Annotated in this window: 52 protein-coding genes and 1 pseudogene (1 of these 53 running past the window's edge); 13 read left to right on the forward strand and 40 right to left on the reverse strand. The window is 63.1% G+C overall.

The window, feature by feature from the left end; all coding sequences use genetic code 11:
* The coding region (locus tag BM315_RS14200) for a serine dehydratase beta chain (protein WP_280140425.1) at window positions 1-303 on the reverse strand (303 nt) is incomplete at its 3' end.
* A gap of 248 nt (window positions 304-551) precedes the next feature.
* Between BM315_RS14200 and BM315_RS14205 the strand changes: the two genes are divergently transcribed.
* The 6 genes from BM315_RS14205 to BM315_RS14230 all read left to right on the forward strand — a co-directional run bounded on the left by BM315_RS14205 (window position 552) and on the right by BM315_RS14230 (window position 4838).
* Complete coding sequence (locus BM315_RS14205) at window positions 552-1391, forward strand: DMT family transporter (RefSeq protein WP_090502073.1); 840 nt, start codon at window positions 552-554, stop codon at window positions 1389-1391.
* A 142-nt stretch (window positions 1392-1533) separates the two neighbouring features.
* Window positions 1534-2034 carry an LEA/WHy family protein gene (locus tag BM315_RS14210; RefSeq protein ID WP_090502075.1) on the forward strand — a complete coding sequence of 167 codons (501 nt, stop codon included), beginning with the start codon at window positions 1534-1536 and terminating at the stop codon, window positions 2032-2034.
* Window positions 2035-2074: 40 nt separating this feature from the next.
* Window positions 2075-2845: a phytanoyl-CoA dioxygenase family protein gene (locus BM315_RS14215; protein ID WP_090502077.1), complete on the forward strand. Its 771-nt coding sequence runs from the start codon at window positions 2075-2077 to the stop codon at window positions 2843-2845.
* A gap of 210 nt (window positions 2846-3055) precedes the next feature.
* Window positions 3056-3463: a hypothetical protein gene (locus BM315_RS24840; protein WP_212632959.1), complete on the forward strand. Its 408-nt coding sequence runs from the start codon at window positions 3056-3058 to the stop codon at window positions 3461-3463.
* 131 nt (window positions 3464-3594) lie between these two features.
* On the forward strand, window positions 3595-3939 hold the full coding sequence (locus BM315_RS14225) for a zinc ribbon domain-containing protein YjdM (RefSeq protein ID WP_090502079.1): 345 nt from the start codon (window positions 3595-3597) through the stop codon (window positions 3937-3939).
* Between the two features lie 173 nt (window positions 3940-4112).
* The gene (locus BM315_RS14230; protein WP_090502081.1) at window positions 4113-4838 is read left to right on the forward strand and encodes an endonuclease; all 726 of its coding nucleotides are present in this window, start codon (window positions 4113-4115) and stop codon (window positions 4836-4838) included.
* Between the two features lie 76 nt (window positions 4839-4914).
* Here the strand turns inward: BM315_RS14230 and BM315_RS14235 are convergent, their stop codons facing one another.
* From BM315_RS14235 to rplU, 5 genes are all read right to left on the reverse strand, one after another.
* Window positions 4915-5541 carry a c-type cytochrome gene (locus BM315_RS14235; protein WP_090502083.1) on the reverse strand — a complete coding sequence of 209 codons (627 nt, stop codon included), beginning with the start codon at window positions 5539-5541 and terminating at the stop codon, window positions 4915-4917.
* 498 nt (window positions 5542-6039) lie between these two features.
* Window positions 6040-7158: a glutamate 5-kinase gene (proB, locus tag BM315_RS14240; protein ID WP_090502243.1), complete on the reverse strand. Its 1119-nt coding sequence runs from the start codon at window positions 7156-7158 to the stop codon at window positions 6040-6042.
* An 87-nt stretch (window positions 7159-7245) separates the two neighbouring features.
* A complete protein-coding gene (cgtA, locus tag BM315_RS14245) occupies window positions 7246-8469 on the reverse strand; it encodes an Obg family GTPase CgtA (RefSeq protein ID WP_090502084.1) in 1224 nt (407 codons plus the stop codon).
* 254 nt (window positions 8470-8723) lie between these two features.
* Window positions 8724-8981 carry a 50S ribosomal protein L27 gene (gene rpmA, locus BM315_RS14250; protein ID WP_003176049.1) on the reverse strand — a complete coding sequence of 86 codons (258 nt, stop codon included), beginning with the start codon at window positions 8979-8981 and terminating at the stop codon, window positions 8724-8726.
* A gap of 39 nt (window positions 8982-9020) precedes the next feature.
* Complete coding sequence (gene rplU / locus BM315_RS14255; RefSeq protein WP_090502086.1) at window positions 9021-9332, reverse strand: 50S ribosomal protein L21; 312 nt, start codon at window positions 9330-9332, stop codon at window positions 9021-9023.
* A 247-nt stretch (window positions 9333-9579) separates the two neighbouring features.
* Between rplU and BM315_RS14260 the strand changes: the two genes are divergently transcribed.
* The gene (locus BM315_RS14260; protein WP_090502245.1) at window positions 9580-10548 is read left to right on the forward strand and encodes a polyprenyl synthetase family protein; all 969 of its coding nucleotides are present in this window, start codon (window positions 9580-9582) and stop codon (window positions 10546-10548) included.
* A gap of 252 nt (window positions 10549-10800) precedes the next feature.
* Here the strand turns inward: BM315_RS14260 and BM315_RS14265 are convergent, their stop codons facing one another.
* Genes BM315_RS14265 through BM315_RS14275 form a run of 3 tightly spaced genes read right to left on the reverse strand, consistent with a single transcriptional unit; the run spans window position 10801 to window position 13959 of the window.
* The gene (locus BM315_RS14265; RefSeq protein WP_090502088.1) at window positions 10801-12138 is read right to left on the reverse strand and encodes a sigma-54-dependent transcriptional regulator; all 1338 of its coding nucleotides are present in this window, start codon (window positions 12136-12138) and stop codon (window positions 10801-10803) included.
* Between the two features lie 2 nt (window positions 12139-12140).
* Window positions 12141-13733 carry a sensor histidine kinase gene (locus tag BM315_RS14270; protein WP_090502089.1) on the reverse strand — a complete coding sequence of 531 codons (1593 nt, stop codon included), beginning with the start codon at window positions 13731-13733 and terminating at the stop codon, window positions 12141-12143.
* Window positions 13723-13959 (reverse strand): PP0621 family protein, encoded by a 237-nt coding sequence (locus BM315_RS14275; RefSeq protein WP_090502092.1) that lies wholly within the window; start codon window positions 13957-13959, stop codon window positions 13723-13725. The genes BM315_RS14270 and BM315_RS14275 overlap by 11 nt, the downstream gene beginning before the upstream one ends.
* A 306-nt stretch (window positions 13960-14265) precedes the next feature.
* On the opposite strand from BM315_RS14275, the gene BM315_RS14280 reads away from it, so the two are divergent.
* Complete coding sequence (locus BM315_RS14280) at window positions 14266-15897, forward strand: NAD+ synthase (RefSeq protein ID WP_090502094.1); 1632 nt, start codon at window positions 14266-14268, stop codon at window positions 15895-15897.
* A gap of 90 nt (window positions 15898-15987) precedes the next feature.
* Here BM315_RS14280 and pgeF read toward each other — a convergent pair whose 3' ends face one another.
* On the reverse strand, window positions 15988-16722 hold the full coding sequence (gene pgeF, locus BM315_RS14285; RefSeq protein ID WP_090502096.1) for a peptidoglycan editing factor PgeF: 735 nt from the start codon (window positions 16720-16722) through the stop codon (window positions 15988-15990).
* Complete coding sequence (gene rluD, locus BM315_RS14290) at window positions 16719-17693, reverse strand: 23S rRNA pseudouridine(1911/1915/1917) synthase RluD (RefSeq protein WP_090502098.1); 975 nt, start codon at window positions 17691-17693, stop codon at window positions 16719-16721. Before rluD ends, pgeF begins: the two co-directional genes overlap by 4 nt.
* Window positions 17694-17998: 305 nt before the next feature.
* On the opposite strand from rluD, the gene BM315_RS14295 reads away from it, so the two are divergent.
* A complete protein-coding gene (locus BM315_RS14295; protein ID WP_090502100.1) occupies window positions 17999-18985 on the forward strand; it encodes an outer membrane protein assembly factor BamD in 987 nt (328 codons plus the stop codon).
* Between the two features lie 215 nt (window positions 18986-19200).
* Here the strand turns inward: BM315_RS14295 and BM315_RS25500 are convergent, their stop codons facing one another.
* The 5 genes and pseudogenes from BM315_RS25500 to BM315_RS14315 all read right to left on the reverse strand — a co-directional run bounded on the left by BM315_RS25500 (window position 19201) and on the right by BM315_RS14315 (window position 25693).
* Entirely contained in the window at window positions 19201-19914 is a 714-nt protein-coding gene (locus BM315_RS25500) for a methyl-accepting chemotaxis protein (protein ID WP_425287787.1), read from the reverse strand.
* A 141-nt stretch (window positions 19915-20055) separates the two neighbouring features.
* Window positions 20056-21198, reverse strand: a pseudogene (locus tag BM315_RS25505) (HAMP domain-containing protein); the annotation flags it as partial.
* A 501-nt stretch (window positions 21199-21699) separates the two neighbouring features.
* The gene (gene ampE, locus BM315_RS14305; protein ID WP_090502104.1) at window positions 21700-22536 is read right to left on the reverse strand and encodes a regulatory signaling modulator protein AmpE; all 837 of its coding nucleotides are present in this window, start codon (window positions 22534-22536) and stop codon (window positions 21700-21702) included.
* Window positions 22533-23096 (reverse strand): 1,6-anhydro-N-acetylmuramyl-L-alanine amidase AmpD, encoded by a 564-nt coding sequence (gene ampD / locus BM315_RS14310; RefSeq protein WP_090502106.1) that lies wholly within the window; start codon window positions 23094-23096, stop codon window positions 22533-22535. Before ampD ends, ampE begins: the two co-directional genes overlap by 4 nt.
* 311 nt (window positions 23097-23407) lie before the next feature.
* A complete protein-coding gene (locus BM315_RS14315) occupies window positions 23408-25693 on the reverse strand; it encodes a DUF1631 domain-containing protein (RefSeq protein WP_090502108.1) in 2286 nt (761 codons plus the stop codon).
* 306 nt (window positions 25694-25999) lie between these two features.
* Between BM315_RS14315 and nadC the strand changes: the two genes are divergently transcribed.
* Window positions 26000-26848, forward strand: a complete 849-nt coding sequence (gene nadC, locus BM315_RS14320) for a carboxylating nicotinate-nucleotide diphosphorylase (protein ID WP_090502110.1) — start codon at window positions 26000-26002, stop codon at window positions 26846-26848.
* Between the two features lie 72 nt (window positions 26849-26920).
* On the opposite strand, the gene BM315_RS14325 is transcribed toward nadC, so the two are convergent.
* The 3 genes from BM315_RS14325 to ptsP are packed head-to-tail and all read right to left on the reverse strand — an operon-like array spanning window position 26921 to window position 32510.
* A complete protein-coding gene (locus BM315_RS14325) occupies window positions 26921-28657 on the reverse strand; it encodes a fructose-specific PTS transporter subunit EIIC (RefSeq protein WP_090502113.1) in 1737 nt (578 codons plus the stop codon).
* Window positions 28658-28698: 41 nt separating this feature from the next.
* Complete coding sequence (pfkB, locus tag BM315_RS14330) at window positions 28699-29634, reverse strand: 1-phosphofructokinase (RefSeq protein WP_090502115.1); 936 nt, start codon at window positions 29632-29634, stop codon at window positions 28699-28701.
* The gene (ptsP, locus tag BM315_RS14335; RefSeq protein ID WP_090502117.1) at window positions 29634-32510 is read right to left on the reverse strand and encodes a phosphoenolpyruvate--protein phosphotransferase; all 2877 of its coding nucleotides are present in this window, start codon (window positions 32508-32510) and stop codon (window positions 29634-29636) included. Before ptsP ends, pfkB begins: the two co-directional genes overlap by 1 nt.
* 328 nt (window positions 32511-32838) lie before the next feature.
* Between ptsP and cra the strand changes: the two genes are divergently transcribed.
* Both cra and BM315_RS14345 read left to right on the forward strand, forming a co-directional pair.
* On the forward strand, window positions 32839-33834 hold the full coding sequence (gene cra / locus BM315_RS14340) for a catabolite repressor/activator (RefSeq protein WP_090502119.1): 996 nt from the start codon (window positions 32839-32841) through the stop codon (window positions 33832-33834).
* A gap of 97 nt (window positions 33835-33931) precedes the next feature.
* The gene (locus BM315_RS14345) at window positions 33932-34714 is read left to right on the forward strand and encodes a TatD family hydrolase (RefSeq protein ID WP_090502122.1); all 783 of its coding nucleotides are present in this window, start codon (window positions 33932-33934) and stop codon (window positions 34712-34714) included.
* 89 nt (window positions 34715-34803) lie between these two features.
* On the opposite strand, the gene thiO is transcribed toward BM315_RS14345, so the two are convergent.
* The 14 genes from thiO to BM315_RS14415 form a co-directional block, all read right to left on the reverse strand.
* Entirely contained in the window at window positions 34804-35892 is a 1089-nt protein-coding gene (thiO, locus tag BM315_RS14350) for a glycine oxidase ThiO (protein WP_090502124.1), read from the reverse strand.
* Between the two features lie 395 nt (window positions 35893-36287).
* Complete coding sequence (locus BM315_RS14355; RefSeq protein ID WP_090502126.1) at window positions 36288-39980, reverse strand: pilus assembly protein; 3693 nt, start codon at window positions 39978-39980, stop codon at window positions 36288-36290.
* 179 nt (window positions 39981-40159) lie between these two features.
* A complete protein-coding gene (locus BM315_RS14360) occupies window positions 40160-40585 on the reverse strand; it encodes a type IV pilin protein (RefSeq protein WP_170862222.1) in 426 nt (141 codons plus the stop codon).
* Window positions 40586-40633: 48 nt separating this feature from the next.
* A complete protein-coding gene (locus tag BM315_RS14365) occupies window positions 40634-41149 on the reverse strand; it encodes a pilus assembly PilX family protein (protein WP_170862223.1) in 516 nt (171 codons plus the stop codon).
* Between the two features lie 10 nt (window positions 41150-41159).
* Entirely contained in the window at window positions 41160-42197 is a 1038-nt protein-coding gene (locus BM315_RS14370) for a PilW family protein (protein ID WP_090502130.1), read from the reverse strand.
* Window positions 42194-42619, reverse strand: coding sequence for a type IV pilus modification protein PilV (gene pilV, locus BM315_RS14375; protein ID WP_212632960.1), 426 nt, complete (start codon window positions 42617-42619; stop codon window positions 42194-42196). Before pilV (BM315_RS14375) ends, BM315_RS14370 begins: the two co-directional genes overlap by 4 nt.
* Window positions 42616-43110, reverse strand: a complete 495-nt coding sequence (locus BM315_RS14380) for a GspH/FimT family pseudopilin (protein WP_170862224.1) — start codon at window positions 43108-43110, stop codon at window positions 42616-42618. The genes pilV (BM315_RS14375) and BM315_RS14380 overlap by 4 nt, the downstream gene beginning before the upstream one ends.
* 64 nt (window positions 43111-43174) lie before the next feature.
* Entirely contained in the window at window positions 43175-43477 is a 303-nt protein-coding gene (locus BM315_RS14385; RefSeq protein WP_141123950.1) for a pilus assembly FimT family protein, read from the reverse strand.
* Between the two features lie 465 nt (window positions 43478-43942).
* Complete coding sequence (locus tag BM315_RS14390) at window positions 43943-44485, reverse strand: GspH/FimT family pseudopilin (protein WP_090502138.1); 543 nt, start codon at window positions 44483-44485, stop codon at window positions 43943-43945.
* Window positions 44482-47616, reverse strand: a complete 3135-nt coding sequence (locus tag BM315_RS14395) for a pilus assembly protein (RefSeq protein ID WP_090502140.1) — start codon at window positions 47614-47616, stop codon at window positions 44482-44484. The genes BM315_RS14390 and BM315_RS14395 overlap by 4 nt, the downstream gene beginning before the upstream one ends.
* Before the next feature lie 31 nt (window positions 47617-47647).
* Window positions 47648-48145, reverse strand: a complete 498-nt coding sequence (locus tag BM315_RS14400) for a pilus assembly PilX family protein (protein WP_090502142.1) — start codon at window positions 48143-48145, stop codon at window positions 47648-47650.
* Window positions 48142-49248 carry a PilW family protein gene (locus BM315_RS14405; protein ID WP_090502144.1) on the reverse strand — a complete coding sequence of 369 codons (1107 nt, stop codon included), beginning with the start codon at window positions 49246-49248 and terminating at the stop codon, window positions 48142-48144. The genes BM315_RS14400 and BM315_RS14405 overlap by 4 nt, the downstream gene beginning before the upstream one ends.
* Window positions 49245-49808, reverse strand: coding sequence for a type IV pilus modification protein PilV (gene pilV, locus BM315_RS14410; protein WP_244527308.1), 564 nt, complete (start codon window positions 49806-49808; stop codon window positions 49245-49247). The genes BM315_RS14405 and pilV (BM315_RS14410) overlap by 4 nt, the downstream gene beginning before the upstream one ends.
* Before the next feature lie 2 nt (window positions 49809-49810).
* Window positions 49811-50218 (reverse strand): type IV pilin protein, encoded by a 408-nt coding sequence (locus BM315_RS14415; RefSeq protein ID WP_090502146.1) that lies wholly within the window; start codon window positions 50216-50218, stop codon window positions 49811-49813.
* A gap of 528 nt (window positions 50219-50746) precedes the next feature.
* Between BM315_RS14415 and BM315_RS14420 the strand changes: the two genes are divergently transcribed.
* Entirely contained in the window at window positions 50747-51262 is a 516-nt protein-coding gene (locus BM315_RS14420; protein WP_090502251.1) for a GspH/FimT family pseudopilin, read from the forward strand.
* Window positions 51263-51542: 280 nt separating this feature from the next.
* On the opposite strand, the gene ispH is transcribed toward BM315_RS14420, so the two are convergent.
* The 7 genes from ispH to ribF all read right to left on the reverse strand — a co-directional run.
* Window positions 51543-52487: a 4-hydroxy-3-methylbut-2-enyl diphosphate reductase gene (gene ispH, locus BM315_RS14425; protein ID WP_090502148.1), complete on the reverse strand. Its 945-nt coding sequence runs from the start codon at window positions 52485-52487 to the stop codon at window positions 51543-51545.
* 132 nt (window positions 52488-52619) lie between these two features.
* A complete protein-coding gene (gene brnA, locus BM315_RS14430; RefSeq protein ID WP_090502150.1) occupies window positions 52620-52859 on the reverse strand; it encodes a type II toxin-antitoxin system BrnA family antitoxin in 240 nt (79 codons plus the stop codon).
* Complete coding sequence (locus tag BM315_RS14435; protein ID WP_090502153.1) at window positions 52840-53112, reverse strand: BrnT family toxin; 273 nt, start codon at window positions 53110-53112, stop codon at window positions 52840-52842. The genes brnA and BM315_RS14435 overlap by 20 nt, the downstream gene beginning before the upstream one ends.
* 106 nt (window positions 53113-53218) lie before the next feature.
* On the reverse strand, window positions 53219-53656 hold the full coding sequence (locus tag BM315_RS14440; protein WP_090502155.1) for an FKBP-type peptidyl-prolyl cis-trans isomerase: 438 nt from the start codon (window positions 53654-53656) through the stop codon (window positions 53219-53221).
* Window positions 53653-54153 carry a signal peptidase II gene (gene lspA, locus BM315_RS14445; RefSeq protein WP_090502158.1) on the reverse strand — a complete coding sequence of 167 codons (501 nt, stop codon included), beginning with the start codon at window positions 54151-54153 and terminating at the stop codon, window positions 53653-53655. The genes BM315_RS14440 and lspA overlap by 4 nt, the downstream gene beginning before the upstream one ends.
* Before the next feature lie 120 nt (window positions 54154-54273).
* Entirely contained in the window at window positions 54274-57105 is a 2832-nt protein-coding gene (ileS, locus tag BM315_RS14450) for an isoleucine--tRNA ligase (protein ID WP_090502160.1), read from the reverse strand.
* Window positions 57106-57119: 14 nt separating this feature from the next.
* On the reverse strand, window positions 57120-57671 hold the 3' portion of the coding sequence (gene ribF, locus BM315_RS14455) for a bifunctional riboflavin kinase/FAD synthetase (protein WP_090502162.1). It continues 408 nt past the right edge of the window; the window shows 552 of its 960 coding nt (coding positions 409-960); the start codon falls outside the window, past its right edge; the stop codon is at window positions 57120-57122.

The raw sequence follows: 57671 nt of genomic DNA on the forward strand, positions 1-57671 counted from the left end.
GCCGTCGAGCAGCAGCTGGCCGCTGGCGAGCAGCGCCGCGATGCGTGGCTCGATCTGCGCCGGGTCGATCTGGTCCGGCCAGTCGCCCATCAGGCCCATGATCACCGCCCGGTCGCTGCCGTGACCGACCCCGGTGGCCGACAGCGAGCCATACAGGCGCACTTCCACGCGCCGCACCCGCGCCAGCAGGCGCCGCTCGCGCAGCGCGCCGACAAACAGCGCGGCGGCGCGCATGGGGCCGACGGTATGCGAGCTGGAAGGCCCGATACCGATCTTGAACAAATCGAACACACTGATAGCCATAGCCGACTCCTAAAGCGTTTGCACGCCCCGGGGCGCGCGATGCGAAGGATTGTCGGCTGCTGCACATGGCTAAAACTGTCTAACGTCGACCCTAAAGTGTTCAGAGTCGCCATACCGAAACAGCGCACCGGCATGGGCTTTGCGCTGGCGCCCCGATTGCGCCGCGGCGCCCTGCAACTTTCGGCCTATCCCCCCGGCGCCCTCGCTGTGCTTAGATAGGCCGACTTGCCCCGCGCACAAGGATGGCCATGCCCCTTCGCACCCTGCTGCTGACCACCCTGGCCATGCTCGCCTTTGCCGGCAACTCGCTGCTCTGCCGCCTGGCGCTGAAGGACACCGAGATCGACGCCGCCAGTTTCACCAGCCTGCGTCTCGCCTCCGGCGCCCTGACCCTGTGGCTGTTGCTGCGCCTGCGCCGCGGCGATGGCGCGCTGGCCGGCAGTTGGTCCGGCGCCGCCGCGCTGTTCGCCTATGCCGCGGGGTTTTCCTTCGCCTATGTCAGCCTGGATGCCGGGGTCGGCGCGCTGCTGCTGTTCGGCGCTGTGCAGGTGAGCATGCTGCTATGGGGGCTGTACCGCGGCGAGCGCTTCACCACGCCGACCGCGACCGGCCTGCTGCTGGCCCTGGGCGGCCTGTTCGCCCTGCTGCTGCCCGGCGCCAGCGCGCCGGCACTCGGCGGCTCCCTGCTGATGCTGGTGGCCGGCGCGGCCTGGGGCGTCTACTCGCTGCTCGGCCGTGGCGGCGGCGACCCGTTGGCGGTCACCGCCGGCAACTTCCTGCGGGCCACGCCGTTGGCGCTGCTGGCCAGCGCGCTGCTGCTCAGTCAGGCCAGCTGGGATGGCCCCGGGCTGCTCTACGCCCTGCTCTCCGGCGCACTGACCTCGGGCATCGGCTACGCCGTCTGGTACACCGCCCTGCGCGGCTTGAAGGCGTTCCAGGCCGCCACCGTGCAACTCAGCGTGCCGATCATTGCCGCCCTGGCCGGCAGCCTGCTGCTCGATGAAGCCTTGAGCCTGCGACTGATCCTGAGTTCGCTGGCCGTGCTCGGCGGCATCGCCGTGGTGCTGAGCGCCAAACAGCGCGGCTGAAGCCAGCCCACAAGGAGGCGCTGGGCGATCTGCACAGACAGTCGCCAATAGGGCTAACCTGACGACAACAGGCCGTGCCTCGAGCAAAAGCCGCGGTACCGCTGCCTTCCATTGCGTCCCGTCCCTAATCGGAAGCCTCGCCATGCAGAATCCCCGTCCACTGTTTAGCCTCCTGCTGCGTATCCTCGCCTGCGGCCTGCTGCTCGGCCTCAGCGCCTGCAGCACCCTGGGCCAGCGCGACCCGTTGCATATCGACCTGGTCGGCCTGGAGCCGCTGCCGGGCGAAGGACTGGAAATGCGCTTCGCGGTGAAGCTGCGGATCCAGAACCCCAATGACGGTGCCATCGATTACAACGGCGTGGCCCTGCAGCTCGACATCAACCAGCAACCGCTGGCCAGCGGGGTGAGCAACCAGAGCGGCCAGGTGCCGCGCTTCGGCGAAACCGTGATCAGCGTGCCGGTGAGCATTTCCGCCTATTCGGTGATGCGCCAGGCCTGGGGCGTCAGTGGCTATAAACCGGGCCAGGACCTGCCCTACGCACTGCGCGGCAAACTGGCCGGCGGCCTGTTCGGCACCCGGCGCTTCAGCGACTCGGGCACCTTGAACTGGCCCGCGCCGGCGAACGCTCCGCCGAGGCCCTGACAACCACCCCCTAAACGGAGGGCGTGCAGGAGTAAGCGCCATGCAAATTGCCAACGGCGACCCGAAGTCAACCGCCACCCACCTGCAGGCCCTGCACCAGCAGGGTTTCGCCCTGCTTCCCGGGGTGCTGGATGCGCGCCAGATCACGCAGCTGCGCGCGGCCATCGACCGCCTCACGCCGCAGCACTGGGACTACTCCGGCCTGCTCGACCACTACAAGTGCGTGTTCAACCGCGATCCGTTCTGGCTGGCCTACCTCGACCAGCCGGGCGTGATCGAACTGGCCGAGGCCGCCCTCGGCGCCGATTGCCACATCATTGGCCAGACGGCCTGGCGCAGCCACCCCGGTTGCGTCGGCAGCGAACTGCACCTGGACTACCTGGTGATGGAGTTGCCGGAAGCATTGCTGGCCGGCCCGGCCTTCGAGCTGCCGATGCAGATCTGCACGGTGCATTTCTACCTCGACGACATCGATGCGGACCTCTGCCCGACCCGGGTGATTCCCGGCAGCCACCGCGCCGGGCGCAAGCCGCGGGCGGGCGAAAGCCAGTGGCAGGGTGTGCCGGCACAGGCGCTGCTGTGCCGCGCCGGCGATGTGCTGATGTTTCGCAGCGAGCTGTGGCATGCCGGCAGCCCCAACTGCACGGCGGACCGCACGCGCTACCTGCTGCAGGTGCATTACGGCCGGCGCATGGTCGCGCAGAAGTTCTCACCCTACCTGAGCTGGCGCTTCGCCCCCGCGGTGCTGGCCGCCTGCACCCCGCGCCAGCGCCGGCTGCTGGGCGAGCACGCAGAGGCGGAGTACGACTGAGCGGCGGTGAAAAAGATCCCCCTGCGGCGAAACTGGTCACTTGCGCCAACCGAGCAGCCGTTTTGCAGCCCGGATGTCATCCGGGGAGTCTGGCCGACGACAAGCGCCGCGGTTTTACACAAGCTTTACATCGACGGCGGGAGATTCTCGTCGGCCTGCCAGTCGAATGTTGTAACCGGCGCCTGCCGTCGATTTGCAGGAGATCCGCTCATGATTGCGCGTATTCCTTTACTTGCGGTGCTTGTAGCCAGCCTGGCACTGGCAGGCGAGGCATCGGCACGGGGTTCCGATCGCAATGCCGTGATTGCCGGTGCGGTCGTCGGGGCCGTGGTCGGTGGCGCTATCGTCGCCGGTAGCCGCTATGACCGCCCGCCGGTGTATGTCGAAATCGGCGCGCCGCCACCACGGGTCTACTACGAGTCCTATCCGCGCTACTACCATCCGCCTCCCGTGTACTACCGGCCCTATTCGGTGGTGGTAGAACCGCGCTACCAGTACCGCTCGGGCCACAAGTTCCGCCACTACAACAAGCATCACTACCGCAAGCATCACTACCGCAATGATCGCTACCGCAAGCACCATCGCTATAACCGCGGTTATTACGCGCCACGCTGGTAGCGCTGCCTATGTGCCCTGCGCGGGGCAGAAACCGGTTCGGCTGACAGGCTGCGCGGGCGCATGCGCTCAAATCCACGGCAAAACCCTATATAATCTGCGGCTTTCCATAATCCTGACCTCAAGGACCCGCCGTGAGCACTCTGCCCGCCTGCCCCAAATGCAATTCCGAATTCACCTATGAAGACGGCCAACTGCTGATCTGCCCGGAATGCGCCCACGAGTGGTCCGCCGATGCCGCAAGCGACGCCGCGGCAGAGGGCGACAAGGTGATCAAGGACTCGGTCGGCAACGTGCTGCAGGATGGCGACACCATCACCGTGATCAAGGACCTCAAGGTCAAGGGCTCCTCGCTGGTGGTCAAGGTCGGCACCAAGGTCAAGGGCATCCGCCTGTGCGACGGCGACCACGACATCGACTGCAAGATCGACGGCATCGGCGCCATGAAGCTCAAATCCGAGTTCGTGCGCAAGGTCTGACCGAGCGAGCGTTCCCACCGCCACGTGGGAACGCCCAGGCAGGGTGCGCGCACTGATCGGCCTCACCACCGCGCACCCAACAAACCCGAAAAACCCTCGTCCTAGAGCCTTTAGCAGGCCCATGGCCAGCTCTTGCGGTCCTATCATGCGCAGCTTTTTGCCCAGAGCCCCGCATGCCGCGCCTGATCGCCCTGTTCTGCCTGCTGTTCGCCGTCCCCGCCAACGCCGACGCCCCGCCAAACTTCGCCGCCGCCAAGAAAATCGCCTGGCGGCTTTACGCCGAACGCCCGAGCACCTTCTATTGCGGCTGCGCCTACCACGGCAAGCAGGTCGACCTGGCCAGTTGCGGCTATCAGGTGCGCAAGCAACCACGCCGCGCGCAGCGCCTGGAATGGGAACACGTGGTGCCGGCCTGGGTGATCGGCCACCAGCGCCAGTGCTGGCAACAAGGCGGGCGCAAGAACTGCACGCGCAGCGACCCGCTGTTCAAGGCCGCCGAAGCCGACCTGCACAACCTGGTGCCGAGCATCGGCGAAGTGAATGGCGACCGCTCCAACTACGCCCTCGGCATGCTCGGCGAAAAACCGCGGCAGTACGGCGCCTGCCCCATGGTGGTCAACTTCAAGCAGAAAACCGCCATGCCCCCCGAACCGGTCCGCGGTGCCTCGGCGCGCATCTACCTGTACATGGCCGACCACTACCAGCTGCGCCTGTCCAGGCTTGACCGGCGCACCTACGAGGCCTGGCACCGCCAGTACCCGGTCAGCGAGTGGGAACGCTGGCGCAACCAGAAAGTCGGCTGCGTCATGGGCCACGGCAATCCCTACATCGGCGCCGTCGACCAGGGCCGTTGCCCGGCGCTGCGCCGCGCCGGCGACACCCGCCGCACCAGCGGCTGACGCCAGAGCGGGCGGCTTTTGTAGGATGGTGCGGGCCGCGTAGGCTTGAGCGCAGCGATAGCCATCAAGCTCTACATCAGGGCTGCAACTGCTGCAGATAAGCGGCCAGGGCGCCGATCTGTGCGTCGCTGAGGTCGGCGGCGATCGACATCATCACCGAGCCGGCGCGGCTCGGATCCTTGTCGCGAAAACGGGTCAGCGCCTTGCGCAGGTACTCGGCCGGCTGGCCGGCCAGGCGCGGGGTGTTGTCGCGGCCCTCGGCATGCACGCCGTGGCAGCCGGTGCAGAGGGTCTTGAAGGTCACCTCGCCCAGCTGCTGCAACGCCGCATCGACCGGCTCGGTATGCGCCAGCAGCTTTTGCCGAGCGAAGTAGATGGCCACGTTGACCCGGTCTTCCAGGCTCAGGTTCGGCGCCAGCTGGGACATCACGTAATCCTTGCGCTCGCCGCTGGCGAACTTCTCGAAGGCGGTGAACAGATACACCGGATTCTGCTCGGCCAGGTTGGGAATGTACGGCCGCTTGCTGTTGCCGTCCTTGCCGTGGCAATTGGCGCAGAAGCGGATGCGCTCCTGACCGGCGGCAAAGGCCTGCTCGCGCAGTGCGGGATCGGCGTTGAGCTGGGTGAAGCGCTGCATGGCTGCATCGCTGGCCTGGGCCAGGCTGGCGATGCAACAGAAGCACACAAGGGCGAGTACGCGCATGGCGGGAGACCTTTGCCTGGTTATCTCGAGAGGACGGGAAATCAAGGCGGCGACTATAGGCGTAACGACTCGAGCGTACCCCGGCGCAGGTCAAGCAAATGGCAGATTGCGGGCTATCGCCATCCGCTGCAGCGGGTCTGACATCGCTGCATGCGGCTGCCCATGGCCGCGCCCCAGGTGCACACGAAAAGGCTATGTACCAGTAGTTGTTGCGTTCAGGCTTCGGCGTTTAAGCGTGAGGGATCTGACCTCGTAGGGTGCGCCGTGCGCACCAGCGCTGGCTGCAGAGAATTGGTGCGCACGGCGCACCCTACTATTGCGACCCTTGCAAGCAGGGCCACGCTTCCCCGAACGCCCCATGCAACACCTAATTGGTACATAGCATCGAAAAAGCCCCGGTGCGGGGCTTTCTGTTTACAGCCTCGATGCTGTTACCGACCCAGAGGCCCCGACGAGCCTCGATCTTGAATCCACCCAGACGGCCGCATCACCACGGCCTCAAACCAGAATCAGGTTATCCCGATGGATCAACTCGGGCTCGTCGACGTAACCGAGCAACCGCTCGATGGCATCCGACGACTGACCGATGATCTTTTGCGCCTCGAGCGCACTGTAGTTGGCCAGGCCACGGGCGATTTCTCGTCCATCCGGATCGACACAAACCACCATTTCGCCACGCCGGAAGCTACCCTGGAGCGCCTTGACCCCGACCGGCAACAGGCTCTTGCGCCCCGTTGCCAGGGCCTTGACCGCCCCCGCATCCAGCACCAGGGTGCCGCGGGTCTGCAGATGCCCGGCCAGCCACTGCTTGCGCGCCGCCAGCAAGCCACGCTCGGGCGCCAACAACGTACCCAGGTGCTCGCCAGCCTTGAGTCGCGCCAGCACCTGCTCGATGGCGCCACCGACGATCACCGTATGGGCGCCGGAACGCGCCGCCAGCCGTGCGGCGCGCAGCTTGGTCTGCATGCCGCCACGCCCCAGGGCGCCACCCACGCCACCGGCCACGGCATCCAGCGCCGGGTCGTCGGCGCGCGCCTCGTGAATCAATTCGGCATCGGGGTTATGCCGCGGGTCGGCGTTATACATGCCGTCGCGGTCGGTGAGGATCACCAGCAAATCGGCCTCGACCAGGTTGGCCACCAGCGCCGCCAGGGTATCGTTGTCGCCGAAGCGGATCTCGTCGGTGACCACAGTGTCGTTCTCGTTGATCACCGGAACCACATCCAGCTCGACCAGGGTGCGCAAGGTGCTGCGCGCATTCAGGTAGCGCTTGCGGTCCGACAGATCATCATGGGTCAGGAGAATCTGCGCGGTGCGCCGCGCATGCTCAGCGAAACTCGACTCCCAGGCCTGAATCAGCACCATCTGACCAATGGCAGCCGCCGCCTGCAGCTCATGCATGGCCTTCGGCCGGGCGCTCCAGCCAAGGCGGCTCATGCCGGCCGCCACTGCACCGGAGGACACCAGCACCAGTTCCACGCCTTGCTCGCGCAAGGCCACCATCTGCGCGACCCACACCGCCATGGCCGCACGATCCAGACCCCGTCCATCGGCGGTGAGCAATGCACTGCCGATCTTCACCACCCAGCGCCGCGCACTGGTCACCTTGTCACGCATGATCATCCAACCTTAGCCAGAAAGCGCCCAACGAATCACTCGGTGCAAAACAAGAACGCCGCAATCAAGCGGCGTTCAACAGGCTGCTCAATCCCGGACGTAAATGATTTCCGGGCCATCCTCATCATCTTCCTCATCCCAGAAGCTGTCGTCTTCCTCGACATCACCGACCGCCTTGACCCCGCTACGACGCAACGCACGCTTGTCATCCAGCGCCTGCAACTGAGCGCGCGCCTCGTCTTCGATGCGCGTATCCAGCTCGGCCAGCTCGGCGGCAAACTCGGGGCTCTCCTGGATACGCTCGGCGCGCGCCTCGAGGAAATCCATGATGTCGTAGCACAGCTGATCGGTGCCCTGGCGCGCCAGGGCGGAAATCACATAGACCGGACCTTTCCAGTCGATCCGCGCGACGATTTCGGCGACCCGCGCCTCCTGCTCTTCGTCGAGAATCTGGTCGGCCTTGTTCAATACCAGCCAGCGCTCGCGTTCGGCCAGCGAGGGACTGAACTTGGTCAGCTCATCGATGATGGTGGCCGCCGACTCCGCCGGGTCGGTCAGATCCAGTGGCGCCATGTCCACCAGATGCAGCAGCAGACGGGTACGCGCCAGGTGCTTGAGGAAGCGGATACCCAGGCCGGCGCCATCCGAAGCGCCCTCGATCAGGCCGGGAATGTCGGCAACGACGAAGCTCTTGTAGCGGTCGACACTGACCACGCCCAGGTTTGGAATCAGGGTGGTGAACGGGTAATCGGCGACTTTCGGCTTGGCCGCGGACACCGAACGGATAAAGGTGCTCTTGCCGGCATTCGGCAAACCGAGCAGGCCGACATCGGCCAGCACCTTCAATTCCAGCTTGAGGTCGCGCGCATCGCCCGGCTTGCCCGGCGTGGTCTGCCGCGGCGCACGGTTGGTGCTGGACTTGAAGCGGGTGTTGCCCAGGCCATGCCAGCCGCCCTGGGCGACCAGCAGACGCTGACCGGCCCGAACCAGATCGCCAATCACTTCCTGGGTACCCGCATCGATCACGGTGGTACCAATCGGCACCGGCAGGATCAGATCCTCACCCTTGGCTCCCGTGCAATCAGTGCTACCACCCTTGTCACCATTCGGCGCCTGGAAGCGACGGGTATAGCGGTAGTCCACCAGGGTATTGAGGTTGGCAAAAGCCTCGATATAAATCGAGCCGCCATCACCACCATCGCCACCGTTGGGACCACCGTTTTCGATGAACTTCTCACGACGGAAGCTCATCATGCCGTTACCACCATCACCGGCCTTTACAGAAATCGATACTTCATCGACGAATTTCATAGGTACGCCTCCCGCAATCAAGCGGGTTATCTAAGAACCGGTTCAACGTCTGCTGCGCGTCGGCCCTGCTGCGTTAAAAGCAGGGCTCTAGCTCGCGAGACCTTGAATAGGTTCTAACGAGAAAACCAGGTTCTTGCAAAATTGACCTGCATTCAAATCGAACGCTACGCCCAGGACAGTTTGGCAAGAACCCCAAGAATACAGAAACAAAAAAGCCCCGTCGCAAGGACGGGGCTTTTCCAGCAGTCGCGCGATTAAGCCGCAACGACGCTCACGTAACGGCGGTTGAACGCGCCTTTTACTTCGAACTTGATCACGCCTTCGATTTTCGCGAAGAGGGTGTGATCCTTACCCATGCCGACGCCGTAACCGGCGTGGAACTGGGTGCCGCGCTGACGCACGATGATGTTGCCAGGAATGATTTTCTGGCCGCCATACATCTTCACGCCAAGGCGTTTGGCTTCTGAGTCGCGACCGTTGCGGGTACTACCGCCAGCTTTTTTGTGTGCCATGAGTTCAATACTCCTATAGAGGGATTAGACCGAAACGAATCAGGCCTGAATACCGGTGATTTTGATCTCGGTGTACCACTGACGGTGGCCCTGACGCTTCATATGGTGCTTACGACGGCGGAACTTGATGATGGTGACCTTGTCGTGACGGCCTTGTGCAACGACCTCGGCCACAACCTTGGCACCTTCAACAACCGGAGCGCCGATTTGCACGTCGTCGCCGTTGCCGACCAACAACACGCGATCGAAAGTAATGGCCTCGCCAGTGGCGAGTTCAAGCTTTTCGACCTTGAGGAATTCGCCTTCGGTGACCTTGTATTGCTTGCCACCAGTAACAATCACTGCGTACATGGTAAATCTCCGTTAATCCTGCTCACCCAGCGCTTTATAGAAAGAGTTATTGGCTGGCATGGCTGCTCGGGGCCGGATAAGACACCCTCGCAATTGCGTAAGTCAGGGAAATACCCAGGGGGGAAGTTCAGGGTGCGCGATTGTACGCAAGCCACCGCCACGACGCAAGGCCCTCGACCACTCGCCTTGACAGCCCCTACCCCGCCCCCTAGCATGCCGCGCAACCTTTGAGGAGCACGTGCCGCTGATGCAACCCCAGGCTTTCTACCAAGTGGTGGCGGATGACTTTACCGCCGTCGACGGCATCATCCGCCAACAACTCGTCTCGCGCGTGCCGCTGGTGGGGAAGATCGGCGACTATATCATTTCCGCCGGCGGCAAACGCCTGCGTCCGCTGCTGGTGCTGCTCAGCGGCAAGGCCCTGGGCCTGCAAGGCGACGACCTGCGCCTGCTCGCCGCCACCATCGAGTTCCTGCATACCGCCACCCTGCTGCACGACGACGTGGTCGACATGTCCGACATGCGCCGCGGCCGCAGCACCGCCAATGCCCAGTGGGGCAACGCCCCCAGCGTGCTGGTCGGCGACTTCCTCTATTCGCGCTCCTTCGAGATGATGGTCGAACTCGGTTCGATGCCGGTGATGAAGATTCTCTCCCGCGCCACCCGGGTCATCGCCGAGGGCGAAGTGCTGCAACTGTCGAAGATTCGCGACGCCAGCACCAGCGAAGAAACCTACATGGAAGTCATCCGCGGCAAGACCGCGATGCTGTTCGAGGCCTCGACCCATAGCGCGGCGGCCCTGGCCGGTGCCTCGGCCGAGCAGACCGAAGCCTTGCGCATCTTCGGCGATCACCTCGGCGTGGCTTTCCAGCTGGTCGACGACCTGCTCGACTACCGCGGCGATGCCACGACCCTGGGCAAGAATGTCGGCGACGACCTGGCCGAGGGCAAACCGACCCTGCCACTGATCTATACCATGCGCGAAGGCACCGCCGAACAGGCCGCCCTGGTGCGCCAGGCGATCCAGAAAGGCGGTATCGAGAACCTCGAAAGCATTCGCAACGCCGTCGAAGTCGCTGGCGCCCTGGACTATACCGCCCGGCAAGCCCGCGACTATGCCGAGCGCGCCATCGCCTGCCTGGACGCCCTGCCCGCCAGCGAATACCGCGACGCCCTGGTCGAACTGAGCCGCTTCGCCGTCGCCCGCACGCACTGAGAGGCGGCAAAAAGACCTCGCCTACCGCGATAATGCTGTTCGCTCAAGCCAGGCGAGCAGCATTGTTTCGCAGCCCGGATGCAGCCCGGGAAAGCCTGCCACCAGAAAAACCGCTCCCGGATTGCGCTGCGAGCAGGCTGCGGATTTCGGTGCACGGCAACAACCGCCAACCTTGCGCCACGCCGGTGAACCACCGCGCCCGGCCTGCGGCGAACGACACGGGCGCGCAAGAACCGCGGCATATCCCACCACTCAATCGATCCCCAGCTTCTTCAGCCGGTAGCGCATCGAGCGGAAGCTCAGGCCCAGGCGTTGGGCGGCGGCGGTGCGGTTCCAGCGGGTTTCTTCGAGGGCTTGCATGATCAGCTTGCGCTCGATGTCTTCCAGGTGGTCTTCCAGGTTGTCGATCTGCGCCAGGCTGGCGTCGCCGTTCTCGCTGGAGCCGCAGGCGTCGGCCAGGCGCAGGTCGGCGGCGGTGATCTGGTCGTCTTCGCACAGGGTGTAGGCGCGTTCGAGCATGTTCTCCAGTTCGCGCACGTTGCCGGGGAAGCGATAGTTCTTGAGCTTGTCCAGGGCGTCGGTGGCGAGTCTGGCCGGACTCAGGCCGGGGCCTTCGGCCAGGCGTTTGAGCATCACCTCGGTCAGTTGGGCGATGTCTTCGCGACGCTCGCGCAGTGGCGGTACGCGCAGTTCGATGACGTTCAGACGGTAGTAGAGATCCTGGCGGAAGCGTCCGGCGGCGACCTCGGCGGCCAGGTCCTTGTGGGTGGCGCAGAGGATGCGCACATCGACCACCAGTTCCTGCTGGCCGCCGACCGCGCGTACGGCTTTCTCCTGAATCGAGCGCAGCAGCTTGACCTGCATCGGCAAGGGCAGATCGGCAACTTCGTCGAGAAACAGGGTGCCGCCATTGGCCGCCTGGAACAGCCCCTGCTTGTCTTCGATGGCGCCGGTGAAGCTGCCCTTCTTGTGGCCGAAGAATTCGCTCTCCATCAGCTCCGACGGGATCGCGCCGCAGTTCACCGGCACGAACGGCTGTTCGCTGCGCCCGCCCTGTTCGTGGATCAGGCGGGCGACCAGTTCCTTGCCGCTGCCGGATTCGCCGCTGATATACACCGGTGCCTGGCTGCGCGCGAGTTTGAGGATCTGCTTGCGCAGCGCCTTCATCGGCGGCGACTCGCCGAGCAGGCGGCTGTCGACCGGCAGCTCTTCGCTGTCCGTCGGGCGCAGGCGCAGGGCGGTGGCCACCAGCTCGCGCAGGCGGCCGAGGTCGACCGGCTTGGTCAGGAAGTCGAAGGCGCCGGCTTTCAGCGCATTGATCGCGGTGTCCAGGCTGCCGTAGGCGGTGATCATCGCCACCGGCACCTGGGGATGGCGCTGGAGGATGTGCTGCACCAGGTCCAGGCCGGTGCCGTCGGGCAGGCGCATGTCGGTCAGGCACAGGTCGAACGGCTCCTTGGCCAGCCATTCGCGCGCTTCCTTGACGTTGCGGGCGCTGCGGGTGTCGAGCTTCATGCGGCCCAGGGTGATTTCCAGGAGTTCGCGGATATCGGGCTCATCGTCGACGATCAGGGCTCTCTGGCGGGTCATGGTCAGCTCAGTTTGCGTGGATGGGCGAAGGTGATGCGAAAGCAGCTGCCGCCGCCTTCACGGGGTTTGTAGTCGAGTCGGGCCTGGTTGCTTTCGCACAGCTCGCGGGAAATATACAGGCCCAGGCCGGTGCCCTTGTTTTCCGTGGTGAAGAACGGCTCGAAGATGTGCTGCAGTTGCTCGGGCGCCACACCCGGGCCGTCGTCGAGTACTTCCAGCACCGGCAGGTCGCTGCTCTCGTCGCGGAACAGTTTCAGCCAGACTTGCCCTCGCGGATGGTTGTGCGCGCTGTAGCGCAGGCCGTTTTGCACCAGATTGGTCAGCACCTGGGTCAGCTGGTGGGGGTCCATGCGGGTTTGCACGGTGCCGCTCTGGGTCTCCAGGTGAAGCGTCTGCCCTGGCGCCGCAGAGCCGCGGAACTCGCTGGCGAAGCGGTGCAGCCAGTATTTCAGGTCCAGCAGCTGCGGCTCGGCCTGGCGTCGGCGCGACAGCTGCAGGACGTTCTCGATTACCAGGTTCATCCGCCGCGAATGATCCTGGATGATCTGCGCCAGGCGCTGGTCTGGGCCTTGCAGGTCTTCCGACTCCTGCAGCAGTTGCGCGGCATGGCTGATCGCGCCGAGCGGGTTGCGGATCTCGTGGGCGATGCCGGCGGTCAGGCGGCCGAGCGAGGCGAGCTTGAGCTGCTGGGCCTGCTGGGCGATCTGCGAGATGTCGTCGAGAAACACCAGGGTGTGGCGCTCTTCGCTGCGCTGCAGGGCGATGAAGCTCGGTTGCAGCACCGGGCCATCGGCGAAGGCCTGCAGGCTCGAGGGGCGCAGGGTCGGGTTGTGCCGCCATTGCTGCAGGCGCTTGACCAGCTCCGGGCAGTGCGGGTCGAGAATCTTGCCGGCCAACGCGTCGCGGCCGAGCAGGTGCAGCGCACCCTGGTTGGCCAGCAGTACCCGATGTTGCTCGTCGAGCACCAGGATGCCGGTGCGCATGCGCTGCAGGATCAGGGCGTTGAGGGCTTCCAGGCTGGCGACATCGGCCGCGCGCTGTTCGGCCAGGCTTTCGCTGTCCTGCAGGCGCCGGGTCAGCCCCTGCAGGAGCAGGGCGGCGGCGAAACACAGGGCGCCGAGCGCCCCGGCCTGCACGTATTGGGCACTGGCTTCCGTGCGGCTGAGGCTGAGGTAGAAGGTCAGGTAGATCAGGCCCATGGCGGCCACGGCGGCGATCAGCAGGCCGATGCGTCCGCGCAGCAGGATGTTGGCGATGGCCACCGCAACGATCAGCAGGTTGCCGATCCCGCTGGGTGTTCCGCCTGCCGCGTAGAACAGTGCGGACAGCAGGATCACGTCGACCAGGGCCAGACTGAATATCTGTGCCAGGTGCTTGGGCCGCTGCACCAGCACGGCCACCAGGATATTCAGGATCAGGTAGAACCAGCTGCCATAGCGAAACAGCTCGGCGTGGGCCAGCTTGAGCAGCTGAGCATCCATGTCGCTGGAAATCAGCAGCACCAGCACCAGGCCGATGGCCAGGCGATACAGGTGGTAGAGCCGCAGCACGCGGCGGCCCTGGACTCCGCTGAGGGCTAGGGCTTCAGCGCTCACCAGGTTTCGGCCCTTGCTCGAGATGGGCCTGGCTGCAATACCACTGGTCGGCCTTGGTCAAGGCCTCGTCACGGGGCAGATAAACCCCGCAATGGGCGCAGCGCACCATGGGCGCGGGGCTTTGCCGGTGCTGTTCGGAGCGGCGCGCGGGGCGGGTAAAGCGCCGCCAGAGCCAGAAGGCGGCGGCGATAATGGCTATCCAGAACAGCAGGCGGAACAGGCCCATAGCGCTCTCTTGTTGTTGGAAATGCGGGTTGTTGGAAGGCAGCTTATTGGAAAGCCTGGCAGTTTAGCCAAGGATGTGGCGCCAGCACAGCGGCTATTCTGCCGCCTGGTTGGCAACAGTCATCGGTTCGCCCCCCCGGATCGGGCAGAGAGCGATACCCATCAAGCGGTTGCCCAGCCGCCAGTTTTTCGCGCTCGCAACATGCTTGTCAGACTGTTAAACCCTATGCTGAGTGTTGAACGATGCAATGTTACGCCTGAGCCGTCGGGCTCAGTCGAACGAGGGACTTATGTGGTGGAGGCAGTCATGAGCCAAACCCTGAGAGTCGTGATGGCCCAACTGAATTTGCGCGTTGGCGATGTGCACGGCAACGTCGAGAGCATCATCGAGGCGGCCTGCAATGCCCGTGATCAGTGGCTGGCGGATGTCATCGTGCTCCCCGAACTGGCGCTGTGCGGCTATCCGCCGGAGGATCTGCTGCTGCGCTCGAGCATGCAGCGGCGCATCGAACAGGGCTTGCAGCGCCTGCAAGATGAAGTGCGCGGCATCTATCTGGTGGTCGGCTTTCCCTGGCTGGAGGATGAACTGCGCTACAACGCCTGCGCGGTGATCGCCGACGGCCAATTGCTGGCCCGCTACTACAAGCAGAAATTGCCGAATTACCGGGTATTCGACGAGAAGCGCTATTTCGAGCCCGGCAGCCAGCCCTGCGTGGTCGACATCAAGGGGGCGGCGGTGGCGCTGAGCATCTGCGAGGACATCTGGTTCGCCGAGCCGATGGCCCTGGCCCGTGCCGCCGGGGCGCAGGCGATGCTGTGCCTGAACGCCTCGCCGTTCCATCTGGACAAGCAGCGCGAGCGCGAGGAAACACTGGCCGAGCGCGCGCGCGAAGGGGCGATGCCGATCGTCTACGTCAACCAGGTTGGCGGCCAGGACGAGCTGGTATTCGACGGTGGCAGCTGCGTGGTCGATGCCGACGGCCAGGTCTGTCAGCGCATGGCAGCCTTCACCGAGGGTCTGTACCCGGTCGACCTGGTGTGCGATGGCGAGCGGGTCAGCCCGCGGCCGGCCAACTGCGTGCCACTGCCGGAACTGGAAGCCAGCGTGTATCAGGCGCTGGTCGCAGGCGTACGCGACTATGTCGGCAAGAACGGCTTCAAGGGCGTGCTGCTCGGCTTGTCCGGCGGCATCGACTCGGCCCTGACCCTGGCGGTGGCGGTCGATGCGCTGGGCGCCAAACGGGTCGAAGCGGTGATGATGCCGTACCGCTACACCGCACAGATCAGCCTTGAGGACGCAGAAGCCGAGGCCCGCGCGCTGGGCGTGACCTACCGGGTGCTGCCGATCGCACCCATGGTCGAGGCCTTCATGGGCACCCTGGCCCCGGTGTTCGAGGGCCTACCGCGCGACGCCACCGAGGAAAACCTGCAGGCGCGCTGCCGTGGCACGCTGCTGATGGCCCTCTCCAACAAGCGCGGCTACCTGGTGCTGACCACCGGCAACAAGAGCGAAATGGCGGTCGGCTACGCCACTCTCTATGGCGATATGGCCGGCGGCTTCGATGTGCTCAAGGACGTGCCCAAGACCCTGGTGTTCCGCCTCTGCGAATACCGCAACAGCCGCGGACTGGTGATCCCGCAGCGGGTCATCGACCGGCCGCCCTCGGCCGAACTGGCGCCGGACCAGAAGGACGAGGACTCGCTGCCGCCGTATCCGCTGCTCGACGAAATCCTCAAGTTGTACATCGAGTACGACCTGTCGGCCGATGCGATCATCGCCGAGGGTTTCGATGCGGACACGGTCAAGCGCGTGCTGCGCCTGGTCGATTTGAACGAGTACAAGCGCCGCCAGGCCGCGGTCGGCGTGCGGGTCACCCAGCGCGGCTTCGGCCGCGACCGGCGCTACCCGATCACCTCGGGCTGGCGGATTGGCGATTGAGGCCAAGGCAGGACGTAGGGCGGCTCGGGCGGCGTTCCGTTCGGTGCGCAGCGACAACCCGCCGGATGTGCGCCGCGCCGAAGCAAAGGCTCAGTTGGCCAGCCAGATCAGCGAAGCGAAGCGACCGGTACCGGCGGCGCGGCGGTAGGAGTAGAAGCGCGGGTCGCTGTAGGTGCAGAAACCGCCACCGTAGACGGCCGTAACACCCCGTGCCGCCAGGCGGATACGGGCCAGTTGATAAATATCGGCCATGTAACGATCCGGGTTGACGCTGGCTACGAAGGCTTCGCCGGCCTGCGGATGCACAGCCACGAACGCTTCGCGCACCTCGCCGCCCACTTCGAAGGCTTGCGGGCCAATCGCCGGCCCGAGCCAGACCAGCACGTCCTCCGGCGCCACGGCCAGCGCATCCAGGGTCGCCTCCAGCACGCCGCCAGCCAGCCCGCGCCAACCGGCATGGGCGGCGGCGACGCGGCTGCCGGCACTATCGCAGAACAGCACCGGCAGGCAATCGGCGGTCATCACGGTGCAGGCGACATTCGGCGTGGCGCTCCAGCTGGCGTCGGCTTCAAGCACTTCGCCCGGCTCGGCAGGCACCACGGCAACCCCATGCACCTGGCGCAACCAGGCCGGCCTGCAGCCCAACTGGCTGGTCAGGCGCTGACGGTTCTTGGTCACGGCAACGGGATCGTCCCCGACATGCTCGCCGAGGTTGAAACTGTCGAAGGGCGCAGCACTGATGCCACCGCTACGCGTCGTGATGCAGGCCCTGACCCAGGCGGGCGCCGGCCAGTCTGGCGTCAGCCAGTCATGTGCCCAGCTCACCCGATAAACGCCTCGCGATCCTGACGCAACAGCGTCAGCAACCAGACGAAATCATCCGGCAGCGGCGACTGCCACTTCATGCGCTGCCCGGTAATCGGGTGATCCAGTTCGAGGAAGCGCGCATGCAGGGCCTGGCGCGGGAACTCCTTGAGGCTCTGCACCATGGTCTGGCTGGCCGCCGGCGGGATGCGGAAACGCCCACCATAGACCGGGTCGCCGACCAGTGGATAACCGACATGGCTCATGTGCACGCGAATCTGGTGAGTACGCCCGGTTTCCAGCTTGACCCGCGCATGGGTATGCGAGCGGAAGCGCTCCAGCACCCGGTAATGGCTGACCGCCGGCTTGCCGCCATCGCTGACCGCCATGCGCTGACGCTGCGACGAACTGCGGCCAATGGGCGCGTCGATCTTGCCGCCGGCAGTGATCACGCCGATCACGATGCACTCGTAGATGCGGCTGACCGTGCGCTTTTGCAGTTGATCGACCAGACGCGTCTGCGCCTCGATGGTCTTGGCCACCACCATCAGCCCGGTGGTGTCCTTGTCCAGGCGATGGACGATGCCGCAGCGCGGCACGTTGACGATGTCCGGCACGTGGTGCAGCAAGGCGTTGAGCAGGGTGCCATCGGCATGTCCGGCGGCGGGATGCACGACCAGCCCGGCCGGCTTGTCGATCACCAGGATCTGCTCGTCTTCGTAGACGATATCCAGGGCGATGTCCTGGGCGATCCACTCGCCCTGGGCCTCCTGCTCGGCGCGCAGCGCCAGTAACGCCCCGCCATGCACGATGTCACGCGGGCGTACCACGGCACCATCGACAGTCAGCAGACCCTCTTTGATCCAGGCGGACAGGCGCGAACGCGAGTGCTCGGCGAACAGTTGGGCGGCGACTTGGTCGAGGCGTTGACCGCCCATATCAGTGGGCACCTCGGCGTTCAGTTCAATGGTCTGCTTATTAATAGAGGACATGCTCGGCAACGGTGGGGGACCTGAGGGTCAGTTGATGTTTCAGTGCACGCCGATTGCCGCGACCAATCAGGCCAGGCAAGGCGTGGGACGCCGCCGAATGATCGCCACAGTGACAAGCCTGGCTGCATTTGCCGCGCAAGCCCGGGGGCGGCGGCCAAAATGCTGCATCAACAGGCCCTACTTTTGGTTTCGGCTACGCGCTTGTGGTTAAATACGGCGTCTTTTGCCCCAGGGTCACCGGGGGCGCTCATCATAACAGGACGGCTTTGCTCAAGACAGCCGCCGTCACAGGGACGCAAGCCGCCATGCAAGTGAGACACCTGCTGCTGATCGCCATCCTCGCCCTTACCGTTGCCTGCTCGTCCAAAGAGGTACTCGACGAGAACCTGAGCGAGACCGAGTTGTACCAGCAGGCGCAAAGCGATCTGGACAACAAGAGTTACACCAGCGCGGTGACCAAGCTCAAGGCTCTGGAGTCGCGTTATCCGTTCGGCCGCTATGCCGAACAGGCCCAGCTGGAGCTGATCTACGCCTACTACAAGAATGCCGAGCCGGAAGCCGCACGATCGGCCGCCGAGCGCTTCATCCGCCTGCATCCGCAGCACCCGAACGTCGACTACGCCTATTACGTCAAGGGCCTGGCCTCTTTCGATCAGGATCGTGGCCTGCTGACGCGCTTCCTGCCGCTGGACATGAGCAAGCGCGACCCCGGAGCCGCCCGCGACTCCTACAACGAGTTCGCCCAACTCACCAGCCGTTACCCGAACAGCCGTTACTCGCCGGATGCCAAGCAGCGCATGATCTACCTGCGCAACCTACTGGCCGCCTATGAAATCCATGTGGCGCACTACTACCTGACCCGCCAGGCGTATGTCGCTGCTGCCAACCGTGGCCGCTATGTGGTGGAAAACTTCCAGGAAACCCCAGCGGTCGGCGACGGCCTGGCGGTGATGACCGAGGCGTACCAGCGCCTGACCCTGGACGACCTGGCCGCGACCAGCCTGGAAACCCTCAAGCTCAACTACCCGGAGCACCCCAGCCTGGTCGATGGTGAGTTCGTGCCACGCGAGGAAGAAGCCGACACCCGCTCCTGGCTGGCCAAGGCCACACTCGGCCTGATCGAAAGCGAAACGCCGCTGCCGCCGGGCGAAACTCGCGCCAGCCAGGACGTGGTGCGCCAGTACGAGGACGCCGAAGAGCAGATACCCGACGAGTTGAAGCCCAAGGCCGAAGAAGCCAGCAAGCAGGACCGCTCCTGGTTCAGCCGCATCACCTTCGGCCTGTTCGACTGAATCGCGGAAACACCTCGACAGCGAACGCCAGAATAGATGCCGCGCACACAAGTGCGCGGCATTTTTTATGGACGGGAGAACACGATCGGCCGACCAGGGTCACTCGCCGCAGGCAGCGCACCATGGACTGCCGCCGCACTGCGAACCGACCGCACTGCGTGGCAGGCGGCTCACTCTGACGCCAACCACCGAAACAACAAGGCCCGCAACGAACCTCAGACGCGGAACGCGCCGATCAGCTGCTTCAGGCGCGACACCAGCCCGGACAGCTCGCGGCTGGCCGACTCGGTCTGGCTAGCGCCGGCGGCGGTGCGTTCGCCGGCGCGATTGATCTCGACGATGTTCTGGTCGATATCGTGGGCCACCGCGGTCTGCTGCTCGGCGGCCGCGGCGATCTGCTGACTCTGGTCGACGATCATGCCCACCGCACCGAGGATGTTCTCCAGCGCCAGTTGCACCTTGCCCGACTCGCTGACCGTACCACTGGCCATCTGATGGCTGGCGCCCATGGCCTTGACCGCCGCACCGACACCGCCCTGCAGCTTGCCGATCATGCTCTCGATCTCTTCGGTGGACTGCTGGGTGCGCTTGGCCAGGTTGCGCACCTCGTCGGCAACCACGGCGAAGCCGCGGCCCTGCTCGCCGGCCCGCGCCGCCTCGATGGCGGCGTTGAGCGCCAGCAGGTTGGTCTGTTCGGCAATGCCCTTGATCACGTCCAGCACCTGGCTGATCGAGGCGCTGTCGCCAGCCAATTGGTTGATCACCGCCACCGACTGGTCGATCTCGCCGGCCAGCCGTTGAATGCTGCCGACCTGGGATTCGACCAAGGCGCGGCCACTGACAGTTTCGCGATTCACGCTCTGCGCGCTGTCGACCGCCGCGGCGGCGCTACGGGCGACTTCCTGGGCGGTGGCGGACATCTGGTTCATCGCCGTGGCCACCTGCTCGATCTGGCTGCGCTGGCCGGCGACCGCCTGGTTGCTCTCGCCGGAGACCAGCTCCACGCTATCGGCCTGACGCTCGACCTCGACCACGGTCTGGCCGACCCGTTCGATCAGGTCGTGGATCTTCTGCACGGTCTCGTTGAACACCTGCCCCAGCTCACCCAGCTCGTCGCGGCTCTGCGCCTTGAAACTGACCGTCATATCGCCGGCCGCGACTTTATTCATGACCTCGCCGAGGCTCTTCAAGGTGGTCCGGGTCGACACATAGAAGGCGCCATAGAGGTAGCCGATCAGCAGGAACACCAGTACCAGGGCCGCGACCAACAAGACCATCTGCCCACGGTTTTCCTGCAGGCGCTCCTGCAGTTGCTGATCGAGGAAAGCCAGTACCGCATCATTCAGCTCATAGGTCTTGCCCATGGCCGCGCCGACTTCTTCATAGAACTGCGACCAGGGAGTATCCAGGGTATCGGCGATCACCACCTTATCCTCGAACAGCACCACACTGGTCTTCAGGGTCGCCTGGCTGGCTGCGGCCAGAGCTTCCAGCCCTGCGCGCGCAGCCGGGCTGCTGCTCAAGGCGTCCTGCAGATTCAAGCCGTACTCGGCGTGGAGTTTTTCCAGCTCCAGGAGCAAATCGTCGAACTTGGTGCTGGCGGCCGAGTTGAGGAAGCCCTGCCCCAGGGAATAGGCGCCCACTGCCCTGCCCTTGCTCAATGCCGAGGTGACCGCCGGCGTGGTGCTGACGATCAGGTCGGCCATCTGCCGGACTTCGCGCTGACGATCCTGACTGAGGCCAGCCTGAGCCGCGATCAACTTGATGAATACCTGCGAGCTGCCCAACAGCTTCTCGGCCGACGCCGCTTTGCTTTGCAGCGACGTCTCGCCCTGTGCAGTGGCCAGCGCGGCAATCATTTCGTCGCGCCTGGCGCTGAATTCATCGACCTGTTCGGCCTCATGCACCACCGGCACCAAGCCCCGCAAGCGCGCATCCAGCGCACTCTGCAGACGCGTGATACGCGCCTCGAGATCGCCCGTCTGACCGGACTGGCCGATCATCACGTTGATTTCCATCAGGTCGGCGAAATCCTCCAGGTCGCGCCTTAGATTCAGCGCCTGACCGAGCAGATCAATACTCTCCAGAGCCGCCTGGGTACTGACGAACTGGCGATAGGAGTCGCGCACCAGATAGAAGTTGGTGGCCAGCATGGGCAGAAAGAACAGGACACTGATCAAACTGAACTTCATGCCGAAGCTGAGGCGATTCATAAGCGCGATGGCCGGATACAGCACGGTCTTCACAAGACGTCTCCTGTTCTGATTATTGTTATGCAGCGCTACAAGGCCGACCGGGAAAAGGCTCCCGTGGTCATCGTTGCGTCCCTTGCAGCCGGGCCTGAGGCGTCCCGATCAATGCGCAGGATGCCCCACGGCAAATCCGCCGGAGCAACCATCTGGCTGATCGATCGAGCACAGTGAGCTTGTATACCCGTTATCGACAACAAACTCTGTAACTTAAGGTTAAGCAGACCTCGACCGCCGGCAGGAGCGGGAGCTTACCCAGCGGTGACTGGCTGACCGCCACCCCACAGGATAGTGCGGGCCCCGTAGGATGGGTTGAGCGCAACGATACCCATCACAGCGATCTGGACCCCGCACAACCGCGCCCCGGTGTACGCCGGGGCTTCTTCGTCTATGGATGGATTGATCGAAGAAAACGCCTGAACACCGCCGGGTATCGCCAGCTCAACCGCATTGCGCCAAAGGCGATCAGTAGAACAGCTCCCACAAGGCAAACACGGCGTACCAGAGCACGGCGGCGCGCACCAGCAGCTGCCACAGGCTATCCAGGCTGCTCACTCCGGCTTCGCCGAGTTCCGGCGCCGGCGTCTCGCAGGCCGCGCGCCCGACATCGATCACCAACTGCGCGGCGCTGATGTCCCAGCTCAACAGTTCGTGCAGCAACGCCCGGTTGACCGCCACGAAATTGCCGACCAGGGCGAAACTTGCCGCCAGCACGCGTACCGGCATCCAGTCGAAGGCATGCCGCAGTTGCACGGCGCGCTCGCGCAAGACCTCCTGCCCGGCATGCTCGGCCAGCAGGGCCAGCAGCCGATAGGCCAGGGCCGCCAACGGGCCAAGCAACGCGTACCAGAAGATCACGGCAAAGAAACTCTGATAGGCCTGCCACACCAGATGCCCCTGCACCTGCTGCAGCAGCGCGCCCTCTTCGTCGGCCTCCAGGGCCAGATCACGGCGGGCGACCAGATAGGCGGCCTCACTGTCACCGCGCCGCCAGCTGTCGCGAAACGGCCCGAGCGCCGCCTGCAAATCGCCACGCCCGAGACTGTAGATCAGCACCAGCAGATGCACCGGTAACGCCAGCCAACCGTAGGCCAGCGGTTCGAGCAGCACCAGCAGCAACCCCAGCACCACCAGCGGCAGAACCACCAGCGCCACGATCGCCAACCAGGGGCTCTCGATAAAGCCCGCTTGCCGCTCCACCCTGGCCAGCAGCCGCAACCAGGGACCATCCTGCTGGATCTTGTTGCGCCAGGCCGAAAACTTCTCCACCCACAGCACCAGCAACAACACCAGAAAACTCATGACTTCTCCTTCCTATCCATCAGTGCAGCGCGCAGGCGCGACCAGTCGAACGCCGGGCCGGGGTCGGTCTTGCGGGCCGGGGCGATATCGCTGTGCCCGCAGATCCGCTCCAGGGTGAGCGCCGGGTACACCCTTTGCAACTCGGCCGTCAGCCCGACCAATGCGGCATATTGGGCATCGCTGAAGGGCAGCTCGTCGGTGCCCTCCAGCTCGATCCCCAGTGAAAAATCATTGCAGTTCTCGCGCCCGGCGAAACACGACTGCCCGGCATGCCAGGCGCGCTCGTTGCACGAGACGAACTGGGTGATGGCGCCGTCGCGCTCGATCAGGAAATGCGCCGACACGCGCAAGCTCGCAATCTCGGCAAAGTATGGATGCTCAGCGGCGATCAGGCGATTCTGGAAAAATTCCTGCACCTTGCCGGTACCGAACTGCCCCGGCGGCAGGCTGATGTTATGGATCACCAACAGGGATATCTCCCCCTGCGGGCGCTCATTGAAATTGGCCGATGGACAGTGGCGCACCCCTTGACACCAACCACTGCGAGGATCCAGTTGCATAAAGACTCCTTGAACGAGCCTTCACTCTAGAGCAGGCCGGCAACGGGGCCAAGCAGCGATCCACTCGGAGCGCAGCGACAGATCGCAGGATGGGTGGGGCCGCCTAGGTGGGACCGCCTAGGCCGGGCCGCGTAGGTTAGGCGCCCGGAAATTGACCTGCCGTCAGCAGAACCAAGACGCCGTAACCCATCATCGACATTCGCCCTGCCAGCGGGTACAGACATAAACCGCTTGATGGGTATCGCTGCGCTCAAGCCTACGCGGCCCGCCGTGATCCTACAAAGGCCGCCCCGAATGCCGCATGGACAGCTTCAGGCGCCCTTGAGCCTGCGCAAGTTGCCGATTACCGACTCCAGCGCCCGGTCGAACAACAGCGCATCGTCGAGCAGCCGAATAGCGTTGCGGCGGAATTCGACCGCCAGATCCACGCGGCTTTTTTCCAGAACTTTCAATCCGGTGCGATTGACGAAGATGTACTTGCCGGTTGGCTTGATCACCGCAGCCAGCTTGCAGCGCAGCTTGTGCTCCTGATCTTCCTGAAACTCCACCCAGCTACCCACCCGCAGGTTATCCACCTGCTGCAGGGCTTCGTCATCATCTGCCAGACAGATTTCGGGTTCGTTCGCACTGCTTTGGCCTGGAGCCAGCAGCACGATCTCTTCGACCACCGCGATCATCGCCGCTCCATCCAACTCCGGCGCCGGCGGTTGCTCCAGCAAGGACGGCATGCCGCCGACCGCAACCCGGTCATCGACCGACTCTACCGCCGGAACCCGTTCGGCCTCAGACACCACCCGCTTGAAACGCTGAAAAGCCTGCACATGCAGAGCCTCCAACTGACTGAAAAACTCGCCCGCGGAGAACGGATCGAACGCCGCACTGGCCATGCCATCGCGCAGCGCCTTGAGCAGGCCCGGCACCAGTTCGAGCAAACGCAGGCGCGCCTCCGGCTCCTCATGCGGGTGCGCACTCCAGACCAGGTCATCCATGGTCGCCAGCGCGGCCTGCCACTCGGGCGAGCCGACCCCGTGCTTGAGGCATATGAGCATCAATACCTTGCTCCATGCCTCCTGCAACAGGCGCACCACCACCTCGGGCAGACACTTGCCCAGCAAGCGCTCATTCAGCACCAGCTCGACCTGACGCCGCGCCAGCTCAGCCCTGGCGCTGCCTTCTTCCGCATCGCGAGTACGCTGTTCCAGCAGCTCGCTGCGCCGCCGCTCATTGCCGGTAAAGGCGAGAAAGTCCGCCAGCAGCTCGGCAAAGATCAGCGGATCATCGACAAAGTCGTTGAGCAAGCGCTGCACCACCTGCTCGATCTTCTGGTACAGGCTGTCACGCTGGGTATCGTCCTGCTCGCCCCAGCCCAGGGCGGCCGAGGCGATTTCATTGAGCAGGCGTCGGGCCGGGTGGCTGCCGCGGCTGAAGAAGGTCTTATCCAGCAGCGCAACCTTGAGCATGGGAATCTGCAGGCGTGCGATCAAGGCTTTCAGCGAATCCGGCAGGGTACGGTCATCGAGGATGAACTCGAACAGCATCGACACCAGGTTGATTACGTCCTCATCCACCTCGCCGACCACCCGGGCCTTGCCGCTCCTGGCGCTGGCGCGACTGAGCAGTTGCTCGAGCTGCTCGCGCAGATCGGAGTCATCGCTGACCTGAGCCGGTGCATGCTGCTGCATGTGGGAGAGCAGGCGCAGCAGGTCCCGGCTGGTGATCGGCGACGCATCGGCCGGCGTCTTGCGCCGCGGCATGGCATGGCCGCGCACCTGCGCAAGCAGCTCCTGCAATGCCACGAAAACTTCCTGCACGCCTTCGCCAGCCTGCCCGCCAGCACTGGCGCCCGCCTGTTCAGCCGCACCGTACGCCGCCGTCCCGGACCCCTCCGGGTTGCGCCGCACCGGCGCCGACTTCAACTCAGGCAGCACACCGGCAGTGACCAGAATCTGATTGGCCTCGGCATAGAGCTGATCGAGATCGGCCAGCACGTATTTTTCGAACAGCTTGAGGATGATCAGCTTGACCTTGATCTCCACCCCCAAACTGCTGCACGCCTCGAGAAAAGCCGCACAGAGCAGGGCAGGCCCAAGCGGGTTGGACTTGTCGTCGAGCTTCTTGCTGACCAGGGCATTCAGGCGCGTGGTCAGGTGACCGACCGCCACCCGGTCCCGGCTCATCACCTTGGCCACCATGGCATCCAGCGCCACGGACTCTTCCAGCTCATCGTTCTGGATCAGGGCCAGGCCGTCGAACGAGATGCTGCCCAGGGACGACTTGCCAACCTCGTATTGATTGAGGGTGGCGAAAGGCTCGAAGACTTCTTGCAGGAAACCGCGCTCGATACTCTTGCGCTTCAAACGCAGATCACGCATGGCTTCGAAGAAGGCATTCTGCTCGCCATTGCTGGCCGCCCGGTCCGCCATCTCGAACAGCGTATCGTCGGCATTGTCGAACAACGCCTGCAGAGCCTGCTTGAGCTGCTGCGCAGCCTTGTCGCGTAAATGACTGAGCGCCACAGGCAGTCTTCCAACTGGATAAGTGGGCGATTGCTCCGCAGCCACCTTGTTCAGGTGCACCACATTCGCGTCCGTCTTCATTGCGACTCTCCTGCAGACTGCCCCTGCCTGGGCCTACCGATCTACATGGCAACCAACCGAGCGTCATCCGTAACGTCAAAGTCATGGCGTCAATATTCATAAAGCAAAATCATTATAAGTATGCCGCACCCACCCCAAACAGACTTTTCCTGCGGATATGACACAGGTCACAGATATAGAACTAGTGCGGGCGATACCCATCGAGGCCCGATCGAGCATGGTGCCAGCCGACCGGCCATGCGTAATCTCGCTGCACCCATCTTCGGCAATCCCTATAATCGCCCGACCCTGACAGTGGAGCCCACCATGCCGAACCTAACCCTCGCCGACCTGACTGGCGAAATCGAGGCCAATGTTCGTCGCGCGCTGACCGAGGACATCGGCAGCGGCGATATCACCGCGCAACTGATCCCCGCCACGCGCCTGGCCCACGCCACCGTGATCACCCGCGAAGCGGCCGTGATCGCCGGCAGCGCCTGGGTCGATGCGGTGTTTCGCCGGCTCGACCCGCGCGTCGCCGTGCACTGGCAGGTACGCGACGGCGAGCGCGTCAACCCCAACCAGCCGCTGTTCCACCTCGAAGGCCCGGCCCGCGCCCTGCTCAGCGGCGAGCGCAGCGCCCTGAATTTCCTCCAGACCCTGTCCGCCGTCGCCACCCGCTGCCGGCATTACGCCGACCTGGTGCAAGGCACCACGGTCAAACTGCTCGACACCCGCAAGACCCTGCCCGGCCTGCGCCTGGCGCAGAAATACGCGGTCACCTGCGGCGGCTGCCACAACCACCGCATCGGCCTGTTCGACGCCTTCCTGATCAAGGAAAACCACATCGCCGCCTGTGGCGGCATCGTCGAGGCCGTGCAAGCCGCGCACAAGATCGCCCCCGGCAAACCGGTGGAAGTCGAAGTCGAAAGTCTGCAGGAACTGCAACAAGCCCTAGACGCCGGCGCCGACATCATAATGCTCGACGAACTGTCGCTGGACGACATGCGTCAAGCGGTCGCCATCACCCAAGGCCGCAGCAAGCTGGAAGCCTCAGGTGGCATCAACGAAAGCACTCTGCGCAGCATTGCCGAGACGGGAGTGGACTACATCTCCATTGGCGCGCTGACCAAAGACGTCAAGGCGGTGGACTTGTCGATGCGCTTGAGTTTGTAGCGCAGACGATGCCGGGCGGCATCCCAGGGCGCCCCGGGCGACGGCCGCCCGGTGCGCAGCGACAGCCGCCCGCTACGCCTTCTCCCCCGCCACCACCAGCTCCACCACCTCGCCGCGCTTGATCAGCGCATAGACCACCCCGGTCAGCAGGCTGCCGGCGACTATGGCCAGCAGATAGAGCAGCGCATGGTTGATCGCATTGGGGATCAGCAGCACGAACAGGCCGCCGTGCGGCGCCATCAGTTTGCAGCCGAAGTACATCGACAGCGCGCCGGTCAGGGCGCCGCCGGCGATGCTGGCCGGGATCACCCGCAGCGGGTCCTTGGCGGCAAAGGGAATCGCCCCCTCGGAGATGAAGCACAGCCCCAGCACTCCGGCGGCCTTGCCGGCTTCGCGTTCGCTCTGGGCGAACTTGTGCCGGGCAATCAGGGTGGCGATGGCCACGCCGATCGGCGGCACCATGCCGGCGGCCATCACCGCGGCCATGGGCGCGTAGCTCTGCGACGCCAGCAGGCCGACCGAGAAGGCGTAGGCAGCCTTGTTGATCGGCCCGCCGAGGTCGACGCACATCATGCCGCCGAGCAGCAGACCGAGCAGGATCGCGTTGGTGCTGCCCATGCTGTCGAGAAAGCTGGTCAAGCCGGCGAGCATGCCCGCCACCGGCTGGCCGACCACATAGATCATCACCAGGCCGGTGAACAGGCTGGCCAGCAGCGGGATGATCAGGATCGGCTTCAGCGCCTCGACGCTGGCCGGCAACTGCACCCAGCGGGCGATCGCCTTGGCCGCATAGCCGGCGAGGAAACCGGCGATGATGCCGCCGATAAAACCCGCGCCCAGGCTGCTGGCGAGCAGGCCGCCGATCATCCCCGGCGCCAGGCCGGGACGATCGGCGATCGAATAGGCGATGTAGCCGGCCAGCACCGGCACCATCAATTTGAACGCGGCCTCGCCGCCGATCTGCATCAGCGCGGCGGCCAGGCTGCCCTCCTGCTTGAACGCCTCGATGCCGAAGACGAACGACAGGGCGATCAGCAGCCCGCCGGCCACCACCATCGGCAGCATATAGGACACCCCGGTGAGCAGGTGCTTGTACGCCCCGCCCTGGGCGACAGGGCCGGACTGCGCGGCCTCGCCCTGGCTGCCGCCGGCCAGCGGCTGCGCCTCGGCCAGGGCGCGTTCGAGGGTCTGCCGCGGCTGCTTGAGGGCCACCCCGGTGCCGCAGCGAAACACCTTCTTGCCGGCGAAGCGGGCGGTCTCCACCTCGATATCGGCGGCCAGCAGGACCACATCGGCGGCGGCGATGGCGGCGTCATCCAGCAGGTTGCGCGCGCCCACCGAGCCGCGGGTTTCCACCTGCAGCTCGTAGCCGAGCTGCGCGGCCGCCTGCTGCAGGGCCTCGGCGGCCATGAAGGTGTGCGCCACCCCGGTCGGGCAGGCGGTCACCGCGACCAGGCGTGGCCGGGCAGTCGCCGCGGCGGGCGCCGGCGCATCCTGCTGTAGGACCTCGGCATGTTCGGCGGCGGCAAGCAGGAACTGCTGCGGATCGACCAGCGCTTCGGCCGGAGTGGATTGCACCAGGCGTTTGCCGACGAAACGCTGCAGCGCCAAGTCGCCAGTCTTGACCACCACCACCAGGTCGGCGGCGGCGATGTCGGCGTCGCTCAGCGGCGAGCCTATCGCCTTGGGGTCATGCACCTCGACCCGGCTCGACCAACCCAGCCGCTGGGCGGCGGCTTCCAGTAAACGCGAGCAGAGCACGCTGGTGACCATGCCATTGGGGCAGGCGGTGACGATCAGCAGATTCATGAAAATGACCTCATTATTGTTTTAATCCAGGGACGCGACTCTCAATCCAGAGACGTGACAGCCACGCCCGCTTCCAGGCGCGCCAGTTGTTCCCTGTCGTGAATACCGAAACCGAGTTGGGTGACCGCCTGCGCCGCAATCGCGGTGGCCAGGCGCAAGGTGCGCTCGGCCGGCCAGCCGATCAGCAGGCCGTGCAGGGTGGCGGCGAGCAGCGAGTCGCCGGCGCCCACCGTACTGACCACCGCGACCTGCGGCGGCCGCGCCTGCAGCGCAATGTCCGGGCCGAACCAGTAGACGCCCTCGGCGCCGCGCGACAGCAGCACATGCTCGACGCCCGAGGTGCGCAGGCGCAGCGCCGCGGCCCGCAGATCGGCCGCGCTGGACGACCACAAACCGCAGGCATCGGCCAGTTCCTCCTCGTTGGGCTTGATCAGCCACGGCGCCACGGCCAGCCCGGCGCGCAAGGCGGCGCCACTGCTGTCCAGCGCCAGCGGCAGGCCAAATGCCTGCAGCCGGCGCAGCAGGCTACTGAACCATTCGGGGCTGACGCACTGCGGCAGGCTGCCGGCGACCACGATGGCGTCGTGGCCGGCCACGATCCGCTCCAGCTCCTCGAGCAACTCGGCCTGATGCGCCGCCCCGACCTGCGGCCCCGGACCATTGAGGTCGGTGATCCGCCCGCTGTGCTCGGCCAATTTGATATTGCTGCGGGTTTCCCCGGGCACGCGGACGAAGGCGTCGACGAAACCGCGCCGGGCGAACAGCGCCTCGAAAGGCGCGGCGTTGGCCTGCCCGAGAAAACCGCTGACCGTGACCTTGTGGCCCAGGTCGGCGAGCACCTGGGCCACGTTCAGGCCCTTGCCGGCGGCGTGACTGTGCAGCCCCAGGCTGCGATTGACGGTGCCGGGCTGCAGGGTCTCGAGCGACACGGTCAGGTCCAGCGCCGGGTTCAGGGTCAGGGCCAGAATGCGTGCCATCAGCCGATCTCCTCCACCAGGGCGCGCACTGCCGTGGCGCTATCCAGACCGAGTGCCTGGCGGGCCAGCAACTGGCTCTGGCTGAAATCCAGCTCACGCACCCGCGCCTTGACCAGCGCGATGCTGCGCGCCGACACGCTCAACTCGTCCACCCCCAGGCCGACCAGCAGGGGCACGGCGAGCATGTCGCAGGCCAGTTCGCCGCACACCCCGACCCACTTGCCATGGGCGTGGGCGGCGTCGACGGTCATGCCGATCAGGCGCAGTACCGACGGATGCAGGCCATCGGCCTGGGCCGACAGGGTCGGGTGGTCGCGGTCGATGGCCAGGGTGTACTGGGTCAGGTCGTTGGTGCCGATGCTGAAGAAGTCCACCTCGCGCGCCAGCACCGGCGCCAGCAGCGCCGCCGAGGGCACCTCGACCATGATCCCCAGCTGCAGGTCGGCCAGCGGAATCTCCTCGCGCAGGCGCAGCGCCATGTCGCGCGCGGTGCGCCACTCCTCGACGCAGCAGACCATCGGGAACATGATCCGCAGCGGCCGTCCCTCGGCCGCGGCGAGCAAGGCGCGCAACTGGGTTTCCAGGATCTCCGGGCGCTGCAGGCTGAGGCGGATGCCGCGCACGCCGAGGAAGGGGTTCACCTCCGCCGGCATCGGCCAGTACGGCAGCGGCTTGTCGCCGCCGACATCCAGGGTGCGCACCACCAGCGGCCGGCCGTCGAGGGCATCGAGCACGCGGCGGTACTCGACCTCCTGGGTCGCCTGGCTCGGCGCCTCGGCGTGGTCCATGAACACCAGCTCGGTGCGCAGCAGACCGATCGCCTCGCCGCCCAGCTCGACCGCCGCAGCGGCTTGAGCGCTGGCGCCGATATTGGCCGCCACTTCCAGACGATGACCGTCGCGGGTCACCGCCGGCTGCATGCGTTCGGCATGGGCACGCTCACGGCGGGCCTCGCTGGCCTCGCGCTGGCGCAAGGCCTGCTCCAGGGCCTGCTGATCGGGCGCCACGCGGAGCAGGCCGTGATCGCCATCGAGCAACAGCACTGTGCCCTGGGCCAACGCCAGCACCGTCGCACCGGCCCCCACCACCGCCGGGATGCCCAGCGCGCGGGCGATGATCGCACTGTGCGCGGTGGCGCCACCGCGGGCGGTGAGGATGCCGGCGACGCGCTGGCGATTGAGGTTGGCGACATCCGAAGGCGCCACTTCATCCATCACCAGAATGTAGGGCTCGTCCGGCTCGCGCAGCGCCTCGACGCCACACAGGCGGGCCAGCACGCGGCGGCCGATGTCGCGCAGATCGGCGGCGCGCTCGGCCAGCAGCGCATCATGCAAGGCTTCCTGCTGGGCGGCGACCGTCTCGATCTCGTCCGCCCAGGCCGCCTCGGCGCTGAGCCCCTGGTTCAGGCGCGCGGCCACGTCCTCGGCCAAGGCCGGGTCGCGCAGCATCGCCTGGTGGGTAATGAATATCTCGCGGATATTGGCCTCGGCCGTGGCCTCGACCAGGCGCTGAATATCGGCGCTGACCTGCTCCAGCGCCGTGCTCAAGCGCCGTTGCTCGGCGGTCGCGCCTTGGCCTTGCCGCGGGTAATCGAGCACCGGCGGCACCCGCACCAACGCCGGGCCGATGGCGATACCCGGCGCCGCAGCAACCGCCTGCAGCCGTGCCCCGGCAGCCGGTGCCGGCAGTTTGGGCGCCGCGCTGACAATCGACGCGGCGCTGGCCGGCACGCCAGTCTCGGCCAGCGGCAAGGGCTCGATGCTTTCCCCCAGGCCCGCCAGCACGGCGGCTTCCAGGGCCGGCAGGACCTCGCCGGCAATCGCCGGTTCGGCGCTGAACTGCAGTGCCTGACCGCGCCGCGCGCCGAGCGCCAGCAGCTTGCTCAGACTCTTGACCGACACCCCGGCCCCCGCCTCCCCTGCCAGACGCACGCGCACCTCGCCGGCGAAAGCCAGGGCGATTTCGCTCAAGACCTTGGCCGGGCGAGCATGCAAGCCATGGGTATTGGCCAGGACCACCGAGCACATCGGCCAGTCGACGGGCACTTCGCCGCCCAGGGCCTCGAGCACGCTGCGGCTGCTGGTGGCCTGGCTGAAGGCCGCGGCGCGGCCCTCGATCAACAGATCGCAGAGGCGCTCGAGCAATTGCCGATGGGCCTCGCCGAGGCTGGCCAGGCAGAACAGGCCGGTCAATGGCTGGCCCTGGTAATCGAGCGGCTGCGCCGGAGTGACGAAAGCCAGGCCGGGACTGAGCACGGCCTGATCGCTGTGCAACCACCACAGGCCGTTGCCCAGCGGCAACGGTTGGCCCTGGGCCAGGCTGTTGGCGAAGCCGGACTCGGCGCAACCGGCCTTCTTCAGCAGCCGCGCGCCCTGCCAGAGCAGTTCGTCGAAATCCTCGACCGCCACGCCCAGGCCGATCAGCTGACTGTCCAGCGCCAGTTCCTGCGGCGCGCCCTGCAGCAGCGCGACTATCGCCTCGGGTTCCCGCGCCTCGCGCAACGCCGGGGCGAGATCGCCTTCGCCGAGGGCGCGGGTCAGCAGTTGCAGCAGGCGCAGGTGCTCATCCGAGCGGGCGGCGATGGCAATCGCCAGGTAGACCATCTGCCCATTGCCCCAGTCCACCCCTTCGGGGAACTGAATCAGGCGCACCCCGGTGCAATGCACCTGATCGCGGGTTTCTGGCGTGCCATGGGGAATCGCGATGCCCTGCCCCAGGTAGGTCGAACCCTGCGCTTCGCGCGCCTGCATCCCGGCGAGATAACCGGGGGTGACCAGGTCATCGGCGATCAGGCGATCGGCCAGCAGCGCCAGCGCCGCCTGTTTATCCGGGGCGCTATGGCCCATCTGGATCTGCGTGACATTCAACTCGAGCATTTTATTGTTCTCCTCTGGCAGGTGAGGCTGGCTGTCGCAGGCACCCGCGCCACCCAAAGGGTAGTCAATCGGCTCGCCTGCTGAATCGTTTCACCTAATGACTGGCACGTTAACCCATAATCGGCGATCCTTGAAGCCCGGCTGTCACCACATTCATTACCATCCGCGTATCGTGACAGGGTTCAAAGGTCGCAAAATTGTAGGAGCACGCCATGCGTGCGAATCGCCGGCATGGCGGAGTGCCGCCCAGCCGCTCCTGCAACCCGATGGCTAACGGCGCGTGGGACTCCACGACAAATGATCTGTGACGCGACACTAGGACTACGCCTTGAAACTCAGCGACATCGCCCGTCTGGCCCAGGTTTCCGTGACCACCGCCAGCTACGTGATCAACGGCCAGGCCGACAAACGGCGGATCAGCGCCGCCACCGTGGCGCGGGTACTGGAAGTGGTCGAACGCCACGGCTACCGTCCCGACCAGCAAGCCGCCGGCCTGCGCCGCGGGCAGAGCCGCTGCCTGGGTTTCATCCTGCCGGACCTGGAGAACCCCAGTTACGCGCGCCTGGCCAAGCTGCTGGAACAGCGCGCCCGCGCCGCCGGCTACCAGTTGCTGATCGCCAGCTCCGATGACGACCCGAGCAGCGAGCGCCAGTTGCTCGAACTGTTCCGCTCGCGCCGTTGCGACGCACTGATCGTCGCCAGTTGCCTGCCCCAGGACGATCCGGCCTACCCGCGCCTGCTCGCGGCCGGCGTGCCGGTGATCGCCGTCGACCGCGCCCTCGATCCCGCGCACATCTGCTCGGTGGTCAGCGACGACCAGCAGGCCGGCGCCCTGCTCACCGCCAGCCTGCTCAACCCGCCGCCGCGGCATATCGCCCTGATCGGCGCGCGCCCGGAACTGCCGATCAGCCAGGCCCGCGAACGCGGCTTTCGTCAGGCCCTGAACGATTTCGGCGGCACTGTCAGCGTCAGCCATGCCGAACAATTCAACCGCGCCTGTGGCTACCGGCAGATGCGCGCCCTGCTGGACAACCCCGCCGACCTGCCGGATGCGCTGATCACCACCGCCTATGTGCTGCTCGAAGGGGTCTTCGATGCCTTGCAGGAACAATCGGGGCCTGGCGTCGAGGGTCTACGCCTGGCCACCTTCGGCGACACCCAGTTGCTGGATTTCCTGCCGCTGCGGGTCAACGCCATAGTCCAGCAACACGCCCAGATCGCCGAGCGCGTCCTCGATCTGGCCCTGCGCGCCATCGAGCAGAATGACTACCAGCCCGGTATCGAAGCCATCCCGCGCCTGCTCAAGATCCGCCGCGCGTTGTAACAAGCGATGGCCGGCGCATCACCCTTAACTCCAAAGGTCGGCTGCTGAAGCGGCATGCCGACTGGCGCAGCGCCGACAAATCACCGATGCTTTGCCCATGCGCCTGATCGATACCCACACCCACCTGGATTTCCCCGACTTCGACGCCGACCGCGCCGAGCTGCTCGCGCGCTGCCGTACCCGGGGTGTCGAGCGCCTGGTGGTGCTCGGCGTACACCAGGGCAACTGGCAGCGGCTGTGGGATCTGGTGCAGGGCGATGCCGGCCTGTACGCCGCCTTCGGCCTGCACCCGGTCTATCTGGACCAACATCGCCCCGAACACCTGCATGAATTGCGCGACTGGCTACAGCGCCTGACCGGCCACCGGCAACTCTGCGCGGTGGGCGAGTTCGGCCTGGACTATTTCCTCGAACAGCTCGACCGTGAACGCCAACAGACGCTGTTCGAGGCACAACTGCGTCTGGCGCTGGAGTTCGAACTGCCGGCCCTGCTGCACGTGCGGCGCGCCCACGCCGCCAGCATCGCCACCTTGAAGCAGCTCAAGCTCCCACGCGGCGGCATCATCCACGCCTTCGCCGGCAGCTATGAGGAGGCCCGCGAATACCTCAAGCTGGGCTTCAAACTGGGCCTCGGCGGCGCGCCGACCTGGCCCCAGGCCAGACGCCTGCAGCAGACCCTGTCGCGCCTGCCGCTGGATGCCGTGGTGCTGGAAACCGACGCCCCGGACATGGCCCCGGCCATGCACCCGTATCAGCGCAACAGCCCGGAATACCTGCCGGAAATCTGCAGCGAACTGGCGCGACTGATGAACGTCGCCCCGGAGCAACTGGCCGCAGCCAGCAGTCGCAATGCCGCCGACTTGTTCGGCTGGGTTCTCTGAGCACCACAGCCTAGCTCCGGGTACCCACATCCAAGGGCCGCTCGCTCACCGGAGTTGATCGCCCTCCAGGAGCAGCAGACAGCGCATCCTCAGCCCAAACGCCCGTCTGGCGCGTAAGGCGTCGGATCGATGATCGGCTCATTTCCGAGCAGCAGATCGGTCAGCAACTGGCAGGAGGCCGGCGCCAGCACCAGGCCGTTGCGGAAATGCCCGCAGTTCAACCAGAGACCGTCATGCCCCGGTACCGGCCCGATAAAGGGAATGCCATGTGGCGAGCCCGGGCGCAATCCGGCCCAATGGCCCACCACCTCGGCATCGGCCAGCGCCGGCAGCAACCCAACCGCCGACGCCTTGAGGCTGGCCAGGGCTTCTTCGCTGGGCGTCTTGTCGAACCCCAGATATTCCAGCGTACTGCCAATCAGGACATGGCCATCGCGCCGCGGAATCGCGTAGCGCCCGTTGGCCAGCACGATACTGGTGAGAAAGTCCTCGGTGCACTTGTAGAGGATCATCTGCCCCTTCACCGGCTCGACCGGCAACGCGAGGCCCAGGCTGCGCAACAGCTCGCCGCTCCAGGCGCCGGCGGCAACCACCACATGATCGCCACGGATGTCGCCAGCGGAACTGTGCACACCACGGATCCGCTCGCCTTCGCGAATAAACCCGCTAACCGCACACTGCTCATGCACGGTCACATTGGGCATCTGCACCAGCGCCGCACGCAACGCCTTGACCAGGCGCGGGTTGCGCACATTGGCCACGCCCGACATGTGCAACGCCCGCGAGAAGCGCCTGGCCAACGCCGGTACCGCCCGATACACCGCCTCGACGGGCACCGCCTGCATCGGCCGCTGTTCACGCGCGGCCCAGGCCAGGGGCGCGGCCTGCTCCTGGTCGAGCCAGTACAGGCCGGTGACATACACCTCGGGATCGATGCCGGTGTCGGCCAGCAACTGCGCCCCCAGCTGCGGGTAAAAATCCTGCGACCAGTGCGCCAGAGCCGTCACCGCCGGCCGGTAGCGCCAGGGATAGAGCGGCGAAACGATGCCGCCTCCGGCCCAGGAGGCTTCGCCGCCCAGCGCACCCTGATCGAGCAGGCATACCTCGACACCAGCCGCGGCCAACAAGCGCGCCGACAACAAGCCGATAGCGCCACCCCCCACCATCAAGACTCGCATAGCTTCTCCAATAAAAACGGGCCGCAAAGGCGGCCCGTTATACGTCATAAACCCGGTGTATTTCTACCAGCACGCCTGCATGGCGCCGGCCGCGTTATTCAGCGTTTGCCCACCGGTGTGGGCGACCCGGTGATCGCCGCGGCGCACAAGCTAGCGCCGCCAGCACGCCGCCAGGCTGGCCCCCGTAGCCTGCCCTTTGGCCCCAGTATTGCCTAGGGTCATAGTGCCGCAGGTATCGTTCGCCATGCCCCCCTTGGATACATGCTGGCTGTGGGTTCGCGGGCGAAGTTCAGGTCGTAATATTTGCTGGTACCGTCCTTGGGCGACTCCGTGAAAGGCAGATCGGGGGCCGCCTCACTCGCCCTCCCCTGGCAGAGCCGGGGGAGGGCCATTCGCTACTGCAGCTGGCGCCAGGACTGACGTCCGACCTTGTCGCCCGAGCCCTCCTCCAGCGTTACCCCTAGCGTTCCGCTGGAACCAGAGGTGTACTTATATTCGACTTCACCGGCGCCGATGATACCGGGCGTCTTGATGATCTCGCCAAAGCTCTTGCCGTTTGCCGGGAGCCTGGTCCCATCGTCCAGGAGAATGAAGTCGTTATCGTCAATCAAGCCGTCGCCATTCACATCGAAGACCGAGTACGGCAAGCGACCACCATTGAAGGCGTCCAATTCCATCAACCAGCTGCTACCGCCAAAGGCACATGCATCCGCCGAGGGGATCAAGGTGGTGAATATGATTCGCCCGCCCCGCAACAGCGCCTGGCTAACCACCCGTTCTCCCGCCCCATTAGTGGCCCCAGGCGATTGCAAGTCCAGGTAGAAACCTTTCTTGGTCGAGTAATCGACCTCATTCGTCGAGGTCATACGGTAGCCGAACCGGTATTCGCCCCACGACTCTACCCCCGACGTCACCCCCTCATTGGTCACCGTCTGCTGTACCAGACTGGACAGCGCGGTAACTCTCGAGCCGCCATCGTAGACCGCATAGAAGCGCTGCAATTGTGGCGAACTGCCAACCACGTTATCGCCTGTCTCGAAGTACTTTCCGGTACCGAAATAAACCATCACGCCACTACCGGCGGCAGGGTTGCGACCTGCAGTAGCGCGAGCGGTTATCGCCTGCCCCGCACCACCTCCGACAGCGGTGAACAACGGCTTGGGAGTATTGCCTTGCTTATAGGCCACATCCCATTGCGTAGCGTTGGCATGGGTCAGGTCGAACTTCCACATGTTCCCCAACAAATCACCCGCATAAACCACATCGGTGATCCGGTCGTTGTTGGTATCGACCGGCAGCGGCGTAGCCAATCCATTGCCGGTCCCCGAAACGCCCGTATCGATCGCTTTCAATAACTGCCCATCGGACAACCTGACGACAAACAGCTTCACATTGTCGCCGCTGTCGTAGCCGTTGCCGAAGATGGCCACCCAATCCCCCGATGCAAGCCTGGCAATCACGGGATTGCTCATGGCGGTACCCAACTTGTCGGTCGCATTCGCGGCGGTGGAAAACTCCCAGAGCACGCTGTTCGCTCCCAAACTGCCCGGATCGCTTACATCGATGGCGAACACCGACTTGCCCCCCGCCCCGGTAGAACCAACCAGGACGGTTTTCCAAGCACCGCCGATATAGGCATCTGAGGCCCGCGCAGAGCCGTCGACAAAGTATTGGTGGGTATAACCAGGGTCCGTCAGCGACGCCAACTTGGGCGCCGCCTGCGACCCATAGGCGGCGGCGGGAATGAACGCGAACAGCTCGCGACCCGTATTGGCATCGAAACCATGCAACATCCCGTCGTTCGCGCCGACGTACAGCATGGGTGTTTTGCTCTGCTTGGCTGTCACGTAGGCCGCATAGCTGCTCCCCCCAGTAGCCAGCACGGAGAAGCCGAAATCCTCCTTCTTCACGAACAAAGGATCGGAGTTGACGACATCGCCCAGCAACCTGGTCCGGTTACGATATGGCCCGCCTTGATCAACTTCCCGGGCCTGAGAGCCGCGCAGCCACTCCAGCCGCTCCTGCCCCACCAAGTCTGCGGCACCGTTATTCAGGGCGTCACGCTGAGCCTCGCTGAGCAAATTCCAGCTAGCCGTCACGAAGCTAACCGCCTGGCTGCCCGTCCAAGTCACGATATTGCGATCGGCCGCTGCCGGAATGCCGTCACTGGTCGACCACGCCAGGGAAGCAATCTGCCCGCTGGAATCCACCGGGTAGGCGAGCAACTCGCCGGACCAGTCGGCACTGTCAAATTTTGCCTGGTAGACGAAGGTGTCGGCATCCAAGCGTGTCGAGTTGGTTGCTACCGCCGATGCGGACCCTGTATTGGCGATGATGTTGTTCAGGGCAACCTTGATGGTGGTGGCAACTTCGGCGGGAGTCTTCGCGTTCAACATCTGCCCGCGACCATTGATGGTGGCGTGCCACAGGTCATCCACAGCGCGCGGGCTGCGAGCCGGGAAACTGCTCCACCAAGCGGGCGGAGCGGCGTAGGGGTCGACTTGAGGATCTGCATCCGGGTCGAACAGAATACCCTTGCTGCCAAGCGTGACCCCGTAAGTCAGCATATGCAGGTTACGCTTGCAATCAGTCCCCGGGGGCGGGCTGGCCGTATTGCAAGCGGAGGCCACAGGTACACGACCGGCAGGAAAGCCCGCACCGGTGCGCAGGGGGCTGTTGTAATACTTCATGGCGATATCCGCCATGGTATCGCTCACGGTGTCGGCATAGGGCTCGCCCTGGTTGCCATCGGCGTTGCCCGCACTCGGGCTAGCCGTAGAACTGTTGCTGAAGCCATCGGTAAACAGGATGGTCGCATTGGCCTGACAGGCGAACTGGACCGGAGCGTCGGCGTCCGTTCGTTTTAGTTGTTCACCGGCATGGGTGAGCGCCTCACGGTTCGGCGTACCGCCGTTGACGGTTGGCGCCAGTACTGCCGAAAAGAAACTGTCGCGCTGGGCAGGCACGGAAAGATCGCGCATGGTCAGTGCGGTTCGGTTGTTAATGCGGAAGGTGGCTGCCCGAATCGTGGTCATGTCCTTGAAGGACGCGGCCACCCCACCCCGAGTCGCCAGCTGGCGCTTGCGGTAATAGCTGAACCAGTTGGCGAAATTCTGGATGGCGGCCTGGTACTTGGCCGTATCGGAAAAGTTGCCCGGCTTTATCTGGTACAGGTACAGATCCGCTGCACTCGCCCCCGGAGAGAAGCCGCTTCTCTGCGCAGCGGCGGTATAACCATAAGATGCGGGAAGCAACTCACTGGAGTAGAAAGAGGCCGGAAAATAGCTGATGGCGTAGCTCGTATCATTGCTGACGGTCTGCCCCCCGGGGACGGACGAGAATGGCACCACCCCGTCTGCTGTCAGCGTTCGCCAAGAGCCACCCAGATGAATCTTCGTCCCGAGCGCAACGGGCATTCCCTCATACAGCCTGAACAGGTGGTTCGCTTCGGTACTTTCCACATTGGCCGTCAAGTCGAACGTCATCGAGCCGGAAAGCCAGGGGTCGGCTTTAGCAGCCGTGGCTGGCATATCGGCAAAGGTTCTACCCGCTACCGAAGGCCAGGGTGCATAGGTTTGGCCCGGATCGAAATATGCCTTGTTGTACTCGACCGACCTGAAAAAGGCATAGGCGGGCAACGGCGGAACAGCATAGTGGTCATTACCGGCGTCTGAATATATACGCCCGCCGGCCCCGGTATCGCTGCCGTTAGGAAAAAGGTAGGCAAACTTCTTCCACGTACCGTTGGCGTTACCTGCGTGGTTGAAGTTCAGCCGGGTACCCCCGACAAAACTATCTGCTGAGAAGGCGGCATCCGTCCCCCAGCCAACAAAACCACGCCGCCCCGCATCGCTATCGATACGCCACCAAGGCGCACCATCGTTGGAAGGCAACAGGAACTCGGAATCCATGCTGCCGGAATCATCGATGGCCATGATGACATTGGGTGCGACTTGCGCACTGAGAGATAGCGGTTGTTGGGATACCGTCAATGCCGATGCAGACAGTGAAATCCCCAAGGTCTGCACGAAGGCAAACGCAACAATCGCGCAACGACGGGCTCTTCCTGAATTGATAATATCGAACATACTTGATCGACCCTCATTGACGCGAATGTATTGTCCCAGAGCGCCACCAGGCGGGGGCGGCACGGAACTAAGCGATTGTTATTCTAAGGCGCCTTACAGCACCGCCCTGCAGCAGGCTCGCGGCTAGCGACACATAGATGGAACAGCGGCCGACACTATCGCTAGCCGCCAATAACGACTTACCAACAAGCCGCCAGACTCTTGGTATTGCTATTCAGGGTGCGCGCTCCGGTATGGCTGATCTCGAAATTCCCACACCCATCGCTTGCCATGCTGCCGGTACGCGTAGCCCGCAAAGTGAAACTGTTCCTGGTCGCCGTGCCGGTCACTGCAATGTTGTAATAGGCCGTGCCGTTAGCGGGAACCGCAGTGGTAAAGACCGCGGCCAGCGCGGTACCACCACTGTTGAGGTACGTGCCATTGACCGAATAATTTCGCTCAATACTCTGTACCGCCTCCAGCAACGCCGCCTTGGCTTCGGCACGTTTGCCGCGGCTTATATACTCGGTGTAACCCGGGTAACCAATTGCCGCCAGGATCCCTATGATGACTATAACGATCATCAACTCGATCAATGTGAAACCTTTGGTTTTACTCAGTTTCATCCATTCACCTCTAGCCCTTGGCATGCCCAACTTCACACTCGAGCTCGCCTAGCGCCGATATGTCGTTTGCAGAACAGACATCGAGTTTTCCGACACCCCGAAACCACGCGCGGTCACCCGGTAGACTTCAATCTGCACCGGCGGCGTGTCCGCATCCAGGGGCGCATTGACATCCACGACCACCGGGTACTTTTCGATAATATATTGCGGCTGGGTGCTAACGTGACCAAGCCCCGACTGAGTCACCCAACCGGTAGAGGCCCTGTTACTCCAACTGGGTGCCATACACGCGGCCGCCGTGCTCGTCGGGCTGCAAATAGCAAAACGTCCCTGCGTCCCGGCGAAGTCGCCCAACGTTGCTGATTGCAAGTAACTCTCGCCTTCACGCAATGAGAACTCCGCCGCCAGGAAGGCCGCATTATAATCGCGCGCACTGCCCGCCATCTGTTCTTGCAACGTGGCACTTTGAATGGAACTGACGCCAATCATGGTCAGGATCAACAGAAAAACCAAACAGACAATCAGCGTCGCACCTTGCTGACGAATGCCAAGTTGAATAGGCATACGCCTCTCCTCAAGGAACACGATTTCGAACTGCAACAACAGTCCCGAATTTCTGGCGTAACCTGCCATCGGCGGTCACGGCGCTACCGTTGTAGTTGATCGCCTGCCCACCGCCACCGGCCAACTTGCCGTCCACCGCCTGCATCAACAGACTAAAACGCACACTAACCACTTTGCCCCAATCCACTGAGCCACTCGCGGGCTGATAGGAGTCCGCCAGATTGTCGTCACCCGAATCGACGCCGAATTCAAGTTGCATATCCTCTACACCCTCGATCAACTCGTAAGCGGTAGCCGTCTCCGCCGTCCCCCCAGCCTTGCGCTGTACATACAAGGCACGAATAGCATCGCCGTTCGGCGTAGTCCGCCCGGTGTTCCTCACGTAATACGCGACCGACTCGAACATCAGCACCTCGGCGTCCGGCCCATAGGCCTTGCTGAGGTTATTGCTGGTATTTATATTATTGGCATGCGCGATCGTGACAGTCCCCGCGCTGCTGGATACGCCGGTAGCCCGAAATATATCGGCATTAATACAATCCGAAATGAACAGAATATCCCCCGCCACGGCGCCCAAGGAATTCGAGACCACCTGGATATTGGCATTGACCGCACTCATGTTCCCGGTCAAACGCATGGAACCGCTTGCCGCCTTGCGCATCACCAGGGTATCCGTGCCAGCCACCGCCCCCCAGGTATTGGAGGCCGCCACATCATTCTGCCCCACAATAATTGCATCGCCATCGAATGCCGAAACAGCCAGCCCACCACCGTCAGCTTCCGCAATGATATTTACCGGGATACGATCGACATTGCCGCACCCCATAAAACCTGACATGCGCAAGTCATTGGCCAGATAGTTGACAGCGAAACGGCCATTTTCCTGCAACTGGCCCATGGTCTCCTGCAGGCGATAGGTATTCTTCGAGGATAAGAAAACCTGTAATACCGCGATACCGATCAATAGGCTGATCACTAGCGCTACCATCAATTCCACCAGGCTGAAACCCGTGCTGCGTTTTCTATCACCCGCCATTACCCCGATCATAGCCGGGTCTCATATACAAATTGCTGGCCCGCCGCCCCACCAACACGCGACTCGTCCCACTGCACGGTAATAATAAATTTCCCAGCACTGCGTTGGACCGCGCCCGTGCCGCTCGGAAGTTGCTCATCGAGCGCAGCCCTCCATTGCTGCAAATCGGTCGCGACTATGCTCGAGCCGGTCGGCGCGCTGGCAGTGAGACTGATATCGTAACTACCCGCCTGCGCCTTGGTGCGATTGGCCCGCATCCGATCGGTGATGTCATATACCAAAAAGGTCGCCTGCGATCGCACTGCAGCCACCTGGTTATACTTCAACGCATTGAGTTGCAAGCTGGCCATCCCCAAGATGCCGCTCCCCAACACCAGAACCGAAACCAAGACTTCTATCAGACTAAAACCCGCCGATTGACGACCACTGTTCACGAGCAAGTCCTCCGCTCTGACGACACACGCCCCAGGTGATTGATTTTGATATCGCGCTCCAACGAGCAATGGTCAGCTCCCACCCGGAACTGCAACGTCGTACTGCTACCCGGGGTTCCAGCACTCAAGTAACCCTGGGCGTTGAACATAACGGTGGCTGCACTGGAAACGAGGGTGTTTCCGCCAGTCAGCGCTGGAAACTCCTTGAGCGCCTCGCCGTCTTGAAAAGTGTTATCGCCATTTGCATCTACCCAAATACGCCAGCCCCCCGTCCAGCTTGTGCCGCTGGCCAAACTGACACGAACGAGAGTGGAACGGCGGATAGCCTCGCTACGTGCGAGATTGATCGCAGCGAAAAGAGTCGTGCGCTGTGATTCGGCGCGATTGGCGCGGATCATCTCGGCGAAATTAGGGCCGGCAATGCTCAATATAATGACCAGCACAGCCAACGTGACCATCATCTCGACCAGAGTGAAACCTTTCTGCGACATAGAATCTGCCTCTAGGGGCCAACGACGATATGCAAGAGCACGCCAAAGGGGGCGAATACGGAAATCACTCATTATGCAGGTAGCCACGAGCGGCAGGTTTGATCGACAAATTGTTGACCACCGCTATGGCGTTGCCGAGGAACGTTGCTCTGGCGTATAAACCATCGATCACCAGGCAATGCCCGCCACCTTGTAAGCACGCTTGCAGAGCGGGCGAACCGAGACGCCCGCTGGGGCTTATCGGCCAGAAAAAAGCACGGGTGACCCGCAGCATGCTGCTGATGGATGGAACGGCGATCCCGAGAACTATCGCAAGCACTGCGATGGTGATCATCGGTTCGATCAAGGTGAAGCCTTTCTGCGGCATCGCATCCACTCCATAGATGTCATCTTGCGTAGCACGCAGGACCGCCCTCTCCCTCCCCTGCAAACGCCCATCCATGGACAAACGGTCAAAAAATTCCGACTAGCGGTAATTTTGCGCCTCGGGATCATAACCGACTGATACGAGCGTTTCATATCGTTAATGTCAAGAACTGCGACCTCGCCCCCATATTGGCGGGTGACGGAAGGCGCAGCGCGGGAAAGCCGACGGGGCTGGAGCGAGGCGAACGGGCTTATCGGCAAACAGGCAGTTGCCGCGCCCGAAGACAGGAGAAAACGAAGGAAGTGGGCGCTGGCGGCAAGAGGGGATTAGCCAGAGTGGATGAGGCCGGCGCAATGCACGAGTCCAGCCCCGCCGCCTTTGCGGCGAGTCGCCGTTGTTTGATAGTGGGTGTAAAGGCTGCCAGCAGGGGCAGCCGGTTACGGCGGTTGAGCGAAAGGCAACGGGTCAGGAGCAGGTTCCGGTATTGGTCCTGGCCACTGATGCACGGCCTGTCGCGGTGATAGTGACCACCCGTTCTTGAGTGCCAACGCTGGGGGTGGCGCGGCAGGCTGTCAATGTGGCCTGAGTGGCCCCTACACCAGTTCCCTGAAAGCGCACGCTGTCGACAGTGCCGGTAATTTTAAAACCGGAGGCTGCCGCCTGATGCCGCAGCAGTACCGTCTCTCCTGCATCCAGCGTCCCGTCGTCGTCGGCATCGTGGAATACCACCCAGCCTTGCTCCCAGCCCCCAGTGATGCAGCTTGCGCCATCGGCGGAGACGCACATCCGCACCGCCTGATTACGTTTGATCGCCTCACTACGCGCCAGCACCGCGCCCGCGACCAGATCGTTGGCCTGGGAGCGCAGCTTGCTGCCCAGGGTCATGTCGGAGTACGACGGCACCATAATTGCCAGCAGCGCTGCGAATACAGCAAGAGTGATCAGCAACTCGACCAGCGTGAAGCCGTGCTGCCCAGATCGCTGAATAGAAGTAATGCGCCCAATCATTGCTCGATATTCCAGTACACGCGGCTTTTGTTAACCGCAGAACCACTAGGCTCGGGTGCATAATCAACTTCCACGGGGGAGTTTGGATTACCGCCAATCAAGAACGGAACATCGCTGCACACTCCGTCACTGGTACATACAGTCACTATCCCCGACACTGGAGAAGGTGGCAGCCCGCCGCCATCAATAACTTGAAAACGATCCGTCCCCTTGGCCGGTGAGGCATCCAGAAAATTCATGTTATAAACCCGAGCCGTCCCAAGATTTGAACCGCAACTGGTCGACGATGCTACGGTTGGAGTATGGGTACTGAAGGTTACCACCCCAAACACGACCACTGCAGATGTCACTACCTGTTCTTTATCGTGGATGGTACCTGCTGTACCGTACTGTAAATACCAGCCTTTATTATCGGCACCGCTTAGTTCGGACTGTTGATCAGCCGTTAGCCCCGCACTATTGGCATCGATTTCCAACAACACATCATCGTCGAGACTAATCACCTCTGGGTCGGCTGAACGATCATCCTTAATCATGAAAAAGGCGTTATTAACAGACGCAGTTACAGCGTCGGTACTCAATGGATGTTCGCGATCGCCAGAGCCCAACAGCACCGCATTGAAACCACTGGTCACGACGACTTCCGGAGCAAACAGGAACTTGCGATTGGCCACCCCGCCTGGACAAGTCTCGGTATCACAGCCAAGCGCAGCGATTGGATCGATCGTCCAGGTCGACGGGGCACCCGCGATATTGACCCGATAGACATTACCGCCGGTATCTGCCGCATACGCGTACTGCGCCAATCCGCTGCTATTGGTAACAACCGTAATGTCGCCCACTACGCTGCGGTCTGTAACCATAGTGCTATTCAACACCGTGCCAGTATCTGCATCCAGCACATAGACATTGCTGCCCTTGGGGGCGCCGGAGGTGCAGGTATTGAGATCAGAGGAGACCGTGCCATCCTCGCATGAGTCATAACCGCCGCCCATGATCACCATCGGCTTGTAGTTCGTAGTAGTAGTGGTGACACCGTCGCCGTCTGTGGAGCTGGTAACGCTGGTATAGCCTGCCGCCTTGATTACCTTGGGCGCCGACCAGGTCTGGCCAATATTACTCAACCCGGTGGTTGCACTGTCAGCCTTCCATTTCAGCCTTGGGTCAGTGAGGTTCGTGCCGGCACTGACATCGAATGCGTACACCGCACTGCCACCCCGGCGCATCGCAGCATAGACCCAAACATTGTTGCCATCTTTATGCGCAGTCACCGGGCCGTCGAAGAAGTAATCCTTGCGCGTGGCTGTAGCTATCGGCGTGCCTGGATAATACAACTCAGGGCTGTTCGAGCGCAGTCGTGCAAACTTGCTGTAGTGCTCCGGCGCCACAAACGACCAGAGTTCGTTGCCGTCGGTATCGCCCTGATTGCCATTGATGGCGCGCAAAGTGCCATCATTGGCGCCATAGAACACCACCACACCGGTGCTGCCACCGTAATCCACAGCTACCGGGCGGGAGTGCACCACGTCGCCATGCACCGAGGGACGCATATTGGCGGCAGTCTGACCCGTTTTCTCAGGGGTAGCCGTGTTATCCGCACCGGCAATCCAAGCAGCAAGATCGGATGCCAAGCCAGAGTTGGCGGCATTCATGACAGGAAGCGATAGTCCAGCCGAGCAGCCATTACAGGTCTTGATGTTGCGTGTAGTCGGCGTAAGGCCGCCACTCCTGAGGCTATATCCTGCTGCACCCTTCTCGACGATATCGCCGTCAGGTGAGTTGGACCGATCCAGATTAGGGACGACTACCTCGTTGATAGTCGTACAGGTGCCTTGCGGCAGGAACGACCAGTAGCTGTCTGGATCCTCAGGTGTCCAGAAACTGCGCGCACAAGGCTTGAGGAAGCCTGTCTTTGCCGTGCTGATGGCGGATGCTCCATCCGCATCGCCAAGAAACAACTTGAATTCACCGCCGGAGGTATCCGCTACAAACTTATATTGCTTGAGGTTACCCGCCCAACGCGGATTAGCATCAGCGTCCGGACGGAACATGCCGATAAACACTTGGTTCAGATAAGTGCCTTGGGTACTAACGCTGATTGGTAGGCTGGCCGAAGCAAATACACTGTTTACCGCCTGAATCTGGCTGAAGGTATCTAGAATTGCGACCGTCAATTGATCCACATCACTGGCGGCAAAATAGCTGCCGTAACCATTGTCGGCCATCGCCCTTATGAAATTGGGGTAATTCCCGTCACTCGAATGTCCCGTAACGGCAATCCCGTGAGTGATGATGCCTTGCGCGTCATCCTTGTCACTTACATCCGCGCCGCGCATATACCGTGCGTATTCATCGGCCCAGTTGCCTTGGTCACTGTTGCTGACTTCGCTGGTTGGATAATTGATCTGTGTAGTATTGCCGCCCAAGCCATCCAGGAGATCACGCGCCTCGTTGTTAGTCACCTCGCCAGGCCCGCCATTGGCGATGAAGATGATGTGATTACGCCCACAACTGTTAGCGGAGGGGCTGACATACTTTCCGCCCGCTACGGCTGCTGCATCCCACTTGCTACCGGCGGTGCCCTTGTAGGGTGTTTCTCCCTTGAAATACAGGTAGGCCTCATGCAATGCCTTGGCAAACGCGGCATTGTTACCTTTATCATCGCCAATACTAAGAGCGGCAACCTTTGCCTTGAGTACCGCTTTATTTGCAGTCGTCAGCGGCAAAAAGGCCTGACGCGGGTACCCCCCACTATTGGCGGCTGGCGACTCATTGAAGAGCATAAAGCCAACATTGAACTTGGCACCCCCATCCGCCTCGGTCGGCAGGGCATCAATGGCGTTGTAGAGGGCGCACTTCTCAATCGCCATCTTAGTGCCCTGCTCTTTACCTGGATTACTGGCCTTTGGCCCGACAGGAATTTCCGCAACAACTCCATTTTCCTTATAGAAACATGAAGCAAAAGAACCGGAACTCCAGTTTGCCGAGTTATCCAATATAAGCAACACATTGGGAAGTCCAGAATTCGGCGGTGTGATACCCGCAAACAGGTCGACGTCTTCCGCATAAGTATTGCAGTGCAGAATCAGTGCAGTCAAACCCAGCACGCTCTTCAGCCAAAAGCCTTTCATTATCCTTCTCCTAAGCGTCTATGCACTGCACTCAACTGCACTTTGCAAAATCTGGGTCGAGTTCGCCCATATACTTGCGCACACCATGACGCACGGTCACCGCCGCTCCCGACAGCCCGTCAGCCACAACCGACTTGAGTTCCCAGAGGGTGTAGAAACCGCTGGTACCGTGAATATTAGAAGAAACACCACTAAGGAGGGCTTCATCAACGGGGGCCGGCGTTGCTCTTCGGCAGCCTTCCACTGTCACTATCACCTGATAAGGCGGGGTCGCCGGATCCTGATCGAAATCGAGTTCGTAGGGTTGAGCCGCGGTCAGGCCGGTGAAATTCAGGCTTACCACCTGCTCAATGGCCGCGTTCGCCGCCGCAATGGCTTCGTCGCGAGACTGCATATTACCCACGGCCTTGAGATTGCTGCCGCTCATGTTGAACGCACTAGAAATCATCAGCGTAAATAGAAGCAGCATGATCAAGCCAACGATCAGGGTTGAACCACGCTGAGAATGTAACGATCTGGGCAAAGTCATGGTACCTCTCTTCTGCCAGATATGTTGTTCAGGCGCACCGTGCTGGAAAATACATGGCGCTTAAAGTTGTCATTAAATGGCCCGAGCGTGGTTGTGCCAAGGCTATAGGTCTTGCCATCGGTATAACCTGGCGTTGCGGTAAGACTGCGCACCAGCACATACACTTTAACCGCAACCACATTCGCCAGCTGATCTGCGGCACAGACAGTTGCGGCAGGGTGGGTCGAGGGAGCAGTCGTATCGGCAGAGATATTAGCCAAGGGGCAACGCACATAGGTATCGGGAGCACCGTCGACCGGACCGTCATCGATACCCAACTCAACCCTGAAGCCTTCCACACCCTCAATCATAGGCTCAGCGGCAAGATGTTTGTCCACGTCGAACCGTGAACGCATCAAGGTGTCATCGTCGCGAATATAATAAATATTCGACACAAACTTCCGTCTATCCGCAGCGGTCGCGCAGTCCATCTGATGAAGATCATGGTCATCGGTATCAAGCACATAGGAATAAGCTGTTTCAGGCGAGGTCGAACACAACGATGTCTGGAAATAAACTTTCCCAGCGGTATTTTCACAACCACCCACCCCAGCCACACAAGTTTCTGCGTGGCGCACCACCAAGAAATCAGTGTTGGCTTTTATATCTGCGCCTATCGCCGGCGAGGCACTGGTACAGCCCGTCGGCGCATCGTCGTATGCCTGTACGGGAATACCCAGCAGATTGTTTTTGTGCGCAGAGGTCCAGTCTGTATCACTGTAAGCAAGACAGGGATTTGGCACTGGATCGGTAGGAGCATCACTCGCCACGGTGGTCAACGTCAGGTCATCAAACTGGGGGACATAGCCGTCCCAAAACCCGCCATGCGAGAGGTCGTTCTGCAACAACTGAATGGCAAAACGACCATTCTCGATCTGGATATTGGTCTTGGCCATTTCATCGTTGGTGCGAGTGACATCCAGAAAGAGTGTGAGCACGCCCCCCATGATCAGCAAGCTGATGACCATGGCAACCATCAATTCGATGAGACTAAAACCAGATTGCGGGCCCTGCCCAATGGGTCTGCACTGCTTGCTTTGCACTTTTATTAATGGGGTTTTCATAGTGTGGCCACCCGCACGATGGTAGTGACCACACGACGACAAACATCATTGGCGCAGGTTGAACCGGCAGAACCATAGCTATTTGCGCCACAGGCAACACCCGCCGAAGGGGCCGCGAGGGGAAACAGGCCCTGCCAAGCCACCGTGACGAGGTATTGACCACTGCCAAGAGACTCGACACAGCCTCGACCACCTAGCATCGCGCCTATCTGACTGGTACCAACGTTTTCCGCCGCGCCTTGCAGGGCGGAGCACCACTCGCTGGAGTCTCTTTGCTTGCGGCTACCTGAATTGCTTGGGCAAGTCATGCCAACACCAAGCGGGCTGGCCGTTCCCGTAACGTAGGTAGCTGCATTATTGCGATTGCTGGCAATGCGATTGGCCATGTCATTGAGCAGCAACAGAGCCTGGGATCGCTGATAAGCCTCCATCTCGGACTGCTGCAACCGCGACTGCAACCCCGCGATACCCAGCAGACCGATGGAAAGAATAATCACGGTGACCAGCACCTCGATCAGGGTGACACCGCACTGATTACGAATAGTCGGTGGCATAAGCATAATCACCACTTCTCCGGCGGCGTCTTGGCCCCTTGACTATTCAGCGTCAGGTCGCCATCGCCTGCCTGAGCCCCCGTCGGCACGAATGTGATCGTAAAGGAAGGCTCAGACCCCGCACCCAGCTCGATCTTGAAGCCATATTTAGCGGACACGTCGGCAGGCAACACGTAGCCGGTACTGGTTTGAAAAGCGGTAGCGTTGGCGGCAGCGACATAGGCGCGGTTAGCAAGGAGTAATTGTTGTTCGCGGTTGGCTATATCCATCATCGCCGCCTGCGCCGCAGCGCGATTGCTCTTGATGATGTATTCCTGATAGTTCGGGTAGGCAATTGCGGCCAGGATGCCGATGATCGCAATCACGATCATCAATTCGATCAGGCTGAACCCCCGCTGCTCAGTTCGCTTCACCATATTCCCTCTCGCGCTCGTTTTTATTCACATGCCCTACCCATATGCCGGTAGGGTACGAATCATTGCACCGGGATACCGCTAACCAGTGCGAAGTTTCGACAGTTGGCGCTTTTCCATTCACGGACGGCCATGTCCATCGACTCAGGCGAATCTAGCAGACCGTTGAAAAACTACCTACGTTGCCGATACGGCGTTAAAAACGGCCTCGCGTGCGAGCCCAGTCAAAATGCTCATTTACAGCACGTAAACTGCGCTTTTTCGGCCGTTTTTGCCTTGTCTCGGCTGCCTCGCCTACATTTTTCAACGGCCTGCTAGCAGCTTTCCTCGATAGCTTGCCCTGCCCTTTTCTTGCTGTTCTTACGCTCTTGCCTTGCGCTAATTCCTTGCAAAATCCGGTTTCCCGACTAGAGCTTATAGGCCAGCCGCGGGAAACACCCCGGTCGGCGCGACCATCGGAGCCGGAACGGAGACGACCGGCACACGCCCTACCAGGATGGTGGGGTACCCCAACCAAGAGGCACGGACGCCATGCACCGTCACGCTTGCGGTTTCACCCTCCCCGAATTGCTCACCACGCTCGGCGTCCTCGCGCTGCTGAGCAGCGTCGGCGTGCCTGCCGCCCAGCAATTCGTCGGTAACCAACAACTGGTCAGCGCCAGCAATATGCTGGCGGCGAACCTGGCCCTGGCTCGTAGCGAATCGATCAAGCGGCGACAGCCGGTGTTGCTCGACAACACCGATGGCGATTGGGCCAGTGGCTGGCGGGTGTTCGTCGACCTGAACGACAACGGCCAACTGGATGAAGGCGAACCCCTGCTCAGGCAGGAGCCGTCGCTACCCAAGGGCGTGATCGTCAAGGGCAATACGCCGGTCAGGCGCTATGTCCGCTACACCCCGCTTGGCAACGCCAAGCTGCTGGGCGGCAGTTTTCAGGCGGGAACCCTGACGCTCTGTCATGCGAGCGGTGAACAGGCGGTCAGGCGTTTGGTGCTGAGCGCGAGCGGCAGATTGAGACGGGCCAGAGATGAGCCGAATAATTGCTGAAGGGGCATGCTGGATGAGCCCAGGGGTAACCTGGATAGCGCTCCCCGGATTGCGCTGTCGCTTATCTGGGCTACGCAATCGTAGCCGCTCGCTGCTTCCCAGGCGCTGCATGCGTGAGGGCAGCGTATTGCTTCGCGAGTACGCCCTCAAGCACCCGAGCTCCGTAGGATGCAGGCAGTGCACCGTGGCTCATCGATGCGGCACAGAAGCTGGCGGGCTGTCGCTGCGCTCCGAACGGAACGCCGCCCCGGGCCGCCCTACTCCCAGTGTTGCTGCATGCTCAGAGCTGCTGGACGCGCAACTCCTTCGGCATCGAAAACGTCACATTCTCCGGCCGCCCTTCCAGCTCGCTCTCGCCTGTCGCACCCCACGCCTGCAGTTGGCTGACCACCCCACGCACCAGCACCTCGGGCGCCGAGGCGCCGGCGGTGATGCCGATACCTTTGATGCCATCGAACCACTCGCGCTTGAGGTCTTCGGCGCCGTCGATCAGATAGGCCGGAGTGCCCATGCGTTCGGCCAGTTCGCGCAGGCGGTTGGAGTTGGAGCTGTTAGGGCTGCCGACCACCAGCAGCACGTCGCACTCGGCGGCCAGTTGCTTGACCGCGTCCTGGCGGTTCTGGGTGGCGTAGCAGATGTCGTCCTTGCGCGGCCCGCCGATGCTGGGGAACTTGCCGCGCAGGGCGTCGATGACCTTGCTGGTGTCGTCCATCGACAGGGTGGTCTGGGTGACGAAGGCCAGGGCCTCGGGGTTGCGCACCTGCAGGCGCGCGACATCGGCCTCGTCTTCCACCAGGTAGATGGCGCCGCCGTTGCTGGCGTCGTACTGGCCCATGGTGCCTTCGACCTCCGGGTGACCGGCGTGACCGATGAGGATGCATTCGCGGCCTTCGCGGCTGTAGCGCACCACTTCCATGTGCACCTTGGTTACCAAGGGGCAGGTGGCATCGAAGATCTTCAGGCCGCGCCGTTCGGCTTCGCTGCGCACGGCCTGGGACACGCCGTGGGCGCTGAAGATGACGATGACGTCGTCGGGGATCTGGTCCAGTTCCTCGACGAAGATGGCGCCGCGCGCGCGCAGGTCTTCGACCACGAACTTGTTGTGCACCACCTCGTGACGCACGTAGATCGGCGGGCCGAAGACTTCTAGGGCGCGGTTGACGATTTCGATGGCACGGTCGACACCGGCGCAGAAGCCGCGGGGATTGGCGAGTTTGATATGCATGGTGGTTCTCGGCACGCGGTCGTTCAGGGGGCAAGTGTAACGCGGGAGCGGGCGCCGTTCCCGTCTTGCGTAGCCCGGATGAAATCCGGGAGGGGTATTCGCGCCTTCCCGGATTTCATCCGGGCTACGGATTCAGGGATGCGCGGCGCAACTATGCTCCAGACGCTCGGCCAGCCAGATCTTGATGATAGATTGGCGCGTCACGCCCAGGCGACTGGCCTCACGGTCGAGGGACTCGATCATCCACACCGGGAAATCGACATTGACCCGCTTTTGCTCATGCCTGGCCCGCTTCGTTTGGGAGAGGTCGAGATGAGAGACGATGTCCTCCTCGCCTTCGTCGACAAGCCGATCAAATTTCGCTGCTTTCATAGAGGGCTATCTCCTCCGTACGGGAGCGGCGCACGGAAATAATACGTATGTGCTCTTGCCGATATGTAATCACGGCTGACCAATGTTTTTCTGCTATGCGCCCAATGACCAGATAGCACGGCTCGTCCTGGGTCTTGGCAGGAATCTCCAACAGGTCGGGATCCTTCCAGAGTCGTTGGGCGACGATGAAATCGATCCCGTGCTTTACCTGGTTGGACTGGCTCTTGGCTTCATCGTAGTTGAACGTCAGCATGGCATAGAAATTATACCAATTACACCCCTGTCACAACTCAAGCCTCGACAACCGATGACCGCCAGCAAGCCGGCTCCTACACAGGCGCGGCACCGAAACATAGACATCAGAGCGCCTTGACCTCGATGATCTCCACATCGAAGCTCAGGGTCTTGCCGGCCAGCGGGTGGTTGAAGTCGATGGTCACCTGGCTGTCGTCGAAGGCCTTGACCACGCCCGGCAGCTCGGCATTGGCGGCGTCGTTGAAGATCACCAGCAGGCCGTCGGAGAGTTCCATGTCCTTGAACTGGCTGCGCGGCATGGTCTGCACGTTCTGCGGGTTGGGCTGACCGAAGCCCTGCTCCGGCTGCACCTGCACGCTGCGCTTGTCGCCGGCCTTGAAGCCGTACAGCGCCTGCTCGAAGCCGGGCAGCAGGTTGCCGTCGCCGACCTTGAAGGTGGCCGGGGCTTTGCCTTCGGTGCTGTCGATCACATCGCCGTTTTCCAGCTTGAGGGCGAAATGCAGGGTGACTTCCCTGTCCGGGCCGATACGTACATCAGTCATGGGGTGGTTTCTCCGGACTTGTTGCTTTTGAACATATCCAGCGCCAAGAGGATGGCGCCGAGAGTAATGGCGGCGTCCGCGACATTGAAGGCGGGGAAGTACCAGCGGTGCTGCCAGTGGACCAGAACGAAGTCGACCACATGGCCGAATATCACCCGGTCGACCAGGTTGCCCAGCGCGCCGCCTAGTACCAGCGCCAGGGCCATGGCCAGCCAGGTTTCGTCCGGTTTCAGGCGCTTGAGCCAGACCACCAGCACGGCGCTGATGACGATGGCGATCAGGGCGAACAGCCAGCGCTGCCAGCCCGATTCGCCGGCCAGGAAGCTGAAGGCCGCGCCGGTGTTGTAGGCCAGGGTCCAGCTGAAGTAACCGGGGATCACCACGATCTGCTGATACAGGGTCAGCGCGTTGTCGAAGTAGAACTTGCTGGCCTGATCGATCACGAACACCAGCAGGCTCAGCCACAGCCAGGGCAACCTGCCGAAGCGGGCGCTCATAGGCGCCCCCCGAGATCGCAGGATGGGCGACAACCCATCAAATGCGGCGATTGCAGCGATGGGGTGCCACCCACCCTGCCCTCTCCCCCGAGAGAGCGGAGCAACGCAGTGTGCGCTACCTCACGCATAGTGACGCACCTCGCCAGCGCCTTCGATGTTGTCCACGCAGCGGCCACAGATCTGCGGATGCGCCGGGTTGATCCCGACGTCCTCGCGGTGGTGCCAGCAACGGCCGCACTTGGCGTGGGCCGATTTGACGATCTTCAGTTTCAGGCCCGCCACTTCGGTCTCCACGGCATCGGCCGGCGCACTGCTCAGCGGCGCCAGGCTGGCGGTGGAGGTGATCAGGACGAAGCGCAGCTCGTTGCCGAGCTTGCCGAGGTCGGCGATAAGGCCGTCTTCGCCATAGAGGGTCACTTCGGCCTGCAGGTTGCCGCCGATGGCCTTGGCCGCGCGCAGCCCTTCCATTTCCTTGTTGACCGCGACCTTGACCGCCATGACCCGCTCCCAGAACTCGCGGCTCAGCTCGAAGTCCTGCGGCAGCTCGCTCAAGCCCTGGTACCAGCCATTGAGCATCACCGATTCGTTGCGCTCGCCCGGCAGGTACTGCCACAGCTCGTCGGCGGTGAACGCCAGCACCGGCGCGATCCAGCGCACCAGCGCCTCGGCGATGTGGAACAGCGCGGTCTGGCAGGAACGCCGCGCCACGCTGTCGGCGGCGGTGGTGTACTGGCGGTCCTTGATGATGTCGAGGTAGAAGCCGCCCAACTCCTGCACGCAGAAGTTGTGCACCTTCTGGTAGACGTTCCAGAAGCGGTAGCTGTCGTAGGCTTCCTCGATCTCGCGCTGCAGCAGCAGGGCGCGATCCACCGCCCAGCGGTCCAGGGCGAGCATGTCCGCGGCGGGCAGCACATGCTGCGCCGGGTCGAATCCGCTGAGGTTGGCCAGCAGGAAGCGTGCGGTGTTGCGAATGCGCCGGTAGGAATCGGCGCTGCGCTGGAGGATGACCTTGGACACCGCCATCTCGCCGGAATAGTCGGTGGACGCCACCCACAGGCGCAGGATGTCGGCGCCCAGGCTGTCGTTGACTTCCTGCGGGGCGACCACGTTGCCCAGCGACTTGGACATCTTGCGACCGTTCTCGTCGACCACGAAACCGTGGGTCAGCAGCGCCTTGTAGGGCGCATGGCCGTCGATGGCGCTGCCGGTGAGCAGGGAGGAGTGGAACCAGCCGCGGTGCTGGTCGGAGCCTTCCAGATACAGATCGGCGCGCGGGCCCGAAGCGTGGCCGAGTGGATGGGAGCCGCGCAGCACATGCCAGTGGGTGGTGCCGGAGTCGAACCAGACGTCCAGGGTGTCGCTGATCTTGTCGTAGTGCGCGGCCTCGTCACCGAGCAACTCGGCGGCATCCAGCTTGAACCAGGCTTCGATGCCCGCCTGCTCGACGCGCTGGGCCACGGCCTCCATCAGTTCGGCGCTGCGCGGATGCAGTTCGCCGCTTTCCTTGTGCAGGAACAACGGGATCGGCACGCCCCAGTTGCGCTGGCGCGAGATGCACCAGTCCGGCCGCCCGGCGATCATGCCGTGCAGGCGCGCCTGGCCCCAGGCCGGGACGAAGGCGGTCTGCTCGATGGCGGCCAGCGCCCGCTCGCGCAGGGTGTCGCCTTCGTTGGGTTGAGTATCCATGCCGACGAACCACTGCGCGGTGGCGCGGTAGATCAGCGGGGTCTTGTGCCGCCAGCAGTGCATGTAGCTGTGCTGGATGACTTCGTGCTTGAGCAGGCAGCCGACTTCGTCGAGCTTGGCGACGATGGCCGGGTTGGCCTTCCAGATGAACTGGCCGCCGAAGAACGGCAGCGACTCGACGTAGACGCCATTGCTCTGCACCGGGCTGAGGATCTCGTCGTTGCTCATGCCGTAGCCCTTGCAGGAACGGAAGTCGTCCTCGCCGTAGGCCGGCGCCGAATGGACGATGCCGGTACCGGCGTCCAGGGCCACGTAGTCGGCCAGGTAGAGCGGCGCGAAGCGCTCATAGAACGGATGACGGAAGCGGATCAGCTCCAGCGCCTCGCCCTTGGCGATGGCGATCACCTCGCCCTGCAGGCCGTAGCGCGCCAGACAGCTCTCGACCAGCTCTTCGGCCAGCAACAACAGCTTATCGCCGGTATCGACCAGGGCATAGTTGAATTCGGGGTGGACGTTGAGCGCCTGGTTGGCCGGAATGGTCCAGGGTGTGGTGGTCCAGATCACGATGCTGGCGGGCTTGCCCAGGCTGGCCAGACCGAAGGCGGCGGCCAGTTTGCCTGCATCTTCGACCGGGAAGGCGACGTCGATGGCATCGGATTTCTTGTCCTGGTATTCGACTTCGGCCTCGGCCAGCGCCGAGCCGCAGTCGAAGCACCAGTTGACCGGCTTCAGGCCCTTGAACACGAAGCCCTGCTTGACCATCTCGGCCAGGGCGCGGATCTCGCCGGCTTCGTTGGCGAAGTCCATGGTCTTGTAGGGGTTGTCCCAGTCGCCGAGCACGCCGAGGCGGATGAAGTCGGCCTTCTGCCCTTCGATCTGCTCGCCGGCATAGGTGCGGCAGCGCTCGCGGGTCAGGTCGGCGGGCTGGTTCTTGCCGAAGGTGGTCTCGACCTTGTGCTCGATCGGCAGACCGTGACAGTCCCAGCCCGGCACATAGGGCGCGTCGTAGCCGGCCAGGGTCTTGGAGCGGGTGATGATGTCCTTGAGGATCTTGTTGACCGCATGACCGATATGAATGCTGCCGTTGGCATAGGGCGGGCCGTCGTGCAGGACGAATTTCGGCCGGCCTTCGCCCAGCTGCCGCAGCTTCTGATACAGACCCATGTCGTTCCAGCGCTGCAGAATCTGCGGCTCGCGCTGCGGCAGGCCGGCCTTCATCGGGAACTGGGTATCCGGCAGGTTGAGCGTAGCTTTGTAGTCGGTCATCTCAGGCTCTTCATTTAATCGGTTGGCCCTGCCAACAGGGTGTGCGGTTGACCCTGCCAATGGGCACGGGCGGCGGCAATATCGGCAGCAATGGCCGCTTTCAGTGCCTCGAGGGAGGCGAAACGCTGCTCTTCACGCAGCTTGTGGTGGAATGCCACCGTCAAACGCCGGCCATACAGATCACCGGCAAAATCCAGCAAGTGCACTTCCAGGTGGGCACTGCCATCGCCGGCCACGCTCGGGCGCACGCCGATATTGGCGACCCCCGGCCACGGCTGACCGTCGACCACGGTGCTGACCAGGTACACCCCGCTCAGCGGCACGCGCTTGCGCTTGAGCTGCACATTGGCGGTCGGCGCATCCAGCTGGCGACCCAGCTTCTGCCCGTGCAGCACCCGTCCGGCGATCTGGAACGGACGACCGAGCAGGTGCTCGGCCAGGGCGAAGTCGCCCGCGGCCAGGGCCTTGCGCACCCGGGTGCTGCTGACGCGCAGGCCATCCAGCTCGACCGTCGCGGCGGCCTCGACGCTAAAGCCTTCGCGCTCACCGGCCTGCTGCAGAAAGGC

This window comes from Pseudomonas borbori (genome assembly GCF_900115555.1).
GTDB lineage: Bacteria > Pseudomonadota > Gammaproteobacteria > Pseudomonadales > Pseudomonadaceae > Aquipseudomonas > Aquipseudomonas borbori.

What these genes read in the sequence shown, in the direction of transcription:
- rpmA (WP_003176049.1), bottom strand. Translation starts at nt 8,981, where the DNA reads ATGGCACACAAAAAAGCTGGCGGTAGTACCCGCAACGGTCGCGACTCA.
- BM315_RS14235 (WP_090502083.1), bottom strand. Translation starts at nt 5,541, where the DNA reads ATGCGCGTACTCGCCCTTGTGTGCTTCTGTTGCATCGCCAGCCTGGCC.
- BM315_RS14440 (WP_090502155.1), bottom strand. Translation starts at nt 53,656, where the DNA reads ATGACTGATGTACGTATCGGCCCGGACAGGGAAGTCACCCTGCATTTC.
- lspA (WP_090502158.1), bottom strand. Translation starts at nt 54,153, where the DNA reads ATGAGCGCCCGCTTCGGCAGGTTGCCCTGGCTGTGGCTGAGCCTGCTG.
- BM315_RS14325 (WP_090502113.1), bottom strand. Translation starts at nt 28,657, where the DNA reads ATGAATCTGCTGATCGTCACCGCCTGCCCCAATGGCATGGTCACCAGC.
- BM315_RS14420 (WP_090502251.1), top strand. Translation starts at nt 50,747, where the DNA reads ATGCACCGTCACGCTTGCGGTTTCACCCTCCCCGAATTGCTCACCACG.
- BM315_RS14205 (WP_090502073.1), top strand. Translation starts at nt 552, where the DNA reads ATGCCCCTTCGCACCCTGCTGCTGACCACCCTGGCCATGCTCGCCTTT.
- BM315_RS14415 (WP_090502146.1), bottom strand. Translation starts at nt 50,218, where the DNA reads ATGGTGAAGCGAACTGAGCAGCGGGGGTTCAGCCTGATCGAATTGATG.
- BM315_RS14315 (WP_090502108.1), bottom strand. Translation starts at nt 25,693, where the DNA reads ATGAAGACGGACGCGAATGTGGTGCACCTGAACAAGGTGGCTGCGGAG.
- BM315_RS14360 (WP_170862222.1), bottom strand. Translation starts at nt 40,585, where the DNA reads ATGAAACTGAGTAAAACCAAAGGTTTCACATTGATCGAGTTGATGATC.
- BM315_RS14265 (WP_090502088.1), bottom strand. Translation starts at nt 12,138, where the DNA reads ATGACCCGCCAGAGAGCCCTGATCGTCGACGATGAGCCCGATATCCGC.
- BM315_RS14210 (WP_090502075.1), top strand. Translation starts at nt 1,534, where the DNA reads ATGCAGAATCCCCGTCCACTGTTTAGCCTCCTGCTGCGTATCCTCGCC.
- BM315_RS14400 (WP_090502142.1), bottom strand. Translation starts at nt 48,145, where the DNA reads ATGACTTTGCCCAGATCGTTACATTCTCAGCGTGGTTCAACCCTGATC.
- ileS (WP_090502160.1), bottom strand. Translation starts at nt 57,105, where the DNA reads ATGACCGACTACAAAGCTACGCTCAACCTGCCGGATACCCAGTTCCCG.
- proB (WP_090502243.1), bottom strand. Translation starts at nt 7,158, where the DNA reads ATGCGTGACAAGGTGACCAGTGCGCGGCGCTGGGTGGTGAAGATCGGC.
- BM315_RS14260 (WP_090502245.1), top strand. Translation starts at nt 9,580, where the DNA reads ATGCAACCCCAGGCTTTCTACCAAGTGGTGGCGGATGACTTTACCGCC.
- BM315_RS25500 (WP_425287787.1), bottom strand. Translation starts at nt 19,914, where the DNA reads ATGAACCAGATGTCCGCCACCGCCCAGGAAGTCGCCCGTAGCGCCGCC.
- BM315_RS14365 (WP_170862223.1), bottom strand. Translation starts at nt 41,149, where the DNA reads ATGCCTATTCAACTTGGCATTCGTCAGCAAGGTGCGACGCTGATTGTC.
- ispH (WP_090502148.1), bottom strand. Translation starts at nt 52,487, where the DNA reads ATGCATATCAAACTCGCCAATCCCCGCGGCTTCTGCGCCGGTGTCGAC.
- BM315_RS14355 (WP_090502126.1), bottom strand. Translation starts at nt 39,980, where the DNA reads ATGTTCGATATTATCAATTCAGGAAGAGCCCGTCGTTGCGCGATTGTT.
- thiO (WP_090502124.1), bottom strand. Translation starts at nt 35,892, where the DNA reads ATGCGAGTCTTGATGGTGGGGGGTGGCGCTATCGGCTTGTTGTCGGCG.
- BM315_RS14380 (WP_170862224.1), bottom strand. Translation starts at nt 43,110, where the DNA reads ATGTCGCAGAAAGGTTTCACTCTGGTCGAGATGATGGTCACGTTGGCT.
- brnA (WP_090502150.1), bottom strand. Translation starts at nt 52,859, where the DNA reads ATGAAAGCAGCGAAATTTGATCGGCTTGTCGACGAAGGCGAGGAGGAC.
- rplU (WP_090502086.1), bottom strand. Translation starts at nt 9,332, where the DNA reads ATGTACGCAGTGATTGTTACTGGTGGCAAGCAATACAAGGTCACCGAA.
- BM315_RS14215 (WP_090502077.1), top strand. Translation starts at nt 2,075, where the DNA reads ATGCAAATTGCCAACGGCGACCCGAAGTCAACCGCCACCCACCTGCAG.
- ptsP (WP_090502117.1), bottom strand. Translation starts at nt 32,510, where the DNA reads ATGCTCGAGTTGAATGTCACGCAGATCCAGATGGGCCATAGCGCCCCG.
- cgtA (WP_090502084.1), bottom strand. Translation starts at nt 8,469, where the DNA reads ATGAAATTCGTCGATGAAGTATCGATTTCTGTAAAGGCCGGTGATGGT.
- pfkB (WP_090502115.1), bottom strand. Translation starts at nt 29,634, where the DNA reads ATGGCACGCATTCTGGCCCTGACCCTGAACCCGGCGCTGGACCTGACC.
- nadC (WP_090502110.1), top strand. Translation starts at nt 26,000, where the DNA reads ATGCCGAACCTAACCCTCGCCGACCTGACTGGCGAAATCGAGGCCAAT.
- BM315_RS24840 (WP_212632959.1), top strand. Translation starts at nt 3,056, where the DNA reads ATGATTGCGCGTATTCCTTTACTTGCGGTGCTTGTAGCCAGCCTGGCA.
- pilV (WP_244527308.1), bottom strand. Translation starts at nt 49,808, where the DNA reads ATGCTTATGCCACCGACTATTCGTAATCAGTGCGGTGTCACCCTGATC.
- BM315_RS14385 (WP_141123950.1), bottom strand. Translation starts at nt 43,477, where the DNA reads ATGCCGCAGAAAGGCTTCACCTTGATCGAACCGATGATCACCATCGCA.
- ampD (WP_090502106.1), bottom strand. Translation starts at nt 23,096, where the DNA reads ATGCAACTGGATCCTCGCAGTGGTTGGTGTCAAGGGGTGCGCCACTGT.
- BM315_RS14230 (WP_090502081.1), top strand. Translation starts at nt 4,113, where the DNA reads ATGCCGCGCCTGATCGCCCTGTTCTGCCTGCTGTTCGCCGTCCCCGCC.
- ampE (WP_090502104.1), bottom strand. Translation starts at nt 22,536, where the DNA reads ATGAGTTTTCTGGTGTTGTTGCTGGTGCTGTGGGTGGAGAAGTTTTCG.
- BM315_RS14395 (WP_090502140.1), bottom strand. Translation starts at nt 47,616, where the DNA reads ATGAAAGGCTTTTGGCTGAAGAGCGTGCTGGGTTTGACTGCACTGATT.
- BM315_RS14295 (WP_090502100.1), top strand. Translation starts at nt 17,999, where the DNA reads ATGCAAGTGAGACACCTGCTGCTGATCGCCATCCTCGCCCTTACCGTT.
- BM315_RS14370 (WP_090502130.1), bottom strand. Translation starts at nt 42,197, where the DNA reads ATGATCGGGGTAATGGCGGGTGATAGAAAACGCAGCACGGGTTTCAGC.
- BM315_RS14275 (WP_090502092.1), bottom strand. Translation starts at nt 13,959, where the DNA reads ATGGGCCTGTTCCGCCTGCTGTTCTGGATAGCCATTATCGCCGCCGCC.
- BM315_RS14345 (WP_090502122.1), top strand. Translation starts at nt 33,932, where the DNA reads ATGCGCCTGATCGATACCCACACCCACCTGGATTTCCCCGACTTCGAC.
- BM315_RS14405 (WP_090502144.1), bottom strand. Translation starts at nt 49,248, where the DNA reads ATGAAAACCCCATTAATAAAAGTGCAAAGCAAGCAGTGCAGACCCATT.
- rluD (WP_090502098.1), bottom strand. Translation starts at nt 17,693, where the DNA reads ATGTCCTCTATTAATAAGCAGACCATTGAACTGAACGCCGAGGTGCCC.
- BM315_RS14435 (WP_090502153.1), bottom strand. Translation starts at nt 53,112, where the DNA reads ATGCTGACGTTCAACTACGATGAAGCCAAGAGCCAGTCCAACCAGGTA.
- BM315_RS14390 (WP_090502138.1), bottom strand. Translation starts at nt 44,485, where the DNA reads ATGATTGGGCGCATTACTTCTATTCAGCGATCTGGGCAGCACGGCTTC.
- BM315_RS14280 (WP_090502094.1), top strand. Translation starts at nt 14,266, where the DNA reads ATGAGCCAAACCCTGAGAGTCGTGATGGCCCAACTGAATTTGCGCGTT.